The sequence below is a fragment of the Ereboglobus luteus genome, assembly GCF_003096195.1.
Taxonomy (GTDB): Bacteria; Verrucomicrobiota; Verrucomicrobiia; order Opitutales; family Opitutaceae; genus Ereboglobus; species Ereboglobus luteus.
Genome location: NZ_CP023004.1, coordinates 1181545 through 1239215 on the forward strand (window position 1 = coordinate 1181545; position 57671 = coordinate 1239215).

Annotated in this window: 38 protein-coding genes and 1 pseudogene (2 of these 39 only partly in view); 18 read left to right on the forward strand and 21 right to left on the reverse strand. The window is 60.0% G+C overall.

Going from position 1 to position 57671, the window contains the following annotated elements; genetic code table 11:
- On the reverse strand, nt 1–4673 hold the 5' end (the start) of the coding sequence (locus tag CKA38_RS04350) for an autotransporter-associated beta strand repeat-containing protein (RefSeq protein WP_108824399.1). 9016 nt of this gene lie to the left of the window's left edge; the window shows 4673 of its 13689 coding nt (coding positions 1–4673); it begins with the start codon at nt 4671–4673; its stop codon lies off the left edge, out of view.
- Between the two features lie 269 nt (nt 4674–4942).
- Nucleotides 4943–5140: a hypothetical protein gene (locus CKA38_RS04355; RefSeq protein WP_108824400.1), complete on the reverse strand. Its 198-nt coding sequence runs from the start codon at nt 5138–5140 to the stop codon at nt 4943–4945.
- On the opposite strand from CKA38_RS04355, the gene CKA38_RS04360 reads away from it, so the two are divergent.
- A complete protein-coding gene (locus tag CKA38_RS04360) occupies nt 5133–5360 on the forward strand; it encodes a hypothetical protein (RefSeq protein WP_108824401.1) in 228 nt (75 codons plus the stop codon). The two genes, CKA38_RS04355 and CKA38_RS04360, sit on opposite strands and share 8 nt — an antisense overlap.
- Nucleotides 5361–5741: 381 nt before the next feature.
- On the opposite strand, the gene CKA38_RS04365 is transcribed toward CKA38_RS04360, so the two are convergent.
- The 6 genes from CKA38_RS04365 to CKA38_RS04390 form a co-directional block, all read right to left on the reverse strand.
- Nucleotides 5742–6506 carry a TorF family putative porin gene (locus tag CKA38_RS04365; protein WP_108824402.1) on the reverse strand — a complete coding sequence of 255 codons (765 nt, stop codon included), beginning with the start codon at nt 6504–6506 and terminating at the stop codon, nt 5742–5744.
- Between the two features lie 96 nt (nt 6507–6602).
- Nucleotides 6603–8285: a DUF11 domain-containing protein gene (locus CKA38_RS04370; RefSeq protein ID WP_161554719.1), complete on the reverse strand. Its 1683-nt coding sequence runs from the start codon at nt 8283–8285 to the stop codon at nt 6603–6605.
- A gap of 353 nt (nt 8286–8638) precedes the next feature.
- Nucleotides 8639–9370 (reverse strand): ABC transporter ATP-binding protein, encoded by a 732-nt coding sequence (locus tag CKA38_RS04375; protein ID WP_108824404.1) that lies wholly within the window; start codon nt 9368–9370, stop codon nt 8639–8641.
- The gene (locus CKA38_RS04380) at nt 9367–10620 is read right to left on the reverse strand and encodes an ABC transporter permease (RefSeq protein ID WP_202863959.1); all 1254 of its coding nucleotides are present in this window, start codon (nt 10618–10620) and stop codon (nt 9367–9369) included. The genes CKA38_RS04375 and CKA38_RS04380 overlap by 4 nt, the downstream gene beginning before the upstream one ends.
- A gap of 9 nt (nt 10621–10629) precedes the next feature.
- Nucleotides 10630–11748, reverse strand: coding sequence for an efflux RND transporter periplasmic adaptor subunit (locus CKA38_RS04385; RefSeq protein WP_108824405.1), 1119 nt, complete (start codon nt 11746–11748; stop codon nt 10630–10632).
- Nucleotides 11749–11786: 38 nt separating this feature from the next.
- Nucleotides 11787–13208, reverse strand: a complete 1422-nt coding sequence (locus tag CKA38_RS04390) for a TolC family protein (RefSeq protein ID WP_108824406.1) — start codon at nt 13206–13208, stop codon at nt 11787–11789.
- A 157-nt stretch (nt 13209–13365) separates the two neighbouring features.
- On the opposite strand from CKA38_RS04390, the gene CKA38_RS04395 reads away from it, so the two are divergent.
- The 4 genes from CKA38_RS04395 to CKA38_RS04410 all read left to right on the forward strand — a co-directional run bounded on the left by CKA38_RS04395 (nt 13366) and on the right by CKA38_RS04410 (nt 19902).
- Nucleotides 13366–13806 (forward strand): DUF3568 family protein, encoded by a 441-nt coding sequence (locus CKA38_RS04395; protein ID WP_108824407.1) that lies wholly within the window; start codon nt 13366–13368, stop codon nt 13804–13806.
- A 186-nt stretch (nt 13807–13992) separates the two neighbouring features.
- Nucleotides 13993–15561: a rhamnogalacturonidase gene (locus CKA38_RS04400; protein ID WP_108826408.1), complete on the forward strand. Its 1569-nt coding sequence runs from the start codon at nt 13993–13995 to the stop codon at nt 15559–15561.
- Nucleotides 15562–15693: 132 nt separating this feature from the next.
- Complete coding sequence (locus CKA38_RS04405; protein WP_108824408.1) at nt 15694–16782, forward strand: serine hydrolase domain-containing protein; 1089 nt, start codon at nt 15694–15696, stop codon at nt 16780–16782.
- Between the two features lie 111 nt (nt 16783–16893).
- On the forward strand, nt 16894–19902 hold the full coding sequence (locus tag CKA38_RS04410) for a M16 family metallopeptidase (RefSeq protein ID WP_161554721.1): 3009 nt from the start codon (nt 16894–16896) through the stop codon (nt 19900–19902).
- A gap of 194 nt (nt 19903–20096) precedes the next feature.
- Here CKA38_RS04410 and CKA38_RS04415 read toward each other — a convergent pair whose 3' ends face one another.
- Nucleotides 20097–20561 (reverse strand): helix-turn-helix domain-containing protein, encoded by a 465-nt coding sequence (locus CKA38_RS04415; protein WP_108824410.1) that lies wholly within the window; start codon nt 20559–20561, stop codon nt 20097–20099.
- 347 nt (nt 20562–20908) lie between these two features.
- On the opposite strand from CKA38_RS04415, the gene CKA38_RS04420 reads away from it, so the two are divergent.
- Nucleotides 20909–21115 (forward strand): SlyX family protein, encoded by a 207-nt coding sequence (locus tag CKA38_RS04420; RefSeq protein WP_108824411.1) that lies wholly within the window; start codon nt 20909–20911, stop codon nt 21113–21115.
- Between the two features lie 415 nt (nt 21116–21530).
- Here the strand turns inward: CKA38_RS04420 and CKA38_RS04425 are convergent, their stop codons facing one another.
- Entirely contained in the window at nt 21531–22643 is a 1113-nt protein-coding gene (locus tag CKA38_RS04425) for a WD40 repeat domain-containing protein (RefSeq protein ID WP_108824412.1), read from the reverse strand.
- 168 nt (nt 22644–22811) lie between these two features.
- On the opposite strand from CKA38_RS04425, the gene CKA38_RS04430 reads away from it, so the two are divergent.
- The 4 genes from CKA38_RS04430 to mutL all read left to right on the forward strand — a co-directional run bounded on the left by CKA38_RS04430 (nt 22812) and on the right by mutL (nt 27984).
- Entirely contained in the window at nt 22812–24176 is a 1365-nt protein-coding gene (locus CKA38_RS04430) for a COG3014 family protein (protein WP_152032670.1), read from the forward strand.
- 141 nt (nt 24177–24317) lie between these two features.
- Nucleotides 24318–25766 (forward strand): argininosuccinate lyase, encoded by a 1449-nt coding sequence (argH, locus tag CKA38_RS04435; protein WP_108824414.1) that lies wholly within the window; start codon nt 24318–24320, stop codon nt 25764–25766.
- Nucleotides 25763–26167, forward strand: coding sequence for a GxxExxY protein (locus CKA38_RS04440; protein ID WP_108824415.1), 405 nt, complete (start codon nt 25763–25765; stop codon nt 26165–26167). Before argH ends, CKA38_RS04440 begins: the two co-directional genes overlap by 4 nt.
- 5 nt (nt 26168–26172) lie before the next feature.
- A complete protein-coding gene (gene mutL, locus CKA38_RS04445) occupies nt 26173–27984 on the forward strand; it encodes a DNA mismatch repair endonuclease MutL (RefSeq protein ID WP_108824416.1) in 1812 nt (603 codons plus the stop codon).
- A gap of 45 nt (nt 27985–28029) precedes the next feature.
- Here mutL and CKA38_RS04450 read toward each other — a convergent pair whose 3' ends face one another.
- Entirely contained in the window at nt 28030–30063 is a 2034-nt protein-coding gene (locus tag CKA38_RS04450; RefSeq protein WP_161554722.1) for a M48 family metalloprotease, read from the reverse strand.
- A gap of 363 nt (nt 30064–30426) precedes the next feature.
- On the opposite strand from CKA38_RS04450, the gene CKA38_RS04455 reads away from it, so the two are divergent.
- Together CKA38_RS04455 and CKA38_RS04460 are read left to right on the forward strand one after the other, a co-directional pair.
- On the forward strand, nt 30427–30879 hold the full coding sequence (locus tag CKA38_RS04455; protein ID WP_152032671.1) for a hypothetical protein: 453 nt from the start codon (nt 30427–30429) through the stop codon (nt 30877–30879).
- 16 nt (nt 30880–30895) lie between these two features.
- Nucleotides 30896–31393 carry a hypothetical protein gene (locus tag CKA38_RS04460; protein WP_152032672.1) on the forward strand — a complete coding sequence of 166 codons (498 nt, stop codon included), beginning with the start codon at nt 30896–30898 and terminating at the stop codon, nt 31391–31393.
- 24 nt (nt 31394–31417) lie between these two features.
- Here the strand turns inward: CKA38_RS04460 and CKA38_RS16865 are convergent.
- From CKA38_RS16865 to trxB, 7 genes and pseudogenes are all read right to left on the reverse strand, one after another.
- A pseudogene (locus tag CKA38_RS16865) lies at nt 31418–33750 on the reverse strand (Tex family protein).
- Between the two features lie 209 nt (nt 33751–33959).
- Entirely contained in the window at nt 33960–40919 is a 6960-nt protein-coding gene (locus CKA38_RS16715) for an autotransporter outer membrane beta-barrel domain-containing protein (RefSeq protein ID WP_108824420.1), read from the reverse strand.
- A 299-nt stretch (nt 40920–41218) separates the two neighbouring features.
- Nucleotides 41219–42475, reverse strand: a complete 1257-nt coding sequence (locus tag CKA38_RS04475; RefSeq protein ID WP_108826409.1) for a glycosyltransferase — start codon at nt 42473–42475, stop codon at nt 41219–41221.
- Nucleotides 42476–42480: 5 nt separating this feature from the next.
- Nucleotides 42481–43359 carry an SDR family NAD(P)-dependent oxidoreductase gene (locus tag CKA38_RS04480; RefSeq protein WP_108824421.1) on the reverse strand — a complete coding sequence of 293 codons (879 nt, stop codon included), beginning with the start codon at nt 43357–43359 and terminating at the stop codon, nt 42481–42483.
- Between the two features lie 18 nt (nt 43360–43377).
- Nucleotides 43378–44637, reverse strand: a complete 1260-nt coding sequence (locus tag CKA38_RS04485) for a beta-ketoacyl-[acyl-carrier-protein] synthase family protein (protein ID WP_108824422.1) — start codon at nt 44635–44637, stop codon at nt 43378–43380.
- Between the two features lie 116 nt (nt 44638–44753).
- The gene (locus CKA38_RS04490; protein WP_161554724.1) at nt 44754–45680 is read right to left on the reverse strand and encodes a phosphopantetheine-binding protein; all 927 of its coding nucleotides are present in this window, start codon (nt 45678–45680) and stop codon (nt 44754–44756) included.
- Between the two features lie 40 nt (nt 45681–45720).
- Complete coding sequence (trxB, locus tag CKA38_RS04495) at nt 45721–46665, reverse strand: thioredoxin-disulfide reductase (protein ID WP_108824424.1); 945 nt, start codon at nt 46663–46665, stop codon at nt 45721–45723.
- Nucleotides 46666–46913: 248 nt separating this feature from the next.
- Here trxB and CKA38_RS04500 point away from each other — a divergent pair, with 248 nt between their 5' ends.
- From CKA38_RS04500 to CKA38_RS04510, 3 genes are all read left to right on the forward strand, one after another.
- Nucleotides 46914–47963, forward strand: coding sequence for an outer membrane beta-barrel protein (locus CKA38_RS04500; RefSeq protein WP_108824425.1), 1050 nt, complete (start codon nt 46914–46916; stop codon nt 47961–47963).
- A 119-nt stretch (nt 47964–48082) separates the two neighbouring features.
- A complete protein-coding gene (gene aroE, locus CKA38_RS04505; protein ID WP_236919153.1) occupies nt 48083–49021 on the forward strand; it encodes a shikimate dehydrogenase in 939 nt (312 codons plus the stop codon).
- Between the two features lie 86 nt (nt 49022–49107).
- Complete coding sequence (locus CKA38_RS04510; RefSeq protein ID WP_108824427.1) at nt 49108–50061, forward strand: AEC family transporter; 954 nt, start codon at nt 49108–49110, stop codon at nt 50059–50061.
- A gap of 1032 nt (nt 50062–51093) precedes the next feature.
- Here CKA38_RS04510 and CKA38_RS16870 read toward each other — a convergent pair.
- The gene (locus tag CKA38_RS16870) at nt 51094–51363 is read right to left on the reverse strand and encodes a YkgJ family cysteine cluster protein (protein WP_343192842.1); all 270 of its coding nucleotides are present in this window, start codon (nt 51361–51363) and stop codon (nt 51094–51096) included.
- 77 nt (nt 51364–51440) lie between these two features.
- Nucleotides 51441–52151 (reverse strand): esterase/lipase family protein, encoded by a 711-nt coding sequence (locus CKA38_RS04520; RefSeq protein ID WP_108824428.1) that lies wholly within the window; start codon nt 52149–52151, stop codon nt 51441–51443.
- A gap of 278 nt (nt 52152–52429) precedes the next feature.
- Between CKA38_RS04520 and CKA38_RS04530 the strand changes: the two genes are divergently transcribed.
- The 3 genes from CKA38_RS04530 to rsfS all read left to right on the forward strand — a co-directional run bounded on the left by CKA38_RS04530 (nt 52430) and on the right by rsfS (nt 54262).
- Nucleotides 52430–53038 carry a hypothetical protein gene (locus CKA38_RS04530; RefSeq protein WP_108824430.1) on the forward strand — a complete coding sequence of 203 codons (609 nt, stop codon included), beginning with the start codon at nt 52430–52432 and terminating at the stop codon, nt 53036–53038.
- On the forward strand, nt 53035–53613 hold the full coding sequence (gene nadD, locus CKA38_RS04535) for a nicotinate-nucleotide adenylyltransferase (protein ID WP_108824431.1): 579 nt from the start codon (nt 53035–53037) through the stop codon (nt 53611–53613). Before CKA38_RS04530 ends, nadD begins: the two co-directional genes overlap by 4 nt.
- Nucleotides 53614–53761: 148 nt before the next feature.
- On the forward strand, nt 53762–54262 hold the full coding sequence (gene rsfS, locus CKA38_RS04540) for a ribosome silencing factor (RefSeq protein ID WP_108826411.1): 501 nt from the start codon (nt 53762–53764) through the stop codon (nt 54260–54262).
- Between the two features lie 47 nt (nt 54263–54309).
- Here rsfS and CKA38_RS04545 read toward each other — a convergent pair whose 3' ends face one another.
- Nucleotides 54310–57671: the 3' portion of an immunoglobulin domain-containing protein gene (locus tag CKA38_RS04545; RefSeq protein WP_108824432.1), read on the reverse strand. 4936 nt of this gene lie beyond the right edge of the window; the window shows 3362 of its 8298 coding nt (coding positions 4937–8298); the start codon falls outside the window, past its right edge — the gene reads right to left on this strand; the stop codon is at nt 54310–54312.

Sequence of the window (57671 nt, forward strand, 5' to 3'; positions counted from 1 at the left end):
GCACCCCAGACGCTGATGCTGTGCGTGCCGGCGGAGAGGACGCCGTCGCCCGTCATGCGCAAGTGGGTGATGTTGCCGGTTTCGGAGCCCGCACCGTTGCCGGTTTCGCGCTGGAGCTTGAGGTTGCCGTTGAGGATCCAGTCGTTGTCGAGCACGCGCGTGGCGGCGGCGAGCGCGGCGGCGGTGGGATTGCTTATGATGGGCAGGGCAACGGATGCGCCACCGCCGCCGGATGTCCACCATGCCTCCAGGGTCTGGGTGTCCGCAAGCGTGTCGCCGAGGGTGAGGACGCCGGAGCCAAACGCGTTGCTGGCGCCGATTTGGATCAGGCCGCCGTCGCGCAGTTCCGCGCCGCCGGTCCATGTGGCGGCGTTGTCGCTGGTGATGCGGAGCATGCCCGCGCCGGTTTTGACGAGCTTGCCGCCGCCGTGTATTTGTCCCGACCAGACGACATAGCCGGGAAACGCCGTGGTGTTGGCCGCGGGCATGATGGTCGTGGCGAGTTCGGTGTCGGTTGCAAGCGTGACATCGCTGCCAATGGCAAGGATGGAGGAGCCGGCGTGCTTGATGCGGGCGAAGGATGCGTCCTCGATCGCGCCAACGCCGTTGAAGGTGAGCATGCCGGAACCGTCGAGCGTGACGCGCGACTGGAATGTCTCGATGTTGAGGTGGTTGAGCGCGTAGCCGCCATCGACGTTGATGGTCTTGGCCGCGAGGTCCGAGTCGATGTCGCGAATAGTGACACTGGCCGTGGCGACGTTGGGCACGGTGCTGTCGAGCCAGTTGGTGGTGTCGCTCCAGTTCGAGACGGCGCCGCCGCCGGACCATTCCGTTGTGCGGAGGGCGCTGCCGGTGTCGGGCAGGAGATAATAAAAGCCGTCGCTGCCCTGCTCGATTTTCGCGCCGGTTTCCCAGCCGGTGAAGGCGATGTTGGCGAGCAGGCTGTCGGAGATTGCTGCGAAATTGTCGTTGCTGAAGCGGACGTAGGCGCCGGTGTCGCCAGCCGCCCAGTTGCCGTCGGCATTTTGAACGATGAGGATTTTGGAGCGGCTCCAATTCGCGTCCACCGCCGTCATGGCGTTGGTGAAGGTGAGGCCGCCCGCGCCGCCGAGGATCAGCGAGCTGTTGTCACGCAAGTAGAGGTTGGTGATTGCGTTTGTGTGGTCGTTGGCATCGAACGCGCCGCCTTGCAGCACGAGGGCGCCGGCGACGAGCTGGTCGCTTTTGCCGAGCTGGAGGATGCCGCCGTATACGTAAACGGTGCCCGTCGTGATGCTGTTCACATTGGCTGCGTCGGTGCCGTTGTGGTAGAAGGTGCTGATGCCGTTGCCGTATTTGGCAATGTTTGAGAGATTCGTGATATTGGCGTAGGCCGCGCCGCCGGCCTTCACGTAGGACTGGCCGGTGGTGTTGGTGCTGGTGTCGAGGCGCAGGGTCGGCGAGCGGGAGGAGTCAACGCCGTTGCCGTAGACGGCTCCCGAAAAAATGACATCGCCCGCAACGGACAGCGTGCCCGCGCCCGCGGACGAAATAATCCGCATGTCGGAGCCGAGAGTGACCGCGCCGTCGCCGGTGAAGCGCAACGCGGAGTTGTTGTTCAAGGTGATGGTGGCCGTGTGCAGGGTGTCCGCGCCTTGGAGGAGGACGGCGTTGCCGCCGGTTTCGACATTGATAACGCTGTTGCCACCGGTCAGGAAAAGCTCGCCGGAGCCGAGATAATTTTTACCGGCCTCGACCGCGCCGATGCGCAACCCGGCGGCGCCGATGGTTGTGTAAAGCGCGCCCGTATTGATCGTGAGGCCACCGGAGAACGAGCTGTTGTCGCCGAGCATTTCCATGGCGGCGCCACCCGCCTTGACCAGCCCGCCCGTGCCCGTGAAATCGATTCCCGCGCCGAAGGTGACGGAGGCGTATTCCGCCGGGTCGGTGGGCATCGAGTTTATGGCGAGTTTATAAACCGAATCCAAATCAACGGAGCCGTTGTAAAGAAAGTTCAGGCGGTTCAGCGTGACGTCACCCTCTATCTCAAACGCGCCGGAAAACTTCAGCTTGTTGTCGGCATGATACGACTGGAACACGCCGCCGCGTAGCACGACGGTGCCGTCGCCAAGCCAAGTGCCGGTGCTGTTGCGCATTTCCGATGTCAGGATGCCTTCCTCCAGGAACAGCGTTCCGGAAAAACCCGTCTTCTCGGTGGTCCAGATATAAAGATAACCCGGCCCGGTTTTTGTTATGTTTTTGTCGCCCTCAACGATTCCGTTGAGCAGCACATAATTGCCGGAGTAGATGGTGAGATCGTCCTTGAGCACGATGGCCGCGGGAATCTGAAGGTTGACGCCGTAGATTTGGGTGAGCGTGGCGCCAGCGCCGTTGTTATCGAAAACGAACGTGCCCGTGTTGATGGCAAAATAGCTGCTGTTATGGCCGGTGGGGTCGATGGTCAGCGAGCCGAGCGTGACGGTGTTGCCGCCCAGTGTGATGGGGTTTAAGGAACTGATTGTGGAGCCGATCGCGGCGCAACTGATCGTGGCCTTGGCGCCGGCGAAATTGGGGATGTTGAACTCGTCGTCGCCGACCCAGTTGGTCGCGTCGAACCATTTCCAGTTGCCCGTCGTGGCGAGGCCGTCGGTCTTGTTGTCGAACACGGCGTCGAGGTAGTTGCCCGCGATGGGTGCGAGGTTGCCCGAGAGGTCGTATTCCGCGCCCTTGTTGTAACCGTAGAACCACACTTGCGACAGCGCCTCGGCCGACAGGGTATTGGCTGTGGAAATGAGATCATCCGTCAACGAACCGTCGGCGCTGTAGTTTCTAAACTTCAGGATCGAGTTGGCGCCGAGCGTCGTATTGCCGAGTCCGAGGATTGTCGCCGTCGAGCCGCCGCCGCTGCCGAAATCAATGAGAAGCTGCGTGTTTGCGGCGAGGTCAAGGGAGGCGAACGCCTGGTCGTGGCCGCCGAGCGAAAGCGTGTTGACCGTGCCGCCAAGCGTGGAGACCGCCGCGCCGTCGAGCTGGCTCGCGCCCCCGGCGATGAGCGCGCCAGTGTTAAAATACAGGGAGCCGATGCCGATGTCGCCGCCGCCAAGCGAGAGCGAGCCGGAGTCGATGAGCGAAAGTTTTGTGAACGTGGTCGTGGCGACGCCGACGCTGTTGGAATGCGTGACGAGTCCCGTGCCCGACACGGTGAGATCGGCGATGGTGGCGGCGCCGTTGACGGTGAGGCCGCGGGCGGCGCCCGTCTCGGAACGCATGGCAAGCGGGGTGCTCGCCGCGACGAGCGAACCGGCGTTGATGGCGACGTTTTTGCCGAGGTTGATGACGGCGGAGGTGGTGTTGAGCATGACCGTGTCGCCGAGCGTCACGTCGCTGTTGAAGAAGATGTTGCCCTTGAGCGCGCCGGTGCCGAAATCGATGGTGCCGGAGGTGAGCGCCACGGCCGCGTTTTCGATTCGCAGCTTGGCGTTGTTGGAAATGGTGACGCGCCCGCCGCCAAACGTGACGAGCGCGCTGGCGTTGGCGCCGGTCAGCGTGAGCATGGTTTCGTCGCCGGGAGTGCCGTCGCCCATGACGGTGATGTTGCCGCTGCCGAGAATATTTTTGCCCGCCGAGGCCGCGCCCAGGACAAGCTCGCCCGTGAACGCCGACGTGTTGACGTAACCCTGGCGCACGATGAGGCCGTCGAAAGTGCTGTTGCCGCTGGAAAGCGTGAGCGTGCCGTAGCCGTCCTTCACCAGCGAGCCCGCGCCCGTGATGGCATGCGCGGCGCCAAAAATAAGCGAGGTATTGGCGTCGATGTTGAAGGTTGTGGCCGCCGCGCCGAGCGTGGTCGCTTCGGACGCGCCAAGTGTGAGCGAGGAGCCCGAGCCGCCGTTGATGGCGAGGCTGGACGCGGTCGCGTCGAATGCGAGGGTGTTGGCAAGCGTGCGCGCGCCGGAGAGGTCAAACGCCTTCGCGTTGCCGGTGGTCACCACGATGGGCGACGCGCCGAGGGCGTTGTTGGCCTCGAGCGAAATCGTGCCGGCCTCGAAGCGGACATTGCCGGTAAACGCGGCGTTGGCATTCGCGAGGACAAGCGTGCCGCCACCGGTCTTGACCAGCGTGCCCGAACCGGCGAGCGCGCCGCCGAGGCGGACGGTCGAGGCGATCGCCACGGGGTTCACATAAAGTGTGTTGCCACCAATCGCGACGGTGTTGGTGAACGCGAGCGTGTTGACGTAATTGCCCAAATTATTGACCCGCAGATCGGAGCCCAGGCTGACCGCGGGATTGATGGCCAGATTGACATTGCCCGAAAGACTGAGCTCGGCCGCCGTGCCCGCGACGCCGGAATCGAAGATGAAGGACGTCCCCGCAGGCGCGTCAAAACCAAGCGTGGTGCGCAACGCGGACGAGCTCGGCCCGGTGACGGAAAGTTTGCCAAGCGTGACGTTTCCCGCATCGAGCCGGATGGTTTTGCCGTTTAGCGGCGAAGGCGAAATCGTGCTGAATGTGGCCGTGTCGCCAGCCGCCGCGCCGGGTGCGCCAGCGGATGTCCAGCTTGCCGTGTCGCTCCAATTGGTGCCGGAGCCGGTGAAAGTGCCGGACGTGGTTTGCGCAAAAGCGTTCGTTGCGTCATTGAAGAACCCCGAAAAGACCAAAATGCAGGCAACGAGAGCAACTGAGGGTTTTGTGTTCATGCTATGTTTGAGAAAAATTTTTCAAGAGAGGATTTTTGTCACTCGTTTGCATAGGACGAGTCACCTACCCCGCCTACCGCCGCATCCGCAACTCCGGCACCATGAATGCGCAACTAGAACAAGGGTTGTAAGAACACATGTCTGCAGTCCTTATTGTCAATTTTATTCAATAAGGAACCAATGCCGCACAAAAAAAGACGCGCTTCGAAAGCGCGTCCGCGGGAAAATAAGGCAAATCCATCAAGTGGATTTTTTGGGACCGGAAAACACTATTGAGTTCTTAATTGGCTGTTTATGAACTTCCAGTTGGCGACCTTGGCGGGGTTATACATCAGGTTGTCGGTGGCTTCGTTATAGGTGGCGACGTCAACTTCGTAAACATAGGTGAGATTGGTTTTGCTACTTGCGCATACAAGATAGTAGCGGCCCGTAACAGGGTCATATTGTTTGCCCCTGACAATGGCCATACCTTCGATCGGGCTGCCGGGCATTCCGGTGGTCGCCGTTGTTACCGCCGCGGGACGGGTTGGACGGGTGGGCGCGCGACGGACGGAGCTCTTGGGCGTCACGGCAGCCGTCTTTCTGGAAGCCGTTTTTGTCGATTTTCTGGTGGTTGTGGACTTGGCGGTTGTGGAGCGGGTGGTCGCCGGAGCGGTGGTTGTGGCGCGCGTGGAGGAAGCCGGTTGAGCCGCCCGTTGCTGGGGGCGGGTTGCTCCGCGGGCGCGGTTTGGCTCGTTGGCGCCGGGGGCATCGAAAAACTGACGGTCGGAATGGGCGCGACGGGAGACACGGGGGAGTAGGGAGTGACCGGCGTGACCGGGGCCGGTTGCTGACGGGTGCCGGCGGTTTGGGGTGTCGAACCTGGAGCCATCACTTTCCAAAGCAGCCAGCCTGCGAGGAGCAATAGCAGCAAGAGCACGACTGCATAGATCGTGTTATTTTTTTTGCTTTTGCGTGATGCCATTTTTCTTGATGTTAAACAACTGCTTTAACAGTCAGCTAGGTTTGGAGCAAAAAAAAACGGGGCTGCGCTTGTTAATGCCAAGCGCGAGCCCCGCCTTGAAGATATTACCACTTCAGGCCGATGCCCGCGTAACCGTAGAGGTTGTCGCTGCCATCGTGGTAGCCATAGGACCAAGACTTGCGGTTAATGGTGTCGCCATATTGCACGCCAACAGTGGCACGGAGATTCTTGGTGAACCAAACGGAGGCGCTGACGGTGACTCCATAGTAGCTGTAGTTGTCCTTGACGTCGGGTCCCGGGGTGTCGGGATACTGGTCGCGGATGTTGCTATTGCCCACAAAGAGGCTGAAGTCAACCGAGGCAGGGAACTGCTCGATGTTGAAGGGAATGCGATAGCCGGTCGCCGCCTCAAAGGTGAGATCCTTTGTGCGGATGTCGTAATAAGCGGTGACAGTCGCGCCCCAGTTTTCGAGGATTTCGCGGTTGGCGCTCGCATAGACTTCGTAGGTGTAATCGGTCTGGTTGTTGTCGGCTTCGGGATAGAAGTATCCGATGAGGCCGCCGGAGAATTCAAAACCCTGCCAGTGGTATTTGTAACCGCCGTAGAGGTCGAATTCGAAATCCTTTTCGGAGGCAAAGGGCTGGTTGGCCCAGCCGCCAACAAAGAAGCCGTCTTGTCCGGTGATGGGATTAAACTCAAAGTTGGCCTGCATGGACTGTCCGGCCTTCTTGTCACCGCGAAACACGTAGCGTGTGCTGTAACGCATTTCGAAGGAACCTTCCCACTGGGAGGTGGTTTGGGCCTGCGCAGTGAGTGTAGTGAGTCCGACCGCGGCAGTAACGAGGGCGAGTGTAGTTCTTAGTTTCATAATTTTTTCAGGAAAATATGGGTAATGCAGAGGTGCCCGGCCGCCGCCCGCCTTCGATCATTAGGCAGGCGGCGCGCGAGCACCTTGCTGTGGTGATTAGTAAACGTAGGTCGTTTCGTCCTTGTTGATCGGCTTCGGGAGGAACGACGAGTTGAACTCGAGGCGGGTCGTGGCGACACCTTCCTGCGCGCCCTTGGCTTCAATCTTGAAGGTGATGACGCCGCGCGGCTTGAGGAGCATGTCGGGCAGTGTGACCACCTTGCCGGTGATGGTTGCGGTCTTGTCGGAGCAGGTGACCGGCGTGATTTCATCGCTGAAGATTACGCGGATCTGGCTGTTGACTTCACGATAGGCACCCTGATTGGTGATGCGGATCGTGTAGGTGACAGGATCGCCAACGCGGATCGGGTCAACATTGTCGATGATCTCGGTGAGCACGCCCGGAGGTCCGTCCCAGATGGTGGTGGCGGCCGCGGTGGCGGTCAGACCCTTGCCGGTGCGGGCGGTGACCTTGTTGGTGGTGGTCATCGGCTCGGCGGCGGTGATGGTGACGTTGCGGGTCACGCTCTGGGCCGGCGCGAGCGAGGCGACGTTCCAGACAACCTGGTTGTTGTTCTGGGTGACAGGCGCATCGGAGGCCGAGACGAGCTTCGAGCCCTTCGGAAGGTCATCCGTAACAGTGATGTTGTTGAGCGTCGAGCTGCCCTCGTTGGTGACGGCAATCGTGTAAGTGGCGTTGCGGGTGATCGTCTGGCGCTCCGGACCGGTCTTGGTCACGCCAATGCGGGAAAGGACAACATTGACGGGCGACTCGGCGCTGACCGATGCCGCGTTGCTGGCGGTGACGGTGGCCTTGTTGACCCACTGGCCTTGCGAGGCGGCAGTGACGGGAATGTTAACGGTCTTGGTCTCGCCGGCGGCGATGGTGCCGATGGCGTAGGTGGGCTGTGCTTCGTTGCCGCGCAGACCGGAGGGGAGGTTGTCAACAACGACAACATCCTTGGCGGTGGCCGTGCCGACGTTGGAAACGCGCACTGTGTAGTCGATTCTGTTGTCGAGCTCGGCCTCGCGCGGGCCGATCTTTTCGACGGCAAGACGCGGGGAGCCGGCGCGGAAGCCGAGGCGGGCCACGGGATCAACGCAAACCTTGGTGGCGGTCAGGAACTCGCCTTCCATGTTCGGGCGGACGGTGATGACGGTGTCTTGCTGCTCGCCTTTGCGCATCGAGGCATAACCCCAGTTGAGGTCGTTGCCGCTCTTGGCAACGTCGGGCGTGGAACCCACGTAGGTCGCACCTTCGGGAAGGTGCTCCGTGACGCGGACTTCCGTGATGTCGGCCAGCGCCGTGACACGCACGCGATACTGATAAGCGGAACCGACTTCGCCGGGAGCGCTGAGCAGCGTCTTTTCAATGGTGTAAAGGTTGGAGTCAAAACGGTTACCAATCGCACCGGTGCTCACGGGAGCAACATAAGCGGGCTTGCTCTCGGTCGTTGTGGTAACGACGGTGGCCGGCTTGGACTCGGTGACGGTGGTCTTGGTAGTAGTTGTGGTCGTGGTGGTCTTGGTTGCGGCAGGTCTGGTGGGAGCTGCGGCGGGAGGAGCCTCGGTGTAGGCTTTTGCAGGAGCGGTAGCTGTGGCTTCAATAGCCGGAGCCGGATTACTTTGCGGATACTCCGGATACTGCTTCGACTGCGGAACGGCCATCAAATTGGTGGCCAAAAACGCGACGACGCCGAATGCGAGACCGGTGATCTTGATTTTACTTATCGGTTTCATGGAAGGTTGGTTCTGGTTTACTTGGTGTTAGGACAAACTGGTTAGCACACAGTGGTTGCTTATGACTAATTTCAACTGACTAACATGTAGCAGACAAGCATAATTCTCTTTGGTTGCCCGAAAACTTTCGGTTTTTGAAATTGGTCATGAACTATTGGTTATGAAGTATTTTTGTTCTTTTTAATCATGTAAAAAGCAATCGGTTTTTTGAAAAAAAATTTCCGGGAAATATGCCTCCGGCGTGTTTTCAGTGTCCGCCATTTATAACACGAAACGGGCGAAAACCAAGCGCATCGTTAATTTTAAGGTATTGAATATTACTTTTTTACAAAATATTACGAATTCGCACACGCTCAATCGATAAACACACCGTCGCGCATCGTGCGGATGCGGTCGCATCGATCCGCAATCTCGGGATTGTGGGTGACGAGCGTGATCGCCTGGCCGTTTTCCTTGGCAAGGCGGGTGAGCAGGTCGAACACAATCGCGGAATTTTTTACATCAAGGTTTCCCGTCGGCTCGTCCGCCAGAATGATCGAAGGTTGGTTTGCCAACGCGCGGGCAATCGCCACACGCTGTTGTTCGCCGCCGGAAAGCTGGGTCGCCAGCCGGTGTGTTTTCGCGCCGAGCCCGACGGCGTCGAGCAAATGGCGCGCCCAGTCCAGCCGTTTCGCCATCGGCCAGCGGCCCAGGCGATTCATCGGCAGCATTACATTTTCAAGCGCCGTAAACTCCGGCAGCAGGAAGTGAAACTGAAAAACGAAGCCGATATGCTCGTTGCGAATCGCCGTGCGCTCGTCGTCACCGGCCTGCGCGACATCGCGTCCGCCAATCCAGATTTCCCCACCCTCCGGCCTGTCGAGCAAGCCGAGCAAATATAATAAAGTGCTCTTGCCGCAACCCGAAGGCCCGACAATCGCCGTGACCGAGCCGCGCCTCGCCGAAAACGAAACCTCGCGCAGCACATGCACGCGCGCCTCGCCCTCGCCGAGATGACGCACGAGTTTTTCACAACGCAACGCCACCTCGCCCGCCGGGTTCTCCGGTTGTATAATATTATTATCCTTATTATTAATCGCGCTCATTGTGACGCCCCCCGGATGATCGCCGCCGGCTCAAGCTCGGCCGCGCGCCGCGCCGGCAGCAAGCTCGCAATCAGCACAACAATCGCCGACGCCGACGCCGCGCCCAAATAATGCAGCGCGCGCCACGCCACGACAATATGGTCGGCGGCAAACAAACCCGTGTTCGGCATGGGCATGCTCGAAACGCCCCAAGTCGCCAGCGCGCCCAGCGCGCACCCGATTGTCACGCCCAGCACGAGCACCATCATCCCCTGCATCATGAACACAAACGCGATGTCGCCGCGCGTGAAACCCATTGAGCGCAAAATCGCAATCTCCTTCGTTTTCTCCATGACGATCATGAAAAGCGTGTTAAACATGCCCAGCCCCGAAACCACTATTATAGTAAATACTATAATCGCCGCCATGACCCGGAAAAACTGAAAAACCGCCAGCCAAATCTGCTCGCGCTCCTGCCAGCTCTTCGCCACATGATCCGTCATCAGCGAGACCTGCTCCGCCATTTCGGGCGCCTTGTTTATATCGCGCAAACCGACTTGCAAATACGTCGCGCCGTAGGGGCGGTTTAATAATATGCGCGCCTCCTGCATGTGCATAAAAACGCGCACCTTGTCTATGTCGCGAATTCCGGTTTCATAAATCGCCGACACTTTGTAACGCGTCGAATGCCCGGCGTATGATATTAACACGGAATCCCCCGGCCTGAGCCCGAGCCGGCTGGCCAGCACCGAGCCGACAAGCACGCCGGAGGGCGCGCGCCTGAAATCATCAATGCCGCCGATTGTAATCTGGTGCGCCAGGTCGGAAACCGCCAGATGGTCGTCCAGCTCGATGCCAAAAACCTGCCCCGCGTCCTCGCGCGTCGCCGACTGGATGCCGATGTTGCCGCGCAACACGGCGGACACGTTTGTGACATCAGGGAAACGCTTGATCGCCTCGCCCAGCAATCGCGGCTCGGCCACGCCCTCCTGATACTTGCGATTGCTTTCCACGGTCACGCTCCCGACCGGGCGGCCCTGGGCGTCAACAGCCCCGACCGCCGGAGTCATGTTTTGAAACATCTTGTCCTCGACGCGCATCGGCCCGTCGGTGCCGATGATTGTGCGAACAAAAAACTCCTGAAATCCGCTCGTGATCGCCTGTGTTAATATAATAAACGCAACCCCCATCGCGATGCCCACAAGGCTCATCAACATGGAACGCTTTTTCGCCAGCAAAAAGCGCAGCGCGATTTTCAGGTTCGTTTGCATTATTATATATTAGCGCGCCGCCGGCCTTGCGACACGCACGCGCTGTCCGTCGCGAAACGTCGCGGGGAAATCCACTATAATCTCATCGCTTTCGCTCAAGCCGTCGAGGATCTCGACATTGTTCAACCCCGAGAAACCCGTGCTCACGCCAACCTTGAACGCACGATTGTCGCGCACGGCAAAAACGGAATTGCCCAGCAGCGCGCGCCTGTCGGCGATCAACACATCATTATGCTGGTCCACCGTGATGCTGGCCTCGCCCGTGAGCCCCGGCACAAGGCGATCCTCCGGAATATCAGCCTTCAAGTAGGCAATATAGCGCCGCGTTTTTTCATCCGCATTGGGAAGCACGCGCTCAACCGAGGCCTTGAACTGCTGCCCGCCGTAACCGAGCAATTGCATGTTCACGGGCAGGCCGGGGCGCACACCCGAGAAATTCTCCTCGCTGATCTGCGCCTGCACAAGCCGCTCTCGCGAAATGACGCGGCACAACACCTGCCCGCCGCCGACAAGATCGCCCGCGCGCGCGACAATCTCGGATATCGTGCCGTCGTTCGCCACGACGACCGCCATCTTTTCGAGCGAGCGCCTTTTGGTTTTCAGCGACAATTCGAAACTTTCGAGCCTCTGCCGGTTTGATATTTCCTCGTTGGCCAGGTGAAACTTGAGCTGCTCCAAGGCGCGCTTGGCGCGGTCCAGCTCCTGCTGGGAAATGCGCCCCTGCTCGGCAAGCCGCGTGCTGTTTTTCACGGACTCCTCGGCGGCGGCAATCTCGAAGCGCCTCGGCGAGCCGAGCGCGATGCTGTCCTTGAACGCCCTGTATTCCGACTCCGTGCGCTCGATGTCGAGCTCGAGGTCCTTCGTGTCGATTTGATACAAAACATCGCCCGCCCGCACCTCCTGCCCGAGCTGCACATTGCTTTTTAATATGCGCCCGCCCGCCTCGCTCTTTATATCCATGCTGAACGACTCGGTGACGAGTATGTTGGCGGGCACCACGCGCATGGCCGTCCCCCGTTTCACGGAATCGACAACCGCCACGGGCAGCCTCTGGTAATACACCCAGAATCCAACCGCGGCCGCCACCGCGAGAACCCCCGGTATTATTAAAATGCGTTTCAATTTCATTATTATAAAGTCGGCATGAATATTATGTTTCGATTATATCAATCTCCCGCGCCCGCGTTTCCGCGATCCCGCGCAACCGGATCCTGCCCGCGATTCGACAAATACGACGCCAGTGTTGTATAAAACTGCGCGCGCGCCGCGTGGATGCCGTGCGTCGCGTGATTGAAGGACGTCCGCGCGTCATCGACATCGCGCTGCGAACGCATGCCGCTCGCGAAATCCTGCTCGGTAAGATCCAAGTGTCCGCGCGTCCTGTCCAAATCGCGCTCGGAGTTTTGCAACCGCTGCCACGCAATCATCAACCTGGCCGTTTCCGCGCGCCGCTCGGCGTCCTCCTGCTGCTCGATTTGGGCGCGGCTGGTTTCGTAGGCGCGCAGGCGGTTGAGCGAGGCGCGGCGGGTGGCTTGCGATGCAAACCCATCGAACAGCGACCAGTTCACCGCAAGCAACGCGTTCCAGCTTGTCACGAGCGACTTTTGCCCGAACGTGTCGCCCGCGTCGCGCCGGTCGTCCTGGTTGACCGAGAGTTCGACTCCAATCTTTGGATACAGGCGTTTTTTGGCGATTTCGTAATTGAGCTTCTCGATCCTTGCCGCGTCGGCCATCTCCTCGGCCCGCGCGGAAGGCGGCGCGCTCACGCTCCCGGACATCGCCGCCAACGCCTCCCCGATGTCGGCAAGCGGGGGGATTTCCACGGGCAGACGGTCGATCTGCGTCGCCGTCATTCCGGTGATTTGCACAAGCGTCGCGCGCAACGCCGCATATTCGTTTTCAAGCCGCGCAACCTCGGGCAACTGCAAATCGACTTCGCGATTCGCGCCGTCAATCTCAGCCGGGGCGAGCGAGCCGTCGTCAATCGACTGCCGCACATATTCGCGGTCTTTTTGGACTCGCTCCAGCTTCAGGCGGGCAAGCCTCAAGTCATTTGCCACGAGCACAAAATCGAAATACCGCCGGCGCAAATCCACCGCGAGCACCCGCCGCGTCTCGGCGACATTGCGGTCAGCAATCGCCTTTCGGATTTGAGCAATCTGGTAATTTTTCTCCAGCGCCCCCCAATGATACAGCGGCTGGTAAAAACCCACGTTGAACAGAATCGAGGTCACGGTGCGGTCTTTCGAGCCGGATTCGCGGTGCTGCTCGTAAATCACCCCCGGGCGCGCCCACGCGCTCACGTTGGGCAGCATCGGGGCGCGACCCACCGTCACCTCCTCGCGCGCCACCGCCGCCAGCCATTCCTTCATGATAATATCCGGCCCGTTCACGAGCCCCTTGCGCAGCATCTCTTCGAGCACGGGCAGTTTGCGCTCCGGCAGTTCCGCCTGCAAACGCGCCACGCCGGTCTCACTCGCCGGCGCATCCTCCTGCGCCCCGAAAACTATTCCGCATCCAAGCACAATCATCCAAAGGAACGCCTTTAAGACGGGCCACCTGTTGATGTGTGCGTTGAAAAAAGCCATTGCCGAAACACAAAATGATTGAAAAAAGATGCTTTGAATCGGGAAACCCCGCCTCTGACAACGAAAACAAAAGATATCTCCACTCAAAAAACGCGCGCCGTTGCAAATAAATGCAACAAGCGCACTTCACGCCTGACAAATACTCGCAATTCACCCATTGTCCAAAGTTCCTGTCTTTTTTAACACTCAGTTTTTCCAGCACAACACCATGCTCAAGCACACCATAGCCACCCTCCTCATCGCCGCCTGTCTCGCCTTTGTCGCAGGCTGCCAAAACATCCCGCTCGGCGGGGAAAACAACGTCGGCGCGTTCAACTTCGGTGAATTCGAAGGCCTCTACAACACGACCGCGCCCACCGTCACCCAGACCGCCCGCGAAGCCGCGCAGCAACTCGGCCTAACCGAGGTCGCCCTCACCGAGGGCAAGTTTGAATCCGTAATCATTGCCCGCGACGCGAACGACCTGAAGGTGCAAATCAAAGTCTCCGAGGCCAACAGCCTCCAGACCAAGATTCGCATCCGCTGGGGCACCGGCGGCGACCGCGACCAGTCGATCAAGTTCTACAACACAGTCGAAAAGCTCATCGCCTCCAAATAAGAGCGAACAATTACTCTCCCTCCAAACCGCGCCCGCAAAGGCGCGGTTTTTTTGCGGCACTCGTCTGACTGTTCACCCCGCTGCGGTTTTGCCACGTTCGCGCCAATCCAACTATCTCGTCATGCAAGCGCTCCCCCAATGCGACACGCCACCATCATCCTTTTAACAATCCTCGCCATTCTTCCCATGTCCAAAGCCCGCGCCAGCAAATCCGTCCCCGACATTCCGCTTTCGTATTCCGTCCGTGCCCACGGCGCCGCCTGCGACGGCAAAACACTCGACACCGCCGCCATCAACCGCGCCATCGAAGCCGCGTCCGCCGCGGGCGGCGGCACCGTCCACTTCCCCGCCGGTTCGTATCTCTCCGCGACAATCCGCCTGCGCAGCAACATCACACTCCACCTCGACGCCGGCGCAAAAATCATCGCCGCCGACACCGGCTACGACGCCCCCGAGCCCAACAAATGGGGCGACCTCAAATATCAGGACTTCGGCCACTCGCACTGGGCCAACTCGCTCATCCACGGCGACGGCCTCGAAAACATCGCCATCACCGGCCAGGGCCTCATCGACGGGCGCGGGCTCAACCGCGGCTGGGGCGCGACCGAGGGCTCCGGCAACAAAACCATCGCGCTGCGCCTCTGCCGCAACGTCACCCTGCGCGATTTTTCCGTTTACCACGGCGGCCACTTCGCGCTCCTCGCCACCGGCGTTGACAACCTCACCATCGACAACCTCCGCATCGACACCAACCGCGACGCGCTCGACATCGACTGCTGCCGCCACGTCCGCATTTCCAACTGCTCCCTCAACACCCCTAACGACGACGCCATCGTCCTCAAAACCTCCTACGCCCTCGGCGAAGTCCGCCCCACCGAGCACGTCACGATCACGAACTGCTCCGTCACCGGCTACGACCTCGGCACCCTCCTCGACGGCACCTACCAGCGCACCCTCGCCCACTCGCCCGACCGCGACGGCCCGACCGGACGCATCAAATTCGGCACCGAGTCCAACGGCCCCTTCCGCAACATCACCATCTCAAACATCGTCTTCGACCGCTCGCGCGGCATCGCGCTCGAAAGCGTTGACGGCTCCGAAATCGAGGACGTTGCCATCAGCAACATCACCATGCGCGACGTGTCGAACGCCCCGCTCTTCATCCGCCTCGGCAACCGCGCCCGCGGCCCCAAGGGCACGCCCGTCGGCTCGATCAAGCGCGTCACCATCGACAACCTCGTCGCCTCCGACGCCGACGGCCGCTTCCCCGCCTTCATCATTAGCGGCATCCCCGGCCATCACATTGAAAACATCCGCCTCTCCAACATCCGCGTCGAGACGCGCGGCGGCCTGACGATGAAGGAAATCGCCGCGCAACCCGACGCGCTCGTCAACGCCTTCTTCCTGCGCGGCGGCGCGCCCGGCGTGCAAGGCAAGCGCGCGCCCTTCGCGGTGCCCGAGCGCGACAACGCCTATCCCGAGCCGAGCATGTTCGGTCTCCTGCCGGCGACCGCGCTCTACGCGCGCCACGTCAAAAACCTCCAGCTCCACAACGTCGAAGTCGCCACGGCGCAACCCGACGAACGCCCCGCGCTGGTGCTTGAGGACATCGACGGCATCACGCTGCGCAACGTCACGCTTCCCGAGCCCGCCAAGGCAAAGTCCGCCTGGGCGCGTTTGACCGAAGTGAAAAACTTCATCCACAACGACGCCAAACCCAAAACCGTCGTCAAAACAACGGAGTTGAAAAAATAGCGCATCCGTGAAAATCCGGCAGCCGCCGGCACACCTCACCCCAAAGTTATTGTTCCCCATTCAGGCCGGATTTCGTGGATTTGTGTCGCCAGCCGTTTTGCCTGCTGCATCTCTTTGCATTCCCCCCTGACGATGAAAACCCGCACAACCCTTCGATTGCAGATGCTTCTGCTTGGCCTCTGCCTGCTTTCGGCGCTCCAATGCCCGGCACAAACGCAACCCGCGAAACTGGCGCCTGTTTACCCCGGTAAAACATGGTCGAGCGCCGACGCGCCCGAAAAATACGGCTGGTCCCCGGAAAAACTGCAACAAGCCCGCGCCTACTCCGGAACCATCGCCACCGAGGCGGTGATGATTGTGCACAAGGGCGTCATTCTCGACCAATGGGGCGCCACGACCAAACGCCTCAATACTCACTCGATCAGAAAAAGCTTCATCAGCGCGCTCTACGGCATCGCCGTGGAAGCCGGGCAAATAAGCGTGGACGACACACTCGAAAAACTCGACATTGACGACCGAGCCCCTTCGCTCACAGCCGACGAAAAACAAGCCACTGTGGGCGACTTGCTCAAGGCCCGCTCGGGCGTTTATCACCCCGCCGCCTATGAAACAGCGTCCATGAAAAAAAAGCGCCCCGCGCGAGGCGCTCATCCGCGAGGCGCATTCTGGTATTACAACAACTGGGACTTTAACGCGCTCGGAGGCATTTACGAAAAAGTCGCGAAACAAAACGTCTTCGACGCCTTCCGGCAACACATCGCCGCCCCGCTCCAAATGGAGGACTTTCAGGTCCCGGCGGACACCAAGTTTGTCAACGAGCCCGCGTCCGATTTCCCGGCGTATGTCTTCCGCATGTCCGCGCGCGACATGGCGCGTTTTGGCCTGCTTTATTTGCGCAACGGCAAATGGGCGGACAAACAAATCCTGTCCGAAAAATGGGTGCGCGAAAGCGTCGCGGCATATTCCAAAACCGGCGGTTCGGGCGGTTATGGATACCTGTGGTGGGTCGCGGTCGACGGGCGTCATTATCCCGGTGTGAAACTGCCCGACGGCTCCTACTCGGCGCGCGGCGCCGGCGGCCACTGCATTTTGATCCTTCCGGAATACGACCTCGTGATCGTCCACCGGGTGAACACCGACATCCCCAACAAAGTAACCTCGGCCCAACTTGGCAAACTGCTCAAACTCATCCTCGACGCAAAACCAACAGATTTCAAATAACCAAGTGACACAGGCTGCCAGCCCGTGAGCTTGAGAGGAATGGGCGTCTCGCATGTGATGACAAGACGCCGCCGCCCTTCCCGCTTGCCCGCGCGAATGCTTCATGAACGCATGAAACCCCCGCCATTGCGCGCGTATTCGTTCTCTTGGCTTGCCGCGGTTGCGATCATCCTTGGTTCCATGCCCGTCATCTCCGCATCAGACGAGACATCCTCGCGCGCTGTGCCGTCCATATTTTCCTCGACCTCCGTGGCACCGGTGATTTCCGCGCCCACCGTGATCTCCGCAACCTCCGCGCCGCGCACGCGCACCAAGCACACCACGCGCGCCGTGCGACCCGTGCGACCCGTGCGAGTCGCGCCCACCACACCAGCCATTCCCTGGCCTCACGAGATCACCGGCGAAACACCGAGCCCGCGCGTCACCTACGGACATCTCCCAAACGGTTTTCGCTACGCAATCATCCCCACCGGCACCACTTGGAATCACGTCAGTTTTCGCCTGCTCGTCGAGGCTGGCTCGCTCCATGAAAACGACGCCGAACTTGGTTATGCGCACTTCGTCGAGCACATGACGTTCAACAGCACCACAAACTACAAACCCTACGAAACCGCAAAACGACTCCAGCGCCACGGCGCCGCGATCGGCCCCGACACCAACGCATTTACCTCGCACTTTGAAACCCTCTACAAAATCGACCTGTCGGCAAACTCCCGCGAAGCAATCAACCTCACTCTCTCCACTCTTGCCGACATCGCAGGCGGCGCGCTCTTCAAAGCCGAGGATGTCGAGCGCGAGCGCGGAGTCATCCTTGCCGAAAAACTCTCGCGGCAATCCCTCGGGGCCGACGCCTGGGAAATCGTCGCCGACCACCTGTTTGCGGGCACCCTGTTTCCAAAACGAAACCCCATCGGAACCGACGATTCGCTCAAAAATGCCACTCCTGAAAACCTTCGTGCGTTTTACGATGCTTGGTATCGGCCCGAACGCATGACGCTCGTCGTTGCCGGCAATGCTTCCGCCAGCGCAATTGAACGCTCCATCAAGTCGGCATTTTTTTTCATGGCCGCCCGCGCTGCGCCGCACACGCCGCCCGCCCCGGGAAAACATGATCCGCCGAAACCCGGTTCCGTGAGCGTGCGTTTTTTGCCGGAACTCGAAACGGGCATTATCATCTTTCCAACCGCCAGCTGGGGTGAAACCGCTCGGCGCAAAACTCTCAAGGACGACATCGTGCAAGATCTCCTCCAATTTCTTCTCGACGCGGAAATGTCCAAAACCGCGGAACGTAGTGACCACGCCATCACACGTTTTTTCATCGCCGGCTCAACCCGGGCCGGCATTAGCTCGCAAAACGCCATCATGATCACCTTTCCACCGGATCGATGGAGGAAAGCCCTGGCCGATTCCGAGCAAACGCTTCGCCGCGCGATCGAGCACGGCTTCGCGCCGTCGTTGGTGGAGCTGGCAAAAGAGCGTATCTTGCAAACCTATCAAGCCAATGCCTCTAGGTCGTCCATTCTCAGGCGACCCCGCGAAACGGCCGATGCGTTTCTAAAAAATCTTCTCGCCGGTCGCGGTTATTACAACGACGAGGAGCTGCTCGCCCAACGCGAGGAAATATTCGCCGCCCTCACCGCCGGCGATTGCCGCGATGCACTGCGCGCACTCTGGTTCGCAGATCCGGCACACGCCCTCATCTTCGCGCCCGAGTCGTCCGCGATCACAACCGGCGCAGCCCAAGCCGTCCTCGATAAAAGCCGCTCCACCCCCGTCCAACATCCCGAGGACACCGGACGCCCGCGCTTCGCCTACACGGACTTCGGCACGCCCGGCGAAGTCGTCAGCCGCGAGCAACTCGACTACGGCGGCATCTGGCACGTGCGTTTTTCAAACGGCGTCCGTCTCAACATAAAACAAACGCCTGAGTCCAAGGACTCCATCCAAATGGTCATCCGTTTTGGCGGCGCGATTCGCGAAAATCCCCCCGATAAGCCCGGCCTCTACGCTTGGGGCCTCGGCTTGATGGCTGGCGGCCTTAAAAAACAGGAATCTTGGGAGGTCAGGCTCGCAATGCCGGAGATGAGCCAGATTTCCCTGCACAACACCGCGAACCGCTACACCTTCTCCGCGTCCGGACGCTCGTCTGCGACTGGCGCGATTCTGGCATTGTGCGCCGCCTTCATGCAGGATGCCGCCTATCGCCCATCAACCGCCGAAACCGTTCGTGCGACAATTCTGGAGCAATACGAAAAACGCGCGGGCACCGCCAAGATGGTCTTCGAGCAAGCCATAAGCCCCCTCATCCATAACAACCCGCAAGTCGCCTTTCCTCCCAAGGAACAAATCCTCGCCTATACAATGGACGATCTCAAGGAATGGATGTCCACCCAGCTCGACCCCGCGCGCATGGACATCTCAATCGTCGGCGATTGCGACATCGAGGAAGCCATCGCCGCCGCCGCGCGCACCATCGGAGCGCTGCCCGCACTCAAAAATCAAACCCCGCCCCCCGCGTGCGCCCCGGAAAGCCCACCCGTGACACCATGCTCGGAAGAGTTCACGTTTGCCGCAACAAATCGCCCCGCCCAAATCGACCTGTTCTGGTCCGTGCCCGGAAGCGAAGGCGTGGACGAGGACATCAGGCTCATGATTCTTGCAGAAATCCTGAATGACCGCGTGCGAGCCCAAATCCGCGAAACCGAAGGCCGCGCCTACACGCCGTTTACCCGATACCAACGATCCGAGGTGACGCCATTGCACAATCACATTCATTGCACGGTGCAAGTCCCGCCGGGCATTGCCCGCCAAATCGCGAAAGAAATCAAGACCATCGCCGCAACGCTCAGCGAGCAAGGCGTCGATGGGGAAGAACTCGAACGCGCCCGACGGCCTGTTTTCTCCAGGGAGCACGCAAAGACCGGACAGACTGATTACTGGCTGCACGAAGTGCTGGCCGACTCGCAAACGCGTCCCGAAAAAATCCAGCGCGCCCGCCGCATGCCACGTGTGCTGACCGAGGTGACCGCTGAGAACATCAACGCGCTTGCCGGGACTCATTTGAAAAATGACCGCCTTCTCCAGTTTATCATCATGCCTGAATCTGCAAAAATGAATTGATAGTGCCTGAAACAGGCCGAAGGCTTGCCAAAGAGTGGCCGCGCCCGCTCGCATGGCGTCATGGCATTGAAACCTCCCCTTATAAAAAGGGGCGGATTGAAATTAAATCCCACCTTGTTGCGTCTTGTTTTATATAAATAAAAAAAAGCCGCATGTTATCATGCGGCTTTGCAATAAAACGATATATATGGAATCTATTCCGCGGGATTGTTGACGGCGTTTTTCTCCTCAACCTTGAGCTTCCTGATGCTTTCCAGAATGGCAATCACCTCGGGTTGCTCGGCGGCGTAGTAGAGCGTGCGGATTTGGTTCACCGTAAGATGCTCGCGCATGACGAGCTCGCTCAGCAATTGCACTGCCTCCTTTTCAGTCGCCCGGTATTGCGCAATGCGTTCGTGCGCCTCGTGCGAACTCTGCTCCTGCGTGAGGTTGATGCCGCTGATCGATTCAAGCCACAAAAGCGCGATGCTCTTGGTTTCCGGTGAATTGCTGTCATACCCCATTTTCGCCATCAGCTCGGCGATTGTTTTAAACTTAACCGGCCTGCCACTTTCAACATTGATAACCGTGTTTCTGTGACATCCCACCAGCTTGGCAAGCCCATCGTGTGTGAGCCCCTTTGATTCCCTCAGATTACGAAAGAGTTGTGTGTAATTCATTGGATTAATTTACTAGTTGATTATGCTATTTGCTAATTTGTCAATACATCGGCAAACTTTTTTAACATGTTATTACATAAGCTGTTTGTAGCATAAATTAAAATCCGAGTGTATTGAATAATTGCTGTGTTTGAATTTGATGTGTCATACTATCAATGGACATTCCCCCACCCTTGGACTAAAAATATCCATGTTAGATATAAATCTTAGACACCCCCCACTATAACCTGTTTCGTAACAAAGGGCTAATTTGAGGTAAAAAATACCGCAGATGAAACATATCAAATATTTTGTTACCCATTGACATTACGCACAATCTGTTTTGTTTTTCACGCGTAATTTTTTTCATGGATATCGAAACCCGCATCGCCCGACTCGAGGAACATCTCACCTGGTTGCAGCAACACGCAACGGAGCAAGACCGCATAATTAGCACGCAATCGTTCGAGATCGACCTGCTAAAAAAGCAATTTATACTCCTAAAAGAACAATTATCTCACAAAAACAACCAGTCTAATTTTGATGTGCAAAACGAAAAACCTCCGCATTACTAATAAAATTATATTAACACACAATACATGTGTGTTATTAGAGAGATTTGTTAATTCGCTGTTTTGAGGAAAAAGTGGTCGCCCGTGAAACGCGCTGAATTTGAGGGCGTGCCCACCGGACATCATCAAAGTGTGATCGGAAAATGATCATCACGAATGCGGCGAAACACATCGCGCGCGTGAAATTCTATCAATGCCGCTTTTGTTTTGCGCCTTGGACATCGGCTTGAAACCCGATGCTTCGCGCCATGAACCTCCGCGCAAAAGGCCGGCATCATGAGAAGCACACGCAGCAACCCGCCTCGCGCTTTTGTTTCAATCGCTCTTTTTCGCTGGAGCCGCTTCGGTTTAAATTGTCGCGAAGAAATGCCGTTGGGCAGGGCGCGCCCGCCGGGATATCCAACCGAGCAGCGTGCCGTCACGCCTCCACCGACAGCACATACACGGCTCCTTTTTCGGAGCCAATTGCCAGAAACCGGTCGTCCTGAGTCCAAGCCAATTTTGTGGCCGCGGAGGGCATTTTCACCGTGGCGCGCAAGGGCTGGTTGCAATCCAGGCTCCACAACATCACCGAGCCGTCCTCCGATGCCGATGCGAGCAGACCGTGCGTTCGCTGAAACGCCAGCGCGCACACCTTGGCCGGATGGGGCAGCAAGTCGGGCTCGCGCCCCTCGGGGCCGGGCCCGCTGCAATTCCACACACACGCATCGCGCCCGCCACCCGTCGCCAGCCGTTGGCTGTTGCGGTCAAACGCCAGCGTGACGACCTTGCTCTCGTAGCCGCTCATGTGCAATTCAAGCCCCGACTCCGGAATCCACAAATGCACGCTTTGGTCCTGATTGCCGGAAACAAGCCAGCGGTTGTCGGGCGACCAAACCAGCGAGTGAATGCCGTTGTTGTAGGGCAGCTCTTTTTGCAGCACAAAATCGTCCCCGTCCCAAAGCCGCACGCCGCCGAAATGCGCCGCAGCGAGCGCGCCGCCGTCCGGCTCCCAGGCAATCGCCTGCACGGTTTTCGGCGCGGGTTTGCAACGATGCCGCTCCGAGCCGTCGGCGTTGAGAAACACGACGTCCTTCCCCGCCGCCGCGGCCAGAAGCGAGGAAGCCGGAGCGTCGGGAGAATTTGTTTTTCCGGTCTCCGCACCTTCCTGCGCTCCGGTCTCTGATTTCACCGGGCGCCAGGCGATATGGTCGACCCATGCATTGCCCAATTCCGCCGTTGTCACATGCTGGCCGGAATCGGCATCCCATAATTTGACCGTCCCGTCCTGACCTCCACTCGCCAGCATGCGCGAAACCGCGCCGCCCGCCGTCGCCGGCGCCCATGCGATGCAATTCGTGCCACCATCATGGCCCGGCAATTCGTGGAGCATGGTTTCCGAAACATCGGTCGTCGCCGTCACCGCCTTTGGGCGAAAAATCGAGATGCCGCCGCTCGCCGAGGCCGCCGCCAGCAACTCCCCGTCCGGCGACCAAGCCAGATCGATCACATAATCATCCAAAAGCGAAGCCCAGTGTTTCGACAGATTCATTTGAATGCGAAATGTGGATTGCGGAATGCGGAATGTGAAGCAGGGAAATTGCGCCGGAATTCGAGAAGAACGAACGTATCGAATATGCTTACAATTCACCCCGATGGAACTTTTCCTCTTCACACGTTTCGTTTGCGATAGTTCGGATCCCACACAACGCGCATGCGCATGCTTTCAAAAATAATCCCGCAAAAAACCGTCTGCGTCCTCCTTTCGCTCACGCTTATTTTCAGCGGGTGCGCATCCGCGCCGCGCGCCGACCGCGAGATTCCGTTTACCGGCAATTATCTCACCTATCATCAGGCCAACATCAATGTCGCGTCGCCCCGCAACAAAGTCCTCTGGCAATATCGCGCCGCGGGCACTGCGATTCGCCGCGGGGAACACGCGCTTGCGAAAACTTTTCTCGACGACGCCCTCGCCGCCGCCGCCGCGGCATACGGACAACCCAACAGCGATGCCGCGAAGTCCCGCGGGCTTTTCAAAAGCGAGGCCGGCAAGCCCTTTTACGGCGAGCCATACGAGCGCGTCATGGCCAACTTTTACCGCGCGTTGCTTTACTGGGCGGATGGCGAACCCGACAACGCCCGCGCGCTTCTCCGCACGGCCGCGCTCCTTGATTCCGACACCGTTGATAAAACCTACGCCGCGGACTACATCCTGCTCGATTATCTCGACGGTTTCATCACCGCCAAACTCAGCGGCAATCCCGATGCCGGGGCAGGCGCGCTCGCCCGGGCCCGCTCCAGCGCCGCGCTGCAACACGTCCCGGCGCCGCCCGACTACGACCTGAAAACCAACGTCCATCTCTTCGTCGAATACGGACGCGCGCCGATTAAATACGCGGCGGGGCAAGCGGGCGAACGCCTCTGGTTCACCGTCAGAAAAGGCCCGGTCAGGCACGTCCGGCTGCATGTCGCCGGCCAAACCCAGGCGGTTCCCGCATACGACGATCTTGGTTATCAAGCCACCACTCGAGGCCCGCGCGTGATGGATCATGTTCTCGGCAACAAGGTCGCGTTCAAGGAAAACACCGGCATGGTTGCCGATGCCGCGCTTGCCATTCCCTCCCTGCTGGCAACCGCGCTCGTCAACACCGAGTTTGGCATTGGCGACGTGCCCGCGCCGTATAACCCGCCGCCCCCCACTCGCCCTCCCAAGCCCCGCAACTCCCACAAACCAAAACACAAAGATGACCATGATGACGGAAATGGCCTCGGCGCGGTCCTTGCGCCCATCGCAATCGGCATCGGCGCCCTCGTTGCAATCGGCCTCGGCGCCTCGGCGCTTTCAAACGCCACCAAAACGGAAGCCGACACCCGCGCGTGGGAAAACCTACCCCGCCACCTCTGCTACCTTCCGCTGACACTTCCGCCCGGAACGCATCCCGTCACGCTCGACTTTCTCGACGAGGACATGCAGCCCGTCTACCTCCAGAAACAAACCTTCACGATCACTGTTCCGACAACCGTCTCTTCCTTCGCCGCCGGCCCCGCCGACATAATTGTTTTCCGCAGCCAGTTGCACGATTGACGCCTTCTATTCAAAACCGGCGCGGTTCGCCTCCATGCCCGCCTCCGTCTTTTTGAGATTTTGAATATTGGGATTTGAGATTTATTTGGCATTTGGGATTTCGTGATTTGAAAAATTCCCCCACTCTCCCCCTTTTTAATCATGGCCAAATCCACAAAAACCGCCCGCCCGTCCCAACAAGCCACCTGGGGCGGCCGCTTCACGTCCGGCCCCGCCGAGCTCATGCTCGCGTTTAGCGAATCCGTTTCGTTTGACCGTCGCCTCGCGCCATTCGACATCGCCGGCAGCAAGGCCCACTCCGCCATGCTCGCGCACACCGGCATCATCACCGCCGCGGAACGCGACGCCATCCACGCCGGCCTCGACGCCATCCTCGCGGAAATCGAAGCGGGCAAATTCAAGTGGGACGTGAAACTTGAGGACGTGCACATGAACATCGAGCAGGCGCTCACCCGCCGCGTGCCCGCCGCCGCCAAGCTCCACACCGCGCGCAGCCGCAACGACCAGGTCGCCACCGACATGCGCCTCTACCTCAAGCACGCCTGCGCGCAACTCTCCGAAAAAATCGCCGCCGCCCAGCGCGCCATCCTCGACGCCGCCGACGCGCACGCCGACGTGCTCATCCCCGGCTACACGCACCTCCAGCGCGCGCAGCCCGTTTATCTCGCGCACCATCTTTTCGCATGGCTCGAAATGCTTCAGCGCGACCGCGCGCGCCTCGCCGAGACCGCCGCGCGCGCCAACTGGTGCCCGCTCGGCTCCGGCGCCATCGCCGGCACCACGCTCCCGATCGACCGCGAGTTCACCGCAAGGCAACTCGGTTTCGTCGATGCGCGCGGCCGTCCGCAAGTCACGCAAAACAGCATGGACACCGTCGCCGACCGCGATCTGTTCACCGAGTTCGCGCACGCCTGCGCGCTCTTCGGCGTGCACATCTCGCGCATCGCCGAGGACTTGATTCTCTGGTCGAGCGCGGAGTTTAAATTCGTGGAATTGCCCGACGCGTTTTGCACCGGCTCCTCGCTCATGCCGCAGAAAAAAAATCCCGACTCGTGCGAACTTCTCCGCGGCAAATCCGCGCGCCTGCAAGGCAACCTCCACACGCTCCTCACGCTCGCGAAGGGCCTGCCGCTCACCTACAACCGCGATCTTCAGGAGGACAAGCCGCCTCTCTTCGACAGCCACGACCAGGCCGCGATCTGCGCCGACGTGCTCGCGGGCACCTTCACCGGCCTTAAGATGAATCGCGACAAATGCGCCGCCGCCGTCGCCGACCCCGCGCTGCTCGCCACCGACCTCGCGGATTATCTCGTTGAGCGCGGCGTGCCGTTCCGCGAGGCGCACCACGCCGTCGGCGCGGTCGTGCGTGTTGCGGAGACGCTGCGCGTGCCGCTCGACAAGGTGCCGTATGACGAGATCCAGTCGGTCCACCCGGCGTTCGAGCCGGACTGGACGCAAGTCTTCGACCTCAAGCGCGCCATGCAAAAACGCCGCGGCACCGGAATGCCCGGCCCGCAACAAATCAAAAAACAATTCGCGCGCTGGGAAAAGCTAATCGCGGAAACGCGGAAGGGCAAAAACGCGAAATGAATTTGATCGAACAGGAGCTGAGTGACCGCGTGCTAAATGCGGCCATCGAAGTGCATCGAGCACTTGGTCCCGGATTTCTCGAAAAGATATACGAAACCGCCCTGACGCATGAACTCACCAAACGCGGCCACAAGGTGGAGCGCCAAAAGACCGTCACGATTGTCTATGACGGCCAAATCCTCGGCGAGCATCGGCTCGATCTCATCATTGATGGTCGCATCATTCTTGAGCTCAAGGCCTGCAAAGCCATCGAAGACATCCATCTTGCCACGGCCCGCTCCTACCTGAAAGCCACGGGATGCAAACTTGCCCTCGTCCTCAACTTCGCCGAAGCGCGGCTGGCAATAAAACGCGTCGTTCTTGACTCCGCGCCTTCCGTCCTTCCGCGCTTCCGCGATTAAAAAAAATGTCCTCGAAAATCAAAATCCTTCCCGATCGCGTGGCGAACCAGATCGCCGCAGGGGAGGTTATTGAGCGGCCGGCGGCGGTCGTGAAGGAACTCGTGGAGAACGCGCTCGACGCCGGCGCCACGCGGCTCGAGGTCGAGTTTCGCCACGGCGGACGCTCGCTCATGCGCATCGAGGATAACGGCGCGGGCATGTCGCGCGACGACGCGCTGCTCGCACTCGAACGCCACGCCACCAGCAAAATCGCCGCCGCCGCCGACCTCGACTCGCTCGCCAGCTTCGGGTTTCGCGGCGAGGCGCTGCCGTCAATCGCCAGCGTATCCGAATTTTCAATACAAACGCGCGAGGCCTCGTCCGACACCGGCACCGAGGTTTTTATCAACGGCGGCAAGCTCGCGCATGTGCGCGAATGCGGCCGCGCCGTCGGCACGCGCATCGAGGTCAAGCACCTCTTCAACTCCGTGCCCGCGCGGCGCAAGTTTCTGAAAACCGACGCCACCGAGTCCGCGCACATCATCCAGGGCGTGCGGCTCTACGCGCTGGCGTTTCCGCATGTCGCGTTCACGCTCATCGAGGACGGACGCGTTATCTTTCGCTCGCCGCAGTCGGAAACACTCCGCGAACGCGTTGCCAGCATCTTCGGCAAACAAATCGCCGAAAACCTGATCCCCATCGACGCCGCCGAAAACGGCATGCGCATCACCGGACTGATTGACCGGCCCGGCTCCGGCATGGGACGCGCGACGCGGCACGAAATGATCACGTATATCAACCGGCGGCCGGTGGACAGCCGCGCGCTCAACTACGCGCTGATCGAAAGCTACACGGAGCACCTGCCGAAAGGCCGTTATCCGGTGGCGTTCGTTTTTTTCGAGATCGATCCGGCGGCGGTCGATGTGAATGTGCACCCGGCAAAGCGCGAGGTGCGCTTTCGCAACGAAACCGCCGTGCGCGGTTTTGTGATTCGCAACGTGCTTGATGCGTTGCGCAACGCGCAAAGCGGATTGGGCGGATCGAGTGGCACGGGCGACCCGCCCGTGGGCTTGGGAGGCATGGCCGGGACACCCGCGCAGCCTCCGCCGGCGTTTGCGCCGACGCCGCGCATCACGCCGCTGGTTCAAACACATGGGCGGGTCGCCCATGCCACTCAACCCGCCCAACCCACGGGCGGGTCGCCCGTGCCACCCAATCCACCCGAACCGCGGCCAATCGAAAATCGAAAATCGAAAATCGAAAATTTCACCTGGCGTTTTCTCGGGCTCGCGCACCAAGCCTATGCGCTTTTCGAAACGTCCGCCGGGATCGTCGTGCTCGACCGCCGCTCGGCGCACGAACGCATCTGGTTCGAGCGACTGCAAACGCAATTCCGCTCCGGCGAAGTTCCCAGCCAGCGCCTCCTACTTCCCATCCCCATTGAACTCGACGCCATCGCCAGCGCGCTGCTGCTCGACCGCTTGGATTTTTTCAACAAGCACGGTTTTGAAATCACCGAGTTCGGGCGCAATTTTTTCCGCGTGGAGAGCGTGCCCGCATGGATGGAGCCGGCGGACGCCGAGCCGTTTGTGCGCGACCTGCTCGGCGCGTTGCGCGACGGCCGCTTGCAGGAAAAAAACATAGACATCGCGCGCGACGAACTGGCGCGGCTCGCCGTCGTGAAGGCGATCCGCCTGCCCGCCTCGGCAAGCGAGGCCGAGATGCGCGCGATGGTTGGCCAGCTTCTCGCCTGCAAAACCCCGCTCACCAGTCCCTCCGGACGCCCGACTTATTTCGAGCTTTCGCTGGGCGAGCTCGCGCGGCGGTTCGGAAGGTAGCACAGACAAGAATGCCTGTGTTACCTTGTGTCGTCGTTTCCAATTTCACGCCAGTGGCATCGGGCAGCCGAGCGAGTCGGACATCATGCGGAGGAGCTCGACTTCCTCAATGTGCTGCTTTCCGTCGTCCATCACCACGGCGGCAGCGGCGGCAAGCACCGCGCGCCTGGTTTCCAGCGGCGCGGTCGCGAGGCGGTCGAGCGCGGTGTCGAGCGGACGATAAAGTTGCTGGATCATTGCGGCGCCTCCGCTTTCGTCAGTTTGCGGCCTGTGCCATTTGGCAAAAACAGCAAAGCGTCCGAGCTTGGATTTTCCCGCCTCGAATGCCTTCCGGGAAGTCCCTTCGTCCACGCCGCCGCAGTTGGCGAGCATGGACAGCACCATACCGGCATGCGCGCCTATTTCCGAGGGCTGCGCGCAGGCCTTGTTTGTTTTTCGCAGGGGTATCGCGGCAACCGAAACAAGGTGCCGTTGCACCATGCGGAGCAGCGAGTATTCGAACACGGTGATGCGCCCGTCGCATTGGGCGATTTTGTCCGCGGCCTGCCAGAATCGCCCGATATCCTGGCCGGGCATCATGCGCAGCGTGGGCAGCGCGAGTTGCAGGAGCGGCAGGCGGTGCTCGAGCGGAAGTTTCAGCAGCGCCGGTTCGAGGCGCGTGATTATTTTAAGCGGCGCGCCTCCTTGAAAAGTGAATACGTCCCATTGCATGTGCCGCACGGTTTCGTCGCGATCAATCAGGAGCCCGAGCACCAGCGCGGGCACGGTGTCGCGACAATGCGCCGCGTCCAGCAGTTCCGGGTTAATCGAGGCGAGCAATTGGCGCGCCCTGGCGATTGACTCCGGTGTGCCCGCGCAAAGCAGGCGCTGCAGCATCGCGGCGCGATTTTCCGCAGGATCCGTCTTGTTTTCGCCGGTGGATATGTTTGCGGCGGGACCGCCCTCGCCGAACGAGGGCGCTTCGATTTTTTGTTTCAACCGCAAGCCGGTTTTGCGCCGTCCCGCCACGGCGGGGCGCTCGTCGGAATCATCCGTCACGAGGCGTCCGCGCTCCAGGGTGTCGGAAACGATAAACTTCGCGGCTTGCGCGTCGATTGCGCGCACGCGATCCAGCCAGTAGGGATGCGTGGCGAACCAGCGGCCGAGGTGGTTTCGGCATGCGTCCACAAAAAAGAAATGCTGGATCGCGCGCACGTTTTTGCTGGTGACAACCACGCCCCCGGAAAGCCCGATCTTGCGCAGCGCGCCGGTGAGGCCGGACGGGCTTCGAGTGAACTGCACGGCGGCGGCGTCCGAGAGGTATTCGCGCTGCCTCGAAATCGTGGCAATGATCAGGCGGCCCAGGAAATATCCGGTGTATCCAAAAATAGACACGGCTATGCCGACTGGCACGCGAACCATGGCGACGATCACCTTCATGAAATAGAACGGCGATTCCTCGAGCAGATTCCAGTCCTTGAAGATGCCCTCGCCGGCGAGCGCCATGAACAACAGCCCGTGCACGACCGCCATGAGCACGACGTTCATGCGGATGTCGTTGTTGAGGATGTGGCTGAACTCATGACCAATCACGCCCTGCAATTCGTCGCGCGTGAGGTGGTCGAGCGCGCCGCGTGTGACGACGATGGTGGCGTCCTGCGGTTTGAGTCCACAAGCGAAGGCGTTGATGGCCTGTTCGTTTTCGATCAAAAAAATAGCGGGCGCCGGCACGCCCGAGGCGATGGCCATTTCCTCGACGATGTTGACAAGGCGGCGCTCAATGATGTTTGCCGAACCGGGCGAAACCCATCGCGCGCCGAGTGATTTGATCACGAGCAGTCCGTCCTTGCTCAGTTGCCGCCATTTCCACCACGACGCCCCGCCGACGAGCCCGCACGTCATGACGATGAGAAACGCAAGCAGCCCGGGCTGCCAGAATTGAAAGGCGGAACCGGGCTCGTAATAATAAAGCCAGCCCGCGCGAATCCCGGCGAGAATGGCATAGCTCAGGGCCACCAAAAACACAATCGCCGCGGCAAACAGGACGATGAGCTGCCGGGTCTTTTTGCGCGCGCGTGCTTGTGCAGAGAAGAAGTCCATGGGGAATGAGAAATGTAGCACAGACATTCCTGTCTGTGCCGGTATTCGCAACATTCAAACGGCACAGACAAGAATGTCTGTGCCACATTGCGCGTGCGTGTTCGGTTTACTTTTTCTTGTTCAGAACCGCCGTGAACCAGTCGCCGCCTAGGCTTTGGGTGGGCTGCTCGCGTTTTGCCGCCATTGAATAAATCATTATCACCCGGATGATTTTCATCAGGACTGCCGCAAGGGTTGTTTGTGCTTGGTGCCGCAAAATACACGCAACCAGACTGGAATAACAGCGCGGCGCGCATTTTTTTGGAGGGGACGGTGTCGCGCAGACTTGCCCGAGGCGAGGCGGTCATTAACTTGCCGTTTCGAATGCAAGCAGAACCAATCGCAAGCTGGCAAATCTGGGGGACGTTGCGCGCCGCCCGGATGCCGCTCGGCTTGATCCTCATTCCGGATCGGGTCGAAACCCGCGCGCAAATGACCGAATACAGCGATTCGGCGTATGTTTATCGAATGTTCGATTTAGTTTTTGGAATACGAAGCCCCGGTGTGTTTGCGTATTTAACGGAAAAGGAAAAAAAAGCGTTGAATGATTTTTCGGCCGCGTATGCGGCGCTGCCATGGCAGCCTTTGGCCTTGCATCCGCATATTAGCGAACTTGTGGACGGGGATTTCAGTCCGGTCATTCCCGCGGCAAAGCGGCTCGATAGATTGTTGGCGCTTCGCACGGGACGCGGACCTGTATCAGCAACCTACCGGTTGGCGCATGGCTGGCCATTGCGGGTTCCAATACAACCAACGGAAAGGGGCCTCGGCCAATGAATGGCCGATTTCTGACATGCCAATGTATTCGATGAATTCCGGGTTGGCAAAGACACTAGCCATTATTGCGGTGGTTTGTATCATTTCGTTTTCGGCGATTTATATGATCGTGGCCGCGCTGCTTCTTCGCAAACGGCGCGCAAAATTTTCAAGCACACGCGAGCCGCTTTCGGACAGGGCATTTTTATCGCAAGTAGGCGCTCCCGTTGCGCATGAGGTTTATGTCATCGCGGCGCGAAATGCGCTAGCGAATGTTTTCAAGGTGCCCGCGCAGACTTTGCATCCAAGTGACGTTCCGGATGATTTGGCGCGGAATTTTTTATATGACGGATGGGATAACGCCGATATTTCAATGGAGCTGGAAATATGCTCGGGCATGGCAACGGATGAGCATATTCCGCGATTTTTAAGCGGACGTTTCTTTTTATTCAGATGGGATGGGCCGGCCACGATCGGGGAATGGACGCGGCGCGCGGCTGCATATTTGGAAAAACGGGCGGAAAAAACGAAGTGAAAGATATGAGTTCTGTTCGAAGTGTTACCGCTTCTTGTTCAGCGCCGCCGTGAACCAGTCGCCGCCTAGGCTTTGGGTGGAGTCGCGGCGCGGGGCGCTTCCGCCGGATGAACCTCCGTGCGGCGGCCTCGGCGAGGCCGCCCTACCTTGGCCGCCGGTCTTTCCGCCTAGTTGCGGGTTGGAGCGCATGGAGAGGGCGATGCGGTTGCGGGCGAGGTCGATGTCGGTCACCGTGACCATCACGCGCTGGGAAACTTTTACGACTTCCGCCGGGTCTTTCACAAAGTTGTCGGCGAGCTGGCTGACGTGAACGAGGCCGTCCTGGTGCACTCCCACATCGACGAAGGCACCGAAGGCGGTGACGTTGGTCACGATGCCAGGGAGCTTCATGCCGGGTTTCAAATCCTCGGGTTTGTTCACGCCTTCCTGAAAGGCGAAGGCTTCGAATTTTTGGCGCGGATCGCGTCCGGGTTTGGCGAGTTCGGCGAGGATGTCGGTGAGCGTGGGGAGGCCGACTTTGTCGGTCGCGTATTTTTGAAGGTCGATTTTTTTGCGGAGTTTTTCATCGCGCATCAGGTCGGCAACGGTCACGCCGAGGTCGGCGGCCATTTTTTCGACGATGGGATACGACTCGGGGTGGACGGCGGAGGCGTCGAGCGGATTTTCCGCGCCGCGAATGCGGAGGAAGCCCGCCGCTTGTTCGTAGGCCTTGGGGCCGAGGCGCGAGACTTTGAGGAGTTCGGCGCGGGTTTTGAAGGGGCCGTTTTCGTTGCGGTGCGCGACGATGTTGGCGGCGATGCTGGCGTTGAGGCCGGAGACGTAGCTGAGGAGTTGTTTCGAAGCGGTGTTCACCTCGACGCCGACGCCGTTGACGGAGGAGACGACACAGTCGTCGAGCGAGCGTTTGAGGGCGTTTTGATCGACGTCGTGCTGGTATTGTCCGACGCCGATTGACTTGGGGTCGAGTTTCACGAGTTCGGCGAGCGGATCCATGAGGCGGCGGCCGATGGAGACCGCGCCGCGCACGGTGATGTCGTGGTCGGGGAATTCCTCGCGGGCGACTTCGCTGGCGGAGTAGATCGACGCGCCGGATTCGTTGACCATGACGACGGGAATGTTTTTCGGGAGGCCGAGGTCGCGGATGAAGGCCTCGGTTTCGCGTCCGGCGGTGCCGTTGCCGATGGCGATGGCCTCGATTTTGAAGAAGTCCACGAAGCCTTTGATTTTTTCAACGGCCTCGTCATTGCGCGCGGCGCCCTGGTCGGGATAAACGACGTCGTTGTGGAGGAGTTTGCCCTGGCGGTCGAGGATGACGACTTTGCAGCCGGTGCGGAAACCGGGGTCGATGGCGAGGGTGTTTTTCTGGCCGAGGGGCGAGGCGAGGAGGAGTTCGCGGAGGTTTTCGGCGAAGACTTTTATCGCGGTTTCGTCGGCGCGTTTTTTGGATTCGAGGCGCATCTCGGTTTCCATCGCGGGGGCGAGGAGGCGCTTGTAGGCGTCGGCGAGGGCGAGGCGGACTTGAGCGCTGGCGGAGGATGTGGATTTCGGGGGGTGACATGCAGTGGTTCGATTTCGGCGAGGGCGGCGGTTTCGTCGGCGGTGACGCGCATCATGAGAACGAGTTCTTTTTCGCCGCGGCGCATGGCGAGGACGCGGTGGCTGGGGGCCTTGGCGAGGGGTTCGCTCCAGTCGAAGTAGTCCTTGAATTTCGCGCCCTCGGTTTCCTTGCCACCGATGACCTTGGTGGAGATGACGGCGCTGGCGGCGTAGAGGGCGCGGAGTTTGGCCCGGGTGGGGGCGTCGTCGCTGATGCGCTCGGCGATGATATCGCGCGCGCCGGCGAGGGCCTCGGCGACGTCCTTGATTTTTGCGGGCGTGTTCTTGCCGTCGTCGGGCGTGTATTCACGTCCTGAATACGCGGCGGCCTCCGCCTCGGCGTCGGTGGCGGGGTCTTGTGCTTGGAGCAGGTCGGCGAGGGGCTCGAGGCCCTTTTCCTTCGCGATGGTGGCGCGGGTGCGTTTTTTGGGACGGAAGGGCAGGTAGATGTCCTCGAGGGCGTTGAGGGTTTCGGCGGCTGCGATTTTTTTGGCAAGCTCGTCGGTGAGGAGGTTGCGTTCCTTGAGCGAGGCGGTGATGGAGGCGCGACGTTCGTCGAGCGCGGCGAGTTGTTCGAGGCGGTCGCGGATGGCGGTGATCTGGACCTCGTCGAGTTCGCCGGTAGCCTCCTTGCGGTAGCGGGCGATGAAGGGGACCGTCGCGCCCTCGGAGAAGAGCTGCGCCGTGGTGGCGATTTGGTGGACTTTTAGATTGAGCTCCTGCGCGATGCGCAGGACGTGTTCGGCATTGGGCGTGGACATCAGGAAAAGTGTGAAGAGTGAATGGTGAAGAGTGAAAAAATCAAAAAAAGAGGGGTGCCATAGCAACGGGTGAGAAGCGGCGCGCAAGGGGAAATTGAAGCGGCGCGGCAGGAAAAATTCGGGCCTTTTGATCCGGTCCGGCAACAGCAAGGGCGCGTTCTTTTTGGAACGCGCCCTTGTGTTGTCCGGGTTGGCCTTGGTTGGCCTTCTTACCAGGCGCGGCGGTAGCCGAGGTTGACGGCCCAGGGGCGCTCGTAACGCTGGGCTTTGTTGTATTCATAATCGAAATACAACTGGCCGTTTTCATTGATTTGATAGGCGACGCCGAGGCCGAGCTCCGTGCGCCAGCCGTCGAACCAGGGTTGATACTCGCGGTCGTCCACCGTGACCTCGCCTCCGTTGGTGTCGGTTTTCACGGCGCCAAACTTCAGATACGGCATCCATTGTCCGTAGTTCGCGCCGGTGCGCACTTGCAGGCGGTATTGCCACGCGTCGGAATCGCCGACTTGGACTTCGAGGTCGCGGCTCACGCCGTTTGAGACGGTGTAATCGGCGCCGTTGATCCAGGCCACGGCGACTTGCGCGAGGGGCTCGGTCCAGAAGGTGAGGAGTTTGCCGCTCGACGTTTGAATCGACGGGCGGACGAGGCGGCGGCCAAACTCGACCGACGCGCCTTGGGTGAGGTTGGTGTATTTGCCGCGGGAGACGAAGCCGTCCACTCCGCGGGCGTTGAGTTCGTTGCTGGTGCGGTCGAAGCGCAGGACGGCGTCGATGAACCAGTTTTGCTCGTTCATCCAGAGCGCGTAGAGGCCGGCGCCAACGGTGTTGCTGTTGCCGTCGCCGTATTGGTTGCGCGCGTCGTCGAAGGTGCGGTCGTGGCGGGAGATGCCGATGAAACCGCCGAGGGCGAGCGTGGCGTTTTCGCGGCGCAGGAGTTTGTCCGCGCCGGCGGTGACTCCGTAGCTGTCCTGCTCGAAGGCGCTGCCGCCGAGGGCGGAGCTGGCGTTGAGGCGGTAGTTGTTGACGCGCATCCAGACGGAGCCTTCGTCCTCGTTTTTGATGTCGCGGTCGCGGTGCGCGTAGATGTCGCCGAGGCGTTTGTGCACGCTGTCGAGGTCGAAGTGCCAGGAAGGGCCCATGACGCCGGCGGTGAAGAGGATCGCGTCGCCGGCGCGGCTGAACGCGTCGCCGCCCGAGAGGTAGAAGGCGGTTTCGTCGGGCATGATGAGGCCGCCGTCGCCTTTGTAGAGTTGGAATGTGAACATGCCCGACTCGACGATGTTGGAGGTGAACACGGGGTCGCCGTTGACGTAATCGACGACTTTGAGCGCGTAGGTGCGCGTGGCGTCGTCGATGGGCGTGAGGTTTGTCTGGGTGAACTCGACGTAGTGCGTGCCGGTGGCGAGGCTGGTCGCGCCTTGGACGATCAGCATGTCGGTGTTTTTGTTGGCGAGGTCCACGTTTATGTGGCTGGTCGTCGTGCCTTCGAGCGTGCCGCTGATTGTCAGGTTCGTGTAGGTGGTGGCGATGCCGTTGTTTATGCTGTAATGGATGCGGCCCGCGTTGCCGGTGAGGTTTTTGATTTGTTGCGCGTGGTCGTGCAGGTCGAGCGCGCCGTCGAGAAACACGCGGCTGCTGGTCTGGATGGCGTTGGTGGCGCCGGTGCGCAGCGTGCTGTTGGCGCCGATGCGGGTTTCGCCGGTGTAGGTTTGCGCCTTGGTCAATGCAACGGTGCCGCCGCCGATGGTGGAGACGTTGCCCGCGCCGCTGATGACGCCGTCGTAGGTGACGAGGTCGGAGCGGTTGAAGATGAGCGTGGTGGTGTCCGCGACGCTGACGTTGGCGGCGATAACGCCGCCGTCCCAGCCGCTGGTGTCGTCCCGGCCGATTTGCAACGCGCCTTGCTCGACGACGATGCCGCCGGCGATGTTGTTCGCGCCGGTGAGGGTGGTGGTGCCGGTGCCGCGCTGGACGAGGATGCCAGAGCCGGTAACGGCGCCGCCGTAAACGATGTCGTCGGAGCGGTTGATGGTGAGCGTGCCGGAGTTGTCCACATAGCTGGCGTCGGCGATCATGCCGGTGGTGGAGCCGCCCGCGCCGGTGCCGAGCTGGAGGTGCGCGCCGGCGCCGATTGTGGTCGTGCCGGTGTAGGTGTTGTTGGCGGTGAGCGTCCACTCGCTGTCGTCGGTGAGGGTCACGTTGCCGGCGCCGTCGATCGTGCCGGAGAACTCGAGGGCGGTTTCGGTGTTGGCGATGGCGAGGGTTTTGTCGCCCAAGTGGATGTCGCCCGCGCCGGAGACGTTTTGCAATGTCTGGTCGTAGCCGCCGAGGTCGAAGGCGGTGGAGGCGTTGATGGTGACCTTGGTGGAGGAGGCGATCACGTTGGCGACGCCGGCCTTGAGCGTGGCGGAGTTGATGAGCTGCGTCTGGCCGGTGTAGGTGGCTTGTTGCGCGAGTGTGATTTGCTCGGTGCCGCTGAACGCGAAGCCCGCGCCGGCGCCGCTGAGCTTGGCGCTGAGGGTTTTGTCGTAGGAGCCGGTTGGGTCGATTTCGACGAGGAGATCGGTGTGCGTGCTTTCGATTTCAGTGAGGCCGTAGTCGAGCACGATGCCGGTGCCGCTGGCGTGCGTGGCTTTGTAGCCGTAGTGGGTTTTGCCGACGATGGTGTCTCCGGCGGCGTTGTAGAAATCGACCGTCGAGTTTTGGCCGAGGGCATTGGTATTGCTGTCAACGAGGTCGAATGAGGCGCCGCCGATGATGGTGGACTCGGTGGCGGAGACGATGACCTTGCTGTTGAGCGCGCTGTCGTTGAGCGCGTCCACATCGAAAATGTGGCCGGTGAGTCCGCCTGTGCCGGGCGGTTTCGGGAGGTCGAGTCCGCCGAGCACGTCGGTGTGCACGCCGATTGTGCCGCTGGTGCCGTGCAGCGTGCCGGTGACGGTGAGCGTGTGCGGTTCGACCGTGGTGCCTGTCGTGGTGGCGCTCACGAAGAACATGCCCGAGAAGAGATCGAAGCCGCCGATGGCGCGATCTTTGTCGAGCGTGGTTTCGGAGTTTTGACCGAGGCGCAGCGTGGCGTCGGCAAGGGCGTTTTCCGCGTCGTCGTCGAAACGGAAGTATGTGAGTTGCGAGTCGCCGCGGACGCCGACCGTGCCGGTGAAACCAAGGGCTGAAGGACTGAAGGGTTGAAGGCCGAAGGTGGCTCCGGGATCGGTGGCGGTGCTGTGGAGGTCAACGTAACCGGCGCCGGCGAGGGGGTTGGTGAGGGTCGTGGTCGCGTTGGAGGTGGTGGAGATTTGCAATGTCGCGCCGGCGTCGATGCCGATTTCGGCGTTGTTGGCGGCGTTGAGTTGGTGCGCGTCCCAATCGACGACGAGCGTGCCGGACTGGACGAGCGTGGCGGCTTGCTCCATGCCCGCGCCGGGTGCGGTGTCGATGATCCAAGTGCCCGCGCCTTGCTTGACGAGGGTGCCGGTGAAGGTGGTGCTGCCGGTGACGGCGTCGGCGTAACGTTGCGCGTTGAGCGTGTCGTTGCTGATGAGGGTGAGTCGCGAGTTTGTTCCCGCGATGCCGAGGTTGCCCGCGAGCGTGCCGCTGTTCCAGAGGCGGACCTCGTTGGCGGCGTCGGCGGCGAGGTTGATTGCGTAAACGGGGCCGGTGATGATGCCGCCGGTCGTGTTGGTGACGAGCACCTGGCCCGCCGCATACACGCCGGTGTCGCTCGCGCCTTCGATGGTGCCGGAGTTGGTGAGCGTGCCGGAGCCGAGGAAATGCACGCCGACGATGTCGCCGTGGAGCAGGTTCATGGTGTCGTTGGTGTGCGCGACGGCGTCCTCCGCGATGAGCGCGGTGCCGGTGACATTGACGTAACCGGTGCCGGTGAGAGAGGAGGCCGCGGCGAGGTGGACGCCTTTGTGGCCGAGGATGGCGCCGTCGTTTATCACGCGCGTGGTGCCGCCGGCGTAAACACCCTCGTTGATGATGGCGGTGGCGCTGTTGGTGATTTCCGCGGCGTTCACATTCACGACCACGCCGTAGCCGGTGCCGCCGGTGATGACGCCGTCGTTTGTGACCGTGCCGCCCGCGAGCAGATACACGCCGGTTTCAACGCCCTCGATCAGGCCGGTGTTGGTGATGCGCACGCTGTGTGATGATTCCGCGCCCTTGCCGTCGGCGCCCGTGCCTTTGATCGTGCCCGAGTTGGCAAGCGTGCCGCCGTTCATGAAGATGCCAAACGTGACGCCCTTAACCAGGCCTGTTTCCTCGTTGATGATGTGCGTGTCGGCGATGGAGGATTGGATGCCGCTGTAACCCACACCCTCGATCGTGCCGGAATTGGTGACCGTGCCGCCTTTTATGAAAACGCCGAAGTCGTGACCTTGGATAAATCCGGTGGTTGTGTTGGAAATGAAAATGGTGCCGTCGTTTGATTGAATGCCAATCCCGCTGTCGCCCTTGATGACGCCGGCATTTGAGACGGTGCCCGAATCGTCAGCGGCGCCGCTATCCACATAGATGCCATAGTCGCCGCCTTGGATGAGGCCGTTTTCATTGTTGCCGAGAATCACGGTGGCACCCGAATAGAAACCGAGGTTTGCGCCGATGATCGTGCCGGAGTTGGCGACGGTGCCGCCCGCGCCCATGTGCAGGCCGTCGGCGTTGCCTTGGATGACGCCGCCTGTGCTGTTGGTGACAAGCACTGCGACGTAATTGGTTTCGATGCCGTGATTGCTCTGGCCGACGATGCTGCCGGAGTTCGTGATTTCGCCGCCGGCGTTGAGCTGGACGCCGCGGTAGCCGCCCTGGATGAGGCCGTGCTCGTCGTTGGTGATGAGCGCGGCGGCGTTCGCATAAACGCCGAGGGCGTTTGCGCTGATGATCGTGCCGGAGTTGGCGACAGTGCCGCCCGCGCCCATGTTCAGGCCGTCGGCGGCGCCTTGGATGAGGCCGCTGGCGCTGTTGGTGACGAGCACCGAGACGTAATTGATTTCGATGCCGTGGTTGCCCTTTCCAACGATGCTGCCGGAGTTGGTAATTTCGCCTCCGCGGTCGAGCTGGATGCCGCGGAAATCGCCCTGAATGAGGCCGTCGTCAGTGTTGGTGATGATCGTTGCGCCGCCGTTGCCGCCGCCATGAATGGCGAGGTTTGCGCCGATGAGGCTGCCGGAATTGGTCACCGTGCCGCCGGCGGCCAGCTCGACGCCGTTGCCGCCGCCCTTGATCAGGCTGTCGCTGTCATTGGTGATGGTCGCGGCACCGCCCGCATAAATGCCGTGGTCGTTCGTGCCGATGATCGTGCCGGAGTTGGCGACGGTGCCGCCTTGGTTCAAGGACACGCCACGGGCGCCGCCTGTTATGGACGCGGCGCTCTCGTTTGTGATCGAAACCAATCCGATTGCGGACACGCCCGTGCCCGCCGTGCCTTCGATGACGCCGGCGTTGCCGAGCGAACCCGAGCCCTCGAAATGCACGCCGGTGTCGCCGCCCTTGATGCGCAATCCCGCGGCGTTGGTGTGCACGCCGGTGCTGGCAATGGTCAACGCGGTGCCGCTCACATCGATACTGCCCGTGCCCGAGAGCGAGGAGGCCGCGCTCAGGTAAACGCCCCGGTTGCCGATGATCGCACCGTCGTTAATCACTTCGACGGCGCCGGCAGCGTTGATGCCGCCAATGATTGTGCCGCTGGCGTGATTGGTGACCTTGGCACTGCCCGCGCCCACGGAGACGCCGTAGTTGGCGCTGCCCTGGATGGTGCCTTCATTTGAAATGGTGCCACCCGATACCAGCACGATTCCCGCGGCGCCGCCTTGGATGAGGCTGTTTTCGTCGTTGGTAATGGTCGCGCCGCCGCCCGCATAAATGCCATGGTCGCTCGTGCCGATGATCGTGCCGGAGTTGGCGACGGTGCCGCCGGCGTTGAGTGTCGCGCCGCGCTGGCCGCCTTGGATGATGGCGTTGTTTGTGTTGGTAACGAGCACGGAGCCTTGCGCCTGGAAGCCGGTTCCGTTGGTTCCGATAACAGTGCCGGAATTTGTCAGAGTGCCGCCGCCCAGAAAAGACACGCCCATCGCGCCACCGCGAAGCAGGTTGTCGGCCCCGTTGGTGTGCGAGATTCCGTTTTCCGCGGTCAGGGCGATGCCGCTCACGTCGATGGCCCCGGTTCCCGAAAGGGTGGAGTTCGAGGACAGGTAAACGCCCCGGTTGCCGGCAATGTTTCCGTTGTTCACGACGGCCGTGGTGCCGCCGGCGTAAACGCCGCCGTTGATCGTGGCGCCTTCGTAATTTGTGACCCGGCCCTCGCCCGAGTTTATGCGGACTGCGTAGTCCGTCGTGCCGCTGATCGTGCCGCGGTTTTCCATTTCGCCGCCTTTGTCCAAGACCACGCCGCTGGTCCGGCCCTCAATGCGCGCGCCGGTTTCGTTTGTTACTTTCGCAATACTGCCCGAATAGAGGCCGCGGCTGCCGCCGTTGATCGTGCCGGAGTTGGCAACGGTGCCGCCCGCGCCCATGTGCAAGCCGTCGGCGTTGCCTTGGATGAGGCCGCTGGTGCTGTTGGTGACGAGCACCGAGACGTAATTGGTTTCAATGCCGTGGTTGCTCTTTGCGATAATGCTGCCGGAGTTCGTGATTTCACCGCCGGCGTTGAGCTGGATGCCGCGATAGCCGCCCTGAATGAGACCGCCCTCGTCGTTGGTGATGATCGCGGTGCCGCCATCCACGGCAATGCCGCGGTTGGTGCTCGAAATGACACCCGTGGATTTGTTGGTGATCGTCACGGCGCCCCTGCCGACCACGGCGCCCTCATTGTTGGAGATATAGTTTCTGGTGCCGCTAATCGTGCCCATGTTGATGAGCGTGCTGCCGCCGGTCATGCTCACGCCGGCATTCCCGCCCCTCACGTAGGCGTCGGTCTCGATGGTGAGGTTGGCGGCGGGCCCGTTGAACCAAATACCCGCGCTACCCTGATCCGTGGCGATGCGCGTGCCGGACAGCGTGTAGTCGCCGCCGCTATCGATCGAATAGCTGCCGTAGCTGGTTCCGTTCGGAATGGAAACGGGCTGGGCCGACACTGACAGCGTGAGGACCGCCAGAAGCGGAATTACAAAAAAGATGTTTCGTTTGCGGACGCAAATAGAGCGCCACGCGATACCGTAAGTTTGGTTCTGCATGATATTTTCGCAGTGCTTTCAGCGCACCACGCCTTGAGTAAATATGATGAAATTAGTGTGGAATAATTCTGGTGAACGGATCTCTTCAGTGGTTGTTAATGCAATTAATCAGTGATAAGCCTATAGGGCTGGAGGAAAAAGTGTCTCATTGGAAGACCGTTTTTCACAAAAAAATTATTATCTCCCATTATTTTTAAACACATTAAATGTGCATGACTGGGCGAGCTTTAACCCAAGAATCGGATCGTTCCCCGCATGTGGGAGCACGGACGCCAATCAACGCTTGGTATCCAAGACGCTCACTTCACTTTTGCGCAAAAACCGTGGCCATTGACCGGAGGGAAAGGCTGGCGTAGCGGTTCGGGCAAATGCGGGGCGGCCTCGCGGGCGAGCGCGACAAGTTCGTCGATCACACGCGCGGGATCCTCCTCGTATCGCGCATTGGCAAAGTTTTCACTATAAGTGCGATAGGTTGCCGGTGAGGTCATCCATTGGTCGATGATCTCCGCAAAATCATCCGCGTTGCGAATAATGCTGCTGCCGGCGGTGTTGCGGAAATACTTCAACGTGAGTTTTTCCTGCGGCATGACTCCGCCGAAGCCATTAAAAATAATCGGGCAGGAATAATGCAACGCTTGCGCGCAGGTGGTCGTGCCGCCGCGAGTAACAATCGCGTCGGCCGCCTGTATGAGCAAATGCACCGATTCCGAGTAACCTTCTATATGACAACGAAATTCGGGATTCTCAGCACGCCAGCGCATGAGGTCATTATACACGTCGCGATTGTGTCCGCAAATAATGATGGCCTGGCAGCGATCACGATGCTTCACGAGCGCGGGCAGGAGCTCGAAATGATTGTTAGCGCCATTGCTGCCGGTGGCGAGAAACACGGTAAACACATCGGGACTCAACCCGTAGCGTCTTTTCCGCGAAATGGCGCGCTGGTCCGCGTCAATCTGCTCGAGATGCGCGCTTGGCCGCATGAAGTGGCCGCGCACGAGCGTGCGATTCCCGGCCATGCCGAGTTTTTTAACCGCATAGTCGTTGGCGGTTTCCGTGCGCGAAATGTAAAGGTCAACCGTGGGCTCCACCCAGTTGCGGCTGTATCCCCAGCCGCCGGAAAACTCGCCGCAATACGTGGCACAGCGCACGCGTTCGTGGCCGAGCAACTTGCGCGCAAGCTGGAAATAACCGCGGTTCAGGCAGTCGTGCACGCTGAGCACAAGATGCGGGCGGTATTCGCAAAGCACATTCCTGTAATAACCGCGGCCAAGCACGACGCTGTGGTTGTTGAGCCGGCCGTAAATTTCCACAAAACCAAAGAACGCCGTGTGCAGAAGCGGGATTTTTTTCTGTATCCAGTTATAAAAACTGACGCCGCCCCGGTTGAGCATTGAGGATTTTTCGAGCATTTGCTCGATGCGCACATCGACATGGCCGGGATACAGCTGGTAGCACCATTCCGCAAAAGCCTGCGCGCGCGCGTCGTGCCCGCCGCCGGTGCTCGATGTGAGCACGAGAATGCGGAATTTTTCGGAGGAAGGCTGTGCGGGCATGTCGCTCATCGGTCTCCAAAATAATGCGCGGCGATTGCACGCAGCAACCGCCCGGGCAACAAACGCGCGCCCAGCGGCGCGAGCCTGGCTTGGAAAAACGTGCCGGAGCGCACGGTGCCGGAACGTCCGCGACGAAGCGCGCGGCGAAGGTCGCGCGCGGCGCGTTCGGGCAACGGCGCGGCGTTGAACTGCGCGTCAACGGTCTTCCACACGGAAGCCACGCGCTCGTCTTGCGCGACCCCGGCGGGATTCCCGGACGCGGGCTGCATGACGTGGTTAAACGAAGTGCGATAATCACCGGGCCGGAAATCGATCACGCACACCGGGGTGCCGCGCGCCTCAAACGCAAGGCTGGCGCTGAGCGCGGAAAGACCGGCCTTGGCCATGTTGTAGCCGCTCATGTAGGGAAGCGGAAAATCGACAACCAGCGAGGAGATGTTGACGAGGCAGCCGCGTCTGCGCGCCTGCATGGCGCGAAACGCCGTCTGCGCCAGGCGGGCCGTCGTGGCGAGCATGGCGTCGAGCTGCTTTTGCCAAAGCGAAAAATCCACGGAGGCAAAGGGCGCGAACGCGCCATATCCGGCGTTGTTGATGACGATGTCGAAAGAGCGCGTCAAACCGAGCGCGTCGGCCGTCGTGCCGGTCGCGCCCGCATTGCAGGCGGCCTTTTCCAGCGCCGCCATCGCGGCATCGGAATCATCGAGATCAAGCGCGACGGGCGTGAAGGCGCCGGGATGTTTTTGCGCAAGCGGCGCGAGGCGCGCGGTGTCGCGCGCGGTGCCCCACACGCGCACGCCCTCGGCGAGAAGCATTTCGGCGATGGCGCGCCCGATCCCGGAAGACGCGCCGGTGATGAAGGCTGTTTTATATTTTTGGGAAAGCATCACGACAGGAAAACCGCGTCACACTTTTCTCAACACGATCGCCACGTTCGCGCCGCCGAAGCCGCTGCTGTTGTTGAGCACGTGCGTGGCTTGCTTGGTTTCCGATTTCTGGATGATGTTCAGGTCGGCGCAACCGGGGTCGATTTCGGTGATGTGCGCGGAGCCGGGAATAAAACCCTCGCGAAGGGCGAGCGCGCAGAAACCGGTTTCCATCGCGCCGGCAAGCGAAAGGCCGTGGCCGGTGAGCGCCTTGGTGCTGCTCACAAGCGGACGCGCCCCCGCTTCGCCGAATACCGAGCGAATCGCCTTCGCCTCGGAAAGGTCGCCGATGGTCGTCGAGGTGGCGTGCGCGTTGATGTAATCGATATCGGCGGGATTGAGCGCCGTGAAGCGAAGCGCATGCCGGATGGCGGCAGCGAGCCCGGAGCCGTCGGGATGCGAAATGGCGACATTGTGGCCGTCGGACGCCTGCCCCCAGCCGGAAACTTCGCAATAGGGCGTGGCGCCGCGGCGAAACACTTCCTCCTGGCTTTCGAGCACAAGCGCCGTCGCCCCGCCCGTGCCCACAAATCCATCGCGCGCGGCATCGAACGGACGCGAGGCCTTGGCGGGATCGGTTTGCTGCGAAAGCGTGCGCATGCCGGCGAACGGCAGGATCGCGTCCATGTTGCCGTCCTCCGCGCCAACGACAAACATGCGTTTCTGGCGGCCGCGCGAGATTTCATCAAAGGCAAACCCAAGCGCGTGCGACGACGACGCGCACGCCGACGAAAACCCGGTTGACGCACCCTTGATCTTGTAGTGCGCGACGAGGTTGAAATTAAGTGTGCCGGCGATGGACGCCACAATCCCGAGCGGAGGACAGCGCATGACGCCCTGCGTGTGCATGCGGTGCAACAAATGGCCGAGCATTCCGGGGGTGCCGCCCGACGCCGCATAGAGGCCGGTGTCCTCATTGGAAGTGTCGGCTTCGGAAAGCCGCGCATCCTCGACCGCCTGCTGCATGGCGCACCAGCCGTAAAAGGCGTTTGGCCCCATGCTGCGAAGCGTGTCGCGACGCGGATGATAACGGTCGGGATACGTCCAGTCCTCGGGATCAAAGGAATCGGTGCTGAAATCCTTGATGGGCGCGGCCACCTTAACGGGGCAATCCGGCCGCTGGAACGGCGGATAAAGCGCCATCCCATGTTTCAACTCGCGCAAGCTTTGGCTGACGCTTGCCGCGTCATTGCCAATGCTGGTGATAAAGCCGAGGCCGGTGATAAAAACTTTGGACATGAGTGGAAACGGACAAAGACACACGGCATTTCATGTGGTGGCAAAAAAATAGTGGCGGCGGCCATTCCGGCCGCCTGAGTTTTTACGTTTTTTTAAACAACGCAAAAGATCCGCTTCTATTTTGTCTCCCCAACTTCCGGTGTTTCCGTCACTTCCGGCGCCGGCTCGGCATAACCAAAGGTAAGCGTGATTTCCTCGGCAATCACGGCTTTTTCCTGACCGACGCGGATGGAGCCCTCAAATGTGGCGAGGGGCATGTGCACGCGTTTTGGCTTTACCGAAAGCGTGAGCAGGTCGCCGGGTTTGCAAACGCGGTGGCAGCGCACGCCGTCGCACGAGGTGAAGTAGATTGTCTTTGGGTCGATGGGCTTGTCCTCATTGCCCGGCTCGGCGGGAAGCACGCCCTCGATAATCGCGAACACGGCGAGCTGGCCGAGCGCCTCGAGCATCAACGACGCGGGCATGACGGGATTGTCCTTGAAATGGCCCTGAAGGAAAAACTCCTCGCCGGTGATCTGGTATTTGCCCTGCGCGCCCGAGTTGCCGACCGAGGCCTCGTTGAGAAAAAGGAAGGGCGGCTGCATCGGCATGACGGCGGCGATTTGCTCGATGGGAAAAAAGCGCGTGGGTTTTGGCAGGGGCAGCCCGCGGAGCTTGCAATCAATGAAAATCTTCACGTCGCCAACCGTGCGCAAGTTGCGCAACTCGTCGTTTTGAATCTGCACCTGAAGCACTTCCTCGGTCAGGATCACGATCTCCATCATCGTAAGCGAATCAATGCCGAGATCATCGACAAGGCGCACGTCGTCGGTGTTTTCGCGGAGCTTCGGACGCAGGTCGGGCTCGGCGTAACGCTCGATGATGCCGATTACGATCGCCGGCACGAGCGAGGGCTCGCGCGAGGACTGAAACTTAATCGCCGCCTCAACCGTCGCGGGCGAGCAGCGTTTGAGCGAATTGCGCAACGCCTGTTCGGGCGTCTCCGTGGTTTGTGCGTCACCGGCGGATGCCGGAGCGTTGTTGTCGTTCACTTCGTGAGACATATTTTGTAGAAAAAGTTTTATCGCGGCCGGATTTACCGGCTCAGTTTTCGTTTTCGGCGAGCCAGCGCTCGACCTCGATCGCAGCCTGGCAACCCATGCCCGCGGCCGTGATGGCCTGCCGGTAAACATGATCGGCGCAATCCCCCGCCACATAAACGCCGGGGATGTGCGTGCGCACTTGCGAGCCGGCGGCGGGTTTCAGGTAACCTTGCCCGTCGGTCACGAGCGCGTCGGCAAACGGCGCGGTGTTCGGCTCGTGGCCGATCGCGACAAACAGCCCCTTGATTGGAAGCACGCTCTCGACGTCGTTGTTCACATTGCGAACGCGCAGGCCGCTGACCGCGCCCTCAGCCACGCCCTCGACGGCCACCGGCACGCTGTTCCAAACCATCTCGATCTTCGGATGCGCCACGGTGCGCTCGGCCATGATCTTCGACGCGCGCAACGCGTCGCGCCGGTGCACGAGGTAAACCTTGCTCGCGAAGCGCGTCAGAAAAAGCGCCTCCTCGCACGCGCTGTCGCCGCCGCCGATCACCGCAATGTCCATGCCGCGGTAAAACGCGCCGTCGCACGTGGCGCAGGTCGACACGCCCTTGCCGCCATAAAGCTCCTTTTCCCCGGGAACACCCGTCATGCGCGGCGCGGCGCCGGTCGCGATGATGACCGCCTTCGCCAAAATCTCGCGCTCCTCGGTGCGCAATTTCAGCGGGGTTGAGGCAAAATCAACCGACACCACGCGGCCCGTCTCGAAACGCGCCGAAAACTTCGCCGCCTGCTGGCGCAGGTTGTCCATGAGCTGAAAGCCGTCCACGCCCTGCGGAAATCCGGGAAAGTTCTCCACCTCCGATGTCGTTGTGAGCTGTCCGCCCGGCTGCCCGCCCTCGAGGACGAGCGGGGAGAGATTGGCGCGCCCCGTGTAAATGGCGGCGGTGAGGCCCGCGCACCCGGTGCCGATGATGACGACGTTTTCAACGGAATGTGACATGCCCTTGATATGAGGCGAAAACCTTCGCGAAAGGAAAGGGCAAATATTTACCCCCCGCATTTTGACCGTTTTTACAATCGAGTTTTCACAAGGCAGAAAAATTATGAGAATTATTTTGTAACATTTACTGGACACCTCGTGTCAAAAAGCCCACCTATTCAGCCTTGGCACGGCATATTGTGCATGCTGCGCCCGCGTAGTATTACATCAATCCACGCCAAGCAAAGATTAACTACATAACATTCCACATGAAGAAAACCGCTTCCTTGAAGATCGCCGGCGCTGTCCTCGCCTCCGTTCTCTCAACCCTGGCAATTCGCGCTGATCTCGCCATCAACGAAAACGTAAGCCTCTTCGGCTACGCCGCCGGCTCGATCACTTACAACAAAGTGCAGCAGAAAAGCACCGACACCACGATGGATATCGATGCCGCCAAGCTCGGAGTGACGCTCGATTTCTCGCCAATCACTGCGACCATCAGTGGTTACACCGATGCCGGCGCCAGCAAAATCTATCTGCTCGACGCCTACGTCAGCTACGACTTCGGCAGCAAGCTCAAGCTCTCCGCCGGACGCTTCGTCACCTGGCTCGGCTACGAATCGTTCGATCTCGTTGACAACACCTTCAGCTCCTTCGGCAACGCGACCATCTCCGATTCGCTCTTCAACAACATCATCCCCAGCTACCAGCACGGCGTGCGGATTGAATACGTGAACGAAAAGGCCAAACTCGGCCTCTCCGCCGTCGATTCCGTTTACAATGTGAACGACGAATTCTACCGCGGTGACGGTGATGTGCGCGACGGCTTCGGCGTCGAAGGTAATTTCACCTACACCGAAGAGCAATGGACGCTCGGCATGACCCTCGCCTACCAATACACCAAGGCCGGCTATCAGGATTTCGGCGGTATTGATCCCTATATCGACGAACCCGAGACCTTCACCGCCGACATCTGGCTCGAGCGCAAAATCGGTGAAGACATCACCATTGCCGGTGAAATCGTCCTCATGCGTGAAAAGATCAAGGGTGTCGACGCCAAGAACACCTTCTACGCAATGCTGATGGCCAAGCAGCAAATCGACGAAAAGATCGCGATTGCCGGCCGCTTTAGCTTCGGCGACAGGAAGGATTACGGCAACTTCTGGAAAGTCACCGTTTCGCCCGTCACCTACGAAGTCACCAAGAACCTCGAAATCCGCACCGAAATGGGATACACCCGCTTCGACAAGGATCTTCGTGACCACGGCATGCCCAAGTATGAGTTCACCGCCGGAGTTCAGGCTGTCCTGAAATTCTAAGAAAACGAATTCAGTTAACTTTTCATCACGGCCCGTCCTTCGATTGAGAGGACGGGCCGTTGTTTTTAATGGCGTTTCGAAGCCCCTCCCCGTTTTCTAAACCCACTTCGCAAATCACCGTGAGCACTGCCGACACCACTGTTTACACACTCGCCGACCTCGAAACCTGGAGCCGCCCCGGCACGCACCTCGCCGTGCTCGGCCGCCCCATCGCGCACTCGCTCAGCCCCCTCATGCACAACGCCGCGCTCGCGCAAATGGCCGCGCGCGACCCGCGTTACCGCGACTGGCACTACCACCGCTTCGACATCGCCCCCGAAGACCTCCCGCGCGCATTGGCAATTTTTCACGAAAAAAAATTCCACGGCCTCAACCTCACCGCCCCGCACAAAGTGATCGCGCTCGACTGCGTCGCCGAAATCGACCCCGCCGCCGCGCCCGCCGGGGCCGTCAACACATTGACATGGACCGCCAAGGGCTGGCACGGCGCCAACACCGACGGCCACGGCCTCGCCACCGCCATCCGCGAAACGCTCGACATCGAACTCCGCGACTCGCACATCCTCCTCCTCGGCGCCGGCGGGGCCGCCCGCGGAGCCGCCGGCGAATGTCTCCAGCGCCGCTGCGCCAGCCTGACCATCTCCAACCGCACCCGCCCCAACCTCGACGCACTCCTCGACGCCATGCGCCCGCTCGCCGGCGGCATCCCGCTATCAGCCTTTCAGTCCTTCAGTCCTTCAGCCTTTCTCATAATCAACGCCACCAGCTCCGGCCTGCGTCCCGCCGACGAGCCGCCCATCGACCTCGCCGCGCTCACCCCGCGCCCGCTCGCCGTTTTCGACATGATCTACAACCCGCCGCAAACGCCGCTCCTCGCGCAAGCCGCCGCGCTTGGCATCCCGCGCGCCAACGGCCTCTCGATGTTGATCCACCAAGGCGCGCGCTCCCTTGAAATCTGGACCGGCGAAACAATCCCCGTCGAAGCCATGCGCAACGCGCTGCAAGAAGCCAGAGAATCAGAAACCAGAAGGCCAGAAAGCCAGAACCCTAAACTCTAAACTCCAAACCCTAAACTCTAAACCCGCCTCCCGCCGGCGCGGCAGCGCCCCAACTGTAAACCGCAAACTGTAAACTTCCGCCCCCCGTGTCCTTTTCCTACACCGCCGTCCTCCTCTCCATCGTTCCCGTCTTCGGACTGGTAGCCATCGGCGTGGGATTGCGCGGCTTCAAATGGGTGACGCCCGAGGCCGACGGCAGCATCATGCGCATGGTCGTCAACTGCCTTTACCCCTGCCTGATTTTTGAAAATGTTCTCCACAACGACGCGCTCCGCAACCCGGCCAACCTCGCCGCCGCGCCCGTTTCCGGCTTTCTGCTCATGGGCGGGAGCATCGTGGCGGCGCTCTACCTCGGACGCCTCCTCGGGCTCACGCAAGGCCACGGCCTGCGCACCTTCGCCTTTTCGTCGGGCATAAACAACTACGGTTATTTCGCGCTCGCCGTCTGCGCCGCGCTCTTCGGGGAAAACTCGCCCACCATCGGCCTCACGCTCATGCACACCGTCGGCGGGGAGGCCGCGATGTGGACGGTCGGCATCTTTGTGCTCGCCGGCCTCTCCCTGCGCGAAGGCTGGAAAAAATTGCTCAACGGCCCCGTGATCGCGCTCGCGCTCGGACTCTTTTTCAACCTCACCGACCTGCGCGAGCACCTTCCCGGTTTCCTCATGGAAACGATCCACCGCTGCGGCCTCTGCGGGCTGACCATCGGCATCATTCTGATCGGTTGCACAATCCACGAATACCTCGCGCGCCCCTCGGCGCTTTATCACTCGCGCGTGACCCCGATCGCCTGCCTCCTGCGCCTCGGCGTCTTTCCGCTGGTCTTTCTGGTGGTTGCCAAATGCCTGCCTTTCACGGACGACATGAAATGCGTCCTGATCGTGCAAGCCGCGATGCCCGCCGGCATGTTCCCGATAGCGATTGCAAAACACTACAACGGCCAGCCCCTGACCGCCGCGCAAGTGGTGATCGGCACGACAACCCTCGGCATCGTCACGATCCCCCTCTGGATAAAATTCGGCATGGCGTGGGTGTTTTGAGGAAAAACACAGCGCAATCCGTGGCGCGGACTGCCATCTGTTCACCATCTAAACCCGCGTTGAACTCGGACAATCCCCGTTTCTCGGAACCCTACGGGAAGGTTATGTGATCTCCGAAATTCTTAAGGCCCAAATCAATCGTGGCGCGCGCATGGCCCCACTAATTCCAGGGAAAGCAAGGCTTGGAAGTGGACGTTCTGGTTCCCGCCGACAAAGGCCACGTTCACCTCATGCGAAGCCAATGTCACGCACACGCCCGTTCCCGCAATGGCCATCGCGCTCTCCCCGGGAGTCTCCACGGGGAATCTTCCCGAGCAGATTGGGAAACTATGACAGTCAATCGATTCTCGTTTTTATCATAACCGACCGGCATCTAATTTGACATAGATATATCATCATTATTATTATCCACAGGTTTAAGCCATTTATCATATTCTATACCGCAACCGCTACATGTCCATCCACCCCATAGCGCTTGCCTCTGGTTCGCCGGTTTGCGAATTATTGGAAATACTGTGCCGCAATTGGGACATTTCTGCTTGAGCTTTAAACTAATGCCCCACCGCGATCCTTTCATACCCGAAAGCAACAGTATCATAAAGACTCCTGCCAACATACAAGCAATGCTTATGAAAATAATAAACCACATTGAATGTCGTTTTTAGTGCAACGCATCGATATCTCAACTAAAAAAATTTACGTCAAAACCCCAAAATCGTCGCTTTGAATTTTATAAAACCTAATACTATTAGTTATCGATAAACTGTTTTTTCACGAAAACTAAATTTACTATTATTAATAATAACTTTTGCACCTCATCGCCCATAGTTTCAGGCAAAATGAATTATCAATGTTCAATTTGCAAGAAACTGTATCGAAAACATTAGGAATGCTTACATTTTTTGTAATTTCGATATTCCCAATCCCTGCTTTAGGGATCCCGCTTGAATAATGAATAACCACGAGATGCATGAATATCATGGGGAGGGTCCTCCGGTTTCTTAGCATTAATCCGTGCAAATTCATCCGTCGTCAGAAGCCCGGCGCCGTTTCCAACTCCAGCGCAGCGAGGTATTGCATGGCGTCCGCCTGGCATGAGCCGCACATTTCCGCCGTTGGCCGAAGGCTTGCGCAGACGGACGGACGTGACGGCTGGCCGAACAATTCGCAGCGGAAATCCGCCAGCAAGTGCGCGCAGCGCTCACCGGCCTTTTTCCCGTCCGGCATCCCCGGCATCGGCGAGGAAATCGACGGCGCGATGCAACACGCCCCGCAATTTGGACGGCAGGAAATCTCTTTCATCCCGCAAATGGAACCCGCGCGCCCCGCACTGTCGAGTTTCGGATTACAATTTCGCCGCGGGCCCGGCACAATCGATCTCAGGGGACGGTCCGGTCAAATTTGCCCTCCCTCAAAAAATGCACCGCCTGCGCGGCGACGGGACGGCTCAGCAATATCCCCGTGTGCGAATGCGGCATGACGATGTGGTCGAGCATTCCCTCCAGCCGCGTGCTCGCCACGCTCACCGTGCCGTCGCTTTCGCCGTTAATCCAGCGGGAGAAAAGCGGGTTGAACGTGTGGTTGCCCGCGATGATGCCAAGCTCCACGCCCGGGGGAAATGCCCCGGATGAAAGCTGGCGCGGCAGCGAGTCGCCGCCCGTGCCCAGCCGGGTGCCGTTGACTCCCGTAAACCAGTGAAAAGGCGGGAACCCGCGCAAGCGGTCGGGAATCTCGCTGCCGTGATTTGGCGGCGCAATCATCACGATGCGCCCGAGATTCGGCGGCGGCAAATCCGCGCATTCGCGCAACCAAATACGCACCACGATGCCTCCCATCGAATGAGTCACAAAATGCACGCGCGCCGCCTCGGCGGCGCCATGTTCGCGAAGCAATTGCGGAAGCCACTGCGCGCCGAGTTGCTCAAGCGGGAGTTTGCGCGACGGATAGGTGCGGTTGACCACGCGATACCCCTCGGCCCCGACCGCGCGCGCGATGCGCGACATCCACCGGCACGTAACCCCGATGCCATGAAGCACGACGACCAAGTCGCGTTCGTCGCATTGCGAAGTGTGTGGTGCGCGTGCGGACATCTTAAAGTTGGTTTCCCTGTCACGAATTAAACGTCCAAATGTGAATACAAGACAAGACCTCTGATGTTTCCGAGTGCGTTTCGCGCTGGAGCTCGAAGTCTTGAACGCCTCCCAAAACTCCGTGGTTCCCTGTGCCACCCCGCGCGCCTTTCCGCTGTTTAAAATTGTTTCCGCCCTCACGACATTTCCGGGCGGCCACACGACAAGCGCCTCCGCCTGTTTTTGCCTGTTGCAGACCCGCCCCAAATCCGCATTATAACGCGCATTCCAATTCCTCCATGTCAGCCATCGACGAAGACATTGTCCGCGAGTATTTCGAGCAAAACGGATTTTTGGTGCGGCAGGTTCGCAAATACGAAGTCATGGCGCGCAAGAAAACCGGCGACGAGGAAATCGACCTGCTCGTCTACAACCCCGCCTATCAACCCGGAGCGCGCAAGCCGGACTTTTTTCTCCTTTCGGGCGAGCTGCCCTTTGTGCATCGCGGCATCATCGCCGTGAAAGCGTGGCACACCGACCGTTTCACGCCCGGCACACTCAAGAACAGCCCGGAGATTTTCAGTTTTCTGGAGCAGGATGTGCTCAAGGAAGTGTCGCGATTGTTTCCGCCCGCCGCCGCCGGCGCGGAACCCGGAAGCGCGGAGCCGCCAACAAAAATCCTCGTGCTGCCAAGCCTTCCCACCGCGGAGCCGTTTCGCTCGCAAAGCGTGCAGTTGCTCAAGGAGCGCGGCGTCGACGCGATCATATCGTTTCGCGCCATGCTGATCGACCTGCTCGAGCGCATTGAGGTGAACCGCAGCTACGGAAAAAGCTACACGCTTCAAGTCATGCGCATCTTGAAAAACTACGATCTGCTCAAGGACACGCAAATGGAGCTACTCCCATGAAAATTGGATTCCTCGGAGGCAGCTTCGATCCCATTCACTACGGGCACCTCGTCGCCGCGCAAGATGCGTTCGAACAGCACAAGCTCGACCGCCTCATCCTCGTGCCCGCCGCTCAAGCCCCGCTCAAGCCGCACGACGTGCAATGCCCCGCGGCCGACCGTCTGGCGATGGTGCGCGCCGCCGTCGAATGGGACACGCGCTTTGAAGTTTCAGACTACGAACTGCTCAAGGGCGGCATCAGCTACACAATCGATACCGCGCGCCATTTTCGAAAACAATTTCCCAACGACCAGCTCCACTGGATCATCGGCGGCGACCAGCTCCCGCGCCTGCACCTCTGGCGCGAAATCGGGGAACTGGCAAAACTTGTGGAGTTCATTTTTCTCGAACGCCCGGGGCACCCCGCGAAAACGCACACACCCGTTCCGGGCCTGCGCCTGCACCGCTGCGACGGGCACCTCATCGAAATCAGCTCGACCGAGCTGCGCGCGCGCGTCCGGGGCGGCCTGTCGCTCAACTACCTCGTCCCGCACAAGACGATTGAATTGATCCGCGAAAAAAATCTTTATCGCTGAGGCAAAAACATCCACTGCTCACACGCGCACGCCCGCCATTCACTCACCGCATCACACACAACACCAATTGCATGAAATCCAAAACCGCCAAGCCCGCAAAAAAACGCACCGCAACCGCCGCCGCAAAAACCGCCCTCCCCGTCCCCCATTGCTTGAAATTGTGTGCCGGGCGCTCGATGAAAAAAAGGCGGGCGAATTGCGCGTGCTGCGCGTGAGCGAGCAATCGTCAATCACGGACTATCTGGTCGTCGCCACCGGCACCTCCGAGCCGCACCTCCGCGCGCTTCGCGTGGAACTCGAAAAGGCAATCGACGCCACCGGCACGCACATCATCGGAATGGACACCGGCGAACCCGGCAGCGGCTGGCTGGTGATCGACGCCTTCGACGTGATGATCCACGTCCTCACGCAGGAAAACCGCGAACGCTACTCCCTCGAAAACCTCTGGAAGGACGCCAAGGAAATTTCCGTGAACGAATTGTTGGGCATTAAAAAGCCGAAAGCCAAGGCAACCAAGAAAGCCGTCAAATCAACAACGGCCAAACCCGCCGCAAAAAAGAAACCGGCCGCGAAAAAAGCACCGGCTAAGAAAGCTCCCGCGAAAAAACCCGCCGCCAAGAAGACGGCGCGCAAAAGGGCGGCAAAATAAACTCGGGCGGACGTCTTTTTAACAATCCGCCCGAAACGCACTGACGCTCACAACCGCCACCGGCCTCGCATTGCGACGAGGACACCCAGCGCCACGAGCAACCAAAGCGAAGGCGCCCCGCCGCCACCTCCGCCGCCGCTGTCGCTGTTATTGCCGGAATTACCGCCCGTATTGGTGCCGCTGGTGGTTGGATTGACCGTCACAGTAGCCGGATTGCTGGTGACGCTACCACCTTCATTGGAAACAATCACGCGATACTGGCCGGAATCGGTTGTGGTGTGGTTGTAGATTTTAAGCGAATTGGCATCGATCATGTAGTGATTCGAAGCGGTGATGTTCCCGCCGTCCTTTTGCCAGACGCTCGTCAGTGTGCCCGCGCCCGTTGCCGTGAATGTCAGCGTGAGCGGACCGCCGACGCCTTGTGTGGCCGTGATGTTTTGCGGATGTTTTGTGATCACGGGTGGCGAAACAGGAGAGCCGGTTGCACTTACTATCAGCGTGGTGACTTCGTTCGTGGCGAGGTTGAGCTTGCGGATGACGGAGTTGTTGGAGTCGGCGATGTAGAGGTTTTGATATGTGGAATCAAGGGCGAGCGCGGTGGGCTTGTTAAAGCGAGCGTTGGTGCCAGTGCCGTTGGAATACCCCGCCTGCCCGGCTATGCCCGCGAGCGTGGTAACGCTGCCGTATTCGCTGACGCGCCGGATCGTGTGGTTGCCGGTGTCGGCAACGTAAATGTAATTCACGCTCGCGGCGATTCCAGCAGGGCGACTGAAGCGTGCCGCCGTGCCCGATCCGTCAAGCGAACCCAACTGGCCCGCGAGCCCTGCGAGCACGTAGGTGTAGAAATACGATGGCGATGCAAGCTCCGTGTCGTAATAAGTGACCCGGATTGTGTGGTTGCCAGTATCGGCGATGACGAGGCCTGAATTGCCGGGAATCTTCGCGAGCGCGGAAGGCTCCCTGTATCTGGCGGATGAGCCGTAGTAGTCTTCCGCTCCAGGCACACCGGCTGCGCCGGATACCGTGCTGAGCATGAGACCGCTGCCAGTGTTGTAAATGCGCGAGATCGTGTGTTTTTGCGTTTCGGTAATGAAAAGCGTGTCTGCGGGCGTGATGGTGATTCCGCTAGCATCGCCGAAATCATAGGGTTGATACACCCTGGTAACGCTCCCTGCTGTTGTGATTCGGCGCAGGGCGTTGTTGCCGGTGTCGAGAACGTAAACAAGTTTGTCGGCTTGTGTGAACACGAGGCCCGTGGGGCTGTTGAAACGGGCGTTGGTGCCGGTGGTGGAATTCGCCGTGCCGGACTGGCCGACGGCACCGGCAAAGAGCGTGGCCTTGCCGGTGCTAAGCGTCACGCGATGGATGGTGTGCGCGTCAGCGTCGGAAACGTAAAGCGTGCCGCTGGCGATGAAGAGGCCGGAGGGCGTGGCGAACATCGAATCGATAACCGCAAGACTCGTCGCCGCAGTCGTGAGGCCGGCGCCGACGCCATTTGAGACAACGCAGCGGTATCTGTAGCCATTCATGGAGGCAGTGGCGTTGGAAAGCACGAGGCTGGCGGTGTTGGCGCCGCTAACAGTGCTGCCGTTGGAAAGGTTTGTCCATGTGCCGCCGCCATTGGTGGATACCTGCCATTGATAGGATGTGGGGGCGGGATTGGCATCGATGCTCACGAAGAATGTGACGGAGCCGCCAGTGACGCCAACTTGCGAGGAGACATGGTTGTTTTGCACCGGCGCCCATTGCACGGTGAGCGTGGCTGCGTTGGTGGTGACGGATCCGCATTCATTGGTGGCGACGAGGCGGTATCGGTTGTTGTTCATCGCGGCGCTGGTCGCGGCAATGGTGTGGGTCGCGTTTGTGGCTCCGTCGATGTCAGTCCATGTGAGCCCGGAATCGGTGGAAATCTGCCACTGCAATTCGGGTGCGGGAACGCCGTCGATGTCGGCGAGGAACGTTGCGCTCGCGCCGACGGTTACGGTTCGCGACGCTGGCTGCGCCATCACGACGGGTTGATACATGATGACGACCTTGAATGCCTGGCTTGTGACCGTGTCATGAATATTGGTGGCTGTGAAACGATACAGGTTGCCGTCAATGGAGAGCGGGGCGTTGGTGATTTTGAGGACACCATGCGCATCGATGCTGTGGTTTGCGTCGGCGGCGAGGTTTGTCCATGTGGTCCCGTTATTGGTGGATATTTGCCAAGTGATCGTCGGGTCCGGCGTGCCGAGCACGGGAGGTTCGATTGAGAGGTTGTCGCCGAGATTAATATATTGATCCTCGATACGATCACCGAGCACGGGCGCGTAGACGGCGGAATATGTCGCGGCGCTAACCGCGACGCCGTCGAAGGTGCCGACATAAACATGGCCGGCGTCCTGCGTGGGTATCACGGGGGCGTAGACAGTGATTTGCGTAGGCGAATCAACCGTGTAATGGTCCGCCTCCACACTACCAAAATAAACACCGGCGAGCTTGTTGAAATTGGAACCGGTGATGACGACCTTGGTTTGCGCGGTAATACTAGTGGGCGAGAAACCGGTAATCACAGGCGGCGGCGGCGGGTCGAGGCGAATGTCGCCGGTGGCGATGAAAAGGGTGTGCGAACCGCCAGCGGATGCAAATTCCACATTGACGGCGACGTCAACGGGGGTGGATGCATTTGCGTTCGGCTCATTGCCGAGCTGACCACTGGAATTGGAGCCCATGCCCAGCAGCCGGTTGTCTTTCGTAATATACAGGGTATGTGTCGCATTTGTGCTCGCAGCCTTGACATCGTTTGCAACAGAAATAGGCGAGGGAACACTGCTGACGCTGCCGCAGCCGAGCTGACCGTAATAATTAAAACCCAAAGCCCAAAGAACACCATTATCATCAATCCACAAACTGTGCGAACTACCCGCCATCACTGCCTTGGCGTTGCTTGCGATCTGTATTGCGGGCGCGATCACTGATTGGGATGAATTCTCGAGTTGATTATTATAGTTGTTCCCTCTGCCCCACAGCGTGCCGTCATTTTTAATATAAAGGCTATGACCGCCGCCAGCCGCCATGGCAACGACGCCTGATAATATCTTTCTTGGTGTATAAAAGTTTTCATAGAATCCTCTTTTGTCCCCGAGCGCGCCCGTGTTGGCATATCCCATCCCCCACATGGAACCGTCGGATTTTCCGACAAGAGTGTGCGAACCGCCAAGGGAGAGGGAGCGCGCGTCCGTGGCAACACTTGTCCAATGATGCACATCAGAAACCATGTGGGCGGCATAGTCCGAGGATGATCCAATCTGCCGTTCATAATTGCGCCCGACGCCATAGACGGTGCCATCGGATTTTATATGCATGCTATAGTTGTCTCCCGCGCCGGCGCTCATGACATCCGACGCGGTTTGCACCGGCGTGGCGG

What these genes read in the sequence shown, in the direction of transcription:
- CKA38_RS04360 (WP_108824401.1), top strand. Translation starts at nt 5,133, where the DNA reads ATGGCCATACCTTCGATCGGGCTGCCGGGCATTCCGGTGGTCGCCGTT.
- CKA38_RS04355 (WP_108824400.1), bottom strand. Translation starts at nt 5,140, where the DNA reads ATGGCCATTGTCAGGGGCAAACAATATGACCCTGTTACGGGCCGCTAC.
- CKA38_RS04365 (WP_108824402.1), bottom strand. Translation starts at nt 6,506, where the DNA reads ATGAAACTAAGAACTACACTCGCCCTCGTTACTGCCGCGGTCGGACTC.
- CKA38_RS04370 (WP_161554719.1), bottom strand. Translation starts at nt 8,285, where the DNA reads ATGAAACCGATAAGTAAAATCAAGATCACCGGTCTCGCATTCGGCGTC.
- CKA38_RS04375 (WP_108824404.1), bottom strand. Translation starts at nt 9,370, where the DNA reads ATGAGCGCGATTAATAATAAGGATAATAATATTATACAACCGGAGAAC.
- CKA38_RS04380 (WP_202863959.1), bottom strand. Translation starts at nt 10,620, where the DNA reads ATGCAAACGAACCTGAAAATCGCGCTGCGCTTTTTGCTGGCGAAAAAG.
- CKA38_RS04385 (WP_108824405.1), bottom strand. Translation starts at nt 11,748, where the DNA reads ATGAAATTGAAACGCATTTTAATAATACCGGGGGTTCTCGCGGTGGCG.
- CKA38_RS04390 (WP_108824406.1), bottom strand. Translation starts at nt 13,208, where the DNA reads ATGGCTTTTTTCAACGCACACATCAACAGGTGGCCCGTCTTAAAGGCG.
- CKA38_RS04400 (WP_108826408.1), top strand. Translation starts at nt 13,993, where the DNA reads ATGTCCAAAGCCCGCGCCAGCAAATCCGTCCCCGACATTCCGCTTTCG.
- CKA38_RS04405 (WP_108824408.1), top strand. Translation starts at nt 15,694, where the DNA reads ATGAAAACCCGCACAACCCTTCGATTGCAGATGCTTCTGCTTGGCCTC.
- CKA38_RS04410 (WP_161554721.1), top strand. Translation starts at nt 16,894, where the DNA reads ATGAAACCCCCGCCATTGCGCGCGTATTCGTTCTCTTGGCTTGCCGCG.
- CKA38_RS04415 (WP_108824410.1), bottom strand. Translation starts at nt 20,561, where the DNA reads ATGAATTACACACAACTCTTTCGTAATCTGAGGGAATCAAAGGGGCTC.
- CKA38_RS04420 (WP_108824411.1), top strand. Translation starts at nt 20,909, where the DNA reads ATGGATATCGAAACCCGCATCGCCCGACTCGAGGAACATCTCACCTGG.
- CKA38_RS04425 (WP_108824412.1), bottom strand. Translation starts at nt 22,643, where the DNA reads ATGAATCTGTCGAAACACTGGGCTTCGCTTTTGGATGATTATGTGATC.
- CKA38_RS04430 (WP_152032670.1), top strand. Translation starts at nt 22,812, where the DNA reads ATGCTTTCAAAAATAATCCCGCAAAAAACCGTCTGCGTCCTCCTTTCG.
- argH (WP_108824414.1), top strand. Translation starts at nt 24,318, where the DNA reads ATGGCCAAATCCACAAAAACCGCCCGCCCGTCCCAACAAGCCACCTGG.
- CKA38_RS04440 (WP_108824415.1), top strand. Translation starts at nt 25,763, where the DNA reads ATGAATTTGATCGAACAGGAGCTGAGTGACCGCGTGCTAAATGCGGCC.
- mutL (WP_108824416.1), top strand. Translation starts at nt 26,173, where the DNA reads ATGTCCTCGAAAATCAAAATCCTTCCCGATCGCGTGGCGAACCAGATC.
- CKA38_RS04450 (WP_161554722.1), bottom strand. Translation starts at nt 30,063, where the DNA reads ATGGACTTCTTCTCTGCACAAGCACGCGCGCGCAAAAAGACCCGGCAG.
- CKA38_RS04455 (WP_152032671.1), top strand. Translation starts at nt 30,427, where the DNA reads ATGCAAGCAGAACCAATCGCAAGCTGGCAAATCTGGGGGACGTTGCGC.
- CKA38_RS04460 (WP_152032672.1), top strand. Translation starts at nt 30,896, where the DNA reads ATGCCAATGTATTCGATGAATTCCGGGTTGGCAAAGACACTAGCCATT.
- CKA38_RS16715 (WP_108824420.1), bottom strand. Translation starts at nt 40,919, where the DNA reads ATGCAGAACCAAACTTACGGTATCGCGTGGCGCTCTATTTGCGTCCGC.
- CKA38_RS04475 (WP_108826409.1), bottom strand. Translation starts at nt 42,475, where the DNA reads ATGCCCGCACAGCCTTCCTCCGAAAAATTCCGCATTCTCGTGCTCACA.
- CKA38_RS04480 (WP_108824421.1), bottom strand. Translation starts at nt 43,359, where the DNA reads ATGCTTTCCCAAAAATATAAAACAGCCTTCATCACCGGCGCGTCTTCC.
- CKA38_RS04485 (WP_108824422.1), bottom strand. Translation starts at nt 44,637, where the DNA reads ATGTCCAAAGTTTTTATCACCGGCCTCGGCTTTATCACCAGCATTGGC.
- CKA38_RS04490 (WP_161554724.1), bottom strand. Translation starts at nt 45,680, where the DNA reads ATGTCTCACGAAGTGAACGACAACAACGCTCCGGCATCCGCCGGTGAC.
- trxB (WP_108824424.1), bottom strand. Translation starts at nt 46,665, where the DNA reads ATGTCACATTCCGTTGAAAACGTCGTCATCATCGGCACCGGGTGCGCG.
- CKA38_RS04500 (WP_108824425.1), top strand. Translation starts at nt 46,914, where the DNA reads ATGAAGAAAACCGCTTCCTTGAAGATCGCCGGCGCTGTCCTCGCCTCC.
- CKA38_RS16870 (WP_343192842.1), bottom strand. Translation starts at nt 51,363, where the DNA reads ATGAAAGAGATTTCCTGCCGTCCAAATTGCGGGGCGTGTTGCATCGCG.
- CKA38_RS04520 (WP_108824428.1), bottom strand. Translation starts at nt 52,151, where the DNA reads ATGTCCGCACGCGCACCACACACTTCGCAATGCGACGAACGCGACTTG.
- CKA38_RS04530 (WP_108824430.1), top strand. Translation starts at nt 52,430, where the DNA reads ATGTCAGCCATCGACGAAGACATTGTCCGCGAGTATTTCGAGCAAAAC.
- nadD (WP_108824431.1), top strand. Translation starts at nt 53,035, where the DNA reads ATGAAAATTGGATTCCTCGGAGGCAGCTTCGATCCCATTCACTACGGG.